The 41,433-nt window shown below is 63.5% G+C and carries 32 protein-coding genes and 1 pseudogene; 19 read left to right on the forward strand and 14 right to left on the reverse strand.

Annotation, left to right across the window (positions count from 1 at the left end; genetic code table 11):
* A pseudogene (locus tag MVF76_RS08270) lies at positions 1 to 132 on the forward strand (IS481 family transposase); the annotation flags it as partial.
* Here MVF76_RS08270 and MVF76_RS08275 read toward each other — a convergent pair.
* Together MVF76_RS08275 and MVF76_RS08280 are read right to left on the reverse strand one after the other, a co-directional pair.
* Complete coding sequence (locus tag MVF76_RS08275; RefSeq protein ID WP_297528338.1) at positions 129 to 323, reverse strand: sulfur relay protein DsrC; 195 nt, start codon at positions 321 to 323, stop codon at positions 129 to 131. The pseudogene MVF76_RS08270 and the gene MVF76_RS08275 overlap by 4 nt on opposite strands.
* Positions 324 to 354: 31 nt before the next feature.
* On the reverse strand, positions 355 to 1,317 hold the full coding sequence (locus MVF76_RS08280) for a TauD/TfdA family dioxygenase (protein ID WP_297528339.1): 963 nt from the start codon (positions 1,315 to 1,317) through the stop codon (positions 355 to 357).
* A 492-nt stretch (positions 1,318 to 1,809) separates the two neighbouring features.
* Here MVF76_RS08280 and dsrA point away from each other — a divergent pair, with 492 nt between their 5' ends.
* The 17 genes from dsrA (at position 1,810) to MVF76_RS08365 (ending at position 17,674) form a co-directional block, all read left to right on the forward strand.
* Positions 1,810 to 3,075 carry a dissimilatory-type sulfite reductase subunit alpha gene (gene dsrA, locus MVF76_RS08285; RefSeq protein WP_297528340.1) on the forward strand — a complete coding sequence of 422 codons (1,266 nt, stop codon included), beginning with the start codon at positions 1,810 to 1,812 and terminating at the stop codon, positions 3,073 to 3,075.
* Positions 3,076 to 3,166: 91 nt separating this feature from the next.
* Positions 3,167 to 4,243, forward strand: a complete 1,077-nt coding sequence (gene dsrB, locus MVF76_RS08290) for a dissimilatory-type sulfite reductase subunit beta (protein WP_297528341.1) — start codon at positions 3,167 to 3,169, stop codon at positions 4,241 to 4,243.
* A gap of 129 nt (positions 4,244 to 4,372) precedes the next feature.
* Positions 4,373 to 4,765, forward strand: a complete 393-nt coding sequence (gene tusD / locus MVF76_RS08295) for a sulfurtransferase complex subunit TusD (RefSeq protein WP_297528342.1) — start codon at positions 4,373 to 4,375, stop codon at positions 4,763 to 4,765.
* Between the two features lie 64 nt (positions 4,766 to 4,829).
* Entirely contained in the window at positions 4,830 to 5,246 is a 417-nt protein-coding gene (gene tusC, locus MVF76_RS08300; protein ID WP_297528343.1) for a sulfurtransferase complex subunit TusC, read from the forward strand.
* Between the two features lie 20 nt (positions 5,247 to 5,266).
* A complete protein-coding gene (gene tusB, locus MVF76_RS08305) occupies positions 5,267 to 5,575 on the forward strand; it encodes a sulfurtransferase complex subunit TusB (protein WP_297528344.1) in 309 nt (102 codons plus the stop codon).
* 44 nt (positions 5,576 to 5,619) lie between these two features.
* A complete protein-coding gene (locus MVF76_RS08310; protein ID WP_297528345.1) occupies positions 5,620 to 5,952 on the forward strand; it encodes a TusE/DsrC/DsvC family sulfur relay protein in 333 nt (110 codons plus the stop codon).
* Between the two features lie 68 nt (positions 5,953 to 6,020).
* Entirely contained in the window at positions 6,021 to 6,761 is a 741-nt protein-coding gene (locus MVF76_RS08315; protein ID WP_297528346.1) for a respiratory nitrate reductase subunit gamma, read from the forward strand.
* Between the two features lie 113 nt (positions 6,762 to 6,874).
* Positions 6,875 to 8,338, forward strand: a complete 1,464-nt coding sequence (dsrK, locus tag MVF76_RS08320; RefSeq protein WP_317622953.1) for a sulfate reduction electron transfer complex DsrMKJOP subunit DsrK — start codon at positions 6,875 to 6,877, stop codon at positions 8,336 to 8,338.
* 68 nt (positions 8,339 to 8,406) lie between these two features.
* On the forward strand, positions 8,407 to 10,356 hold the full coding sequence (locus MVF76_RS08325) for an NAD(P)-binding protein (RefSeq protein WP_297528348.1): 1,950 nt from the start codon (positions 8,407 to 8,409) through the stop codon (positions 10,354 to 10,356).
* Between the two features lie 37 nt (positions 10,357 to 10,393).
* Positions 10,394 to 10,921 carry a hypothetical protein gene (locus MVF76_RS08330; RefSeq protein ID WP_297528349.1) on the forward strand — a complete coding sequence of 176 codons (528 nt, stop codon included), beginning with the start codon at positions 10,394 to 10,396 and terminating at the stop codon, positions 10,919 to 10,921.
* Complete coding sequence (gene dsrO / locus MVF76_RS08335) at positions 10,918 to 11,679, forward strand: sulfate reduction electron transfer complex DsrMKJOP subunit DsrO (protein ID WP_297528350.1); 762 nt, start codon at positions 10,918 to 10,920, stop codon at positions 11,677 to 11,679. The genes MVF76_RS08330 and dsrO overlap by 4 nt, the downstream gene beginning before the upstream one ends.
* 47 nt (positions 11,680 to 11,726) lie before the next feature.
* Entirely contained in the window at positions 11,727 to 12,962 is a 1,236-nt protein-coding gene (gene nrfD, locus MVF76_RS08340; RefSeq protein WP_297528351.1) for an NrfD/PsrC family molybdoenzyme membrane anchor subunit, read from the forward strand.
* A 76-nt stretch (positions 12,963 to 13,038) separates the two neighbouring features.
* Positions 13,039 to 14,418, forward strand: coding sequence for a cobyrinate a,c-diamide synthase (locus MVF76_RS08345; protein WP_297528352.1), 1,380 nt, complete (start codon positions 13,039 to 13,041; stop codon positions 14,416 to 14,418).
* Positions 14,419 to 14,498: 80 nt separating this feature from the next.
* The gene (locus MVF76_RS08350; protein WP_297528353.1) at positions 14,499 to 14,825 is read left to right on the forward strand and encodes a HesB/IscA family protein; all 327 of its coding nucleotides are present in this window, start codon (positions 14,499 to 14,501) and stop codon (positions 14,823 to 14,825) included.
* A 22-nt stretch (positions 14,826 to 14,847) separates the two neighbouring features.
* Positions 14,848 to 16,503 (forward strand): ATP-binding protein, encoded by a 1,656-nt coding sequence (locus MVF76_RS08355; protein WP_297528354.1) that lies wholly within the window; start codon positions 14,848 to 14,850, stop codon positions 16,501 to 16,503.
* Complete coding sequence (locus MVF76_RS08360; RefSeq protein WP_297528355.1) at positions 16,500 to 17,174, forward strand: response regulator; 675 nt, start codon at positions 16,500 to 16,502, stop codon at positions 17,172 to 17,174. Before MVF76_RS08355 ends, MVF76_RS08360 begins: the two co-directional genes overlap by 4 nt.
* Before the next feature lie 29 nt (positions 17,175 to 17,203).
* Positions 17,204 to 17,674 carry a rhodanese-like domain-containing protein gene (locus MVF76_RS08365; protein ID WP_297528356.1) on the forward strand — a complete coding sequence of 157 codons (471 nt, stop codon included), beginning with the start codon at positions 17,204 to 17,206 and terminating at the stop codon, positions 17,672 to 17,674.
* Positions 17,675 to 17,695: 21 nt separating this feature from the next.
* On the opposite strand, the gene MVF76_RS08370 is transcribed toward MVF76_RS08365, so the two are convergent.
* The 12 genes from MVF76_RS08370 to pepN all read right to left on the reverse strand — a co-directional run bounded on the left by MVF76_RS08370 (position 17,696) and on the right by pepN (position 39,039).
* Positions 17,696 to 18,370 (reverse strand): hypothetical protein, encoded by a 675-nt coding sequence (locus MVF76_RS08370; RefSeq protein WP_297528357.1) that lies wholly within the window; start codon positions 18,368 to 18,370, stop codon positions 17,696 to 17,698.
* Positions 18,371 to 18,833: 463 nt separating this feature from the next.
* A complete protein-coding gene (locus tag MVF76_RS08375) occupies positions 18,834 to 27,383 on the reverse strand; it encodes a calcium-binding protein (protein ID WP_297528358.1) in 8,550 nt (2,849 codons plus the stop codon).
* Between the two features lie 30 nt (positions 27,384 to 27,413).
* Positions 27,414 to 28,163, reverse strand: a complete 750-nt coding sequence (locus MVF76_RS08380; RefSeq protein ID WP_297528359.1) for a hypothetical protein — start codon at positions 28,161 to 28,163, stop codon at positions 27,414 to 27,416.
* On the reverse strand, positions 28,160 to 28,630 hold the full coding sequence (locus MVF76_RS08385; protein ID WP_297528360.1) for a lipase family protein: 471 nt from the start codon (positions 28,628 to 28,630) through the stop codon (positions 28,160 to 28,162). The genes MVF76_RS08380 and MVF76_RS08385 overlap by 4 nt, the downstream gene beginning before the upstream one ends.
* A gap of 30 nt (positions 28,631 to 28,660) precedes the next feature.
* Entirely contained in the window at positions 28,661 to 29,527 is an 867-nt protein-coding gene (locus MVF76_RS08390; RefSeq protein ID WP_297528361.1) for a hypothetical protein, read from the reverse strand.
* 38 nt (positions 29,528 to 29,565) lie between these two features.
* Complete coding sequence (locus MVF76_RS13060; protein ID WP_411293550.1) at positions 29,566 to 29,706, reverse strand: hypothetical protein; 141 nt, start codon at positions 29,704 to 29,706, stop codon at positions 29,566 to 29,568.
* A gap of 177 nt (positions 29,707 to 29,883) precedes the next feature.
* Entirely contained in the window at positions 29,884 to 30,918 is a 1,035-nt protein-coding gene (locus MVF76_RS08395) for an HlyD family type I secretion periplasmic adaptor subunit (protein WP_411293551.1), read from the reverse strand.
* Positions 30,915 to 33,077 (reverse strand): type I secretion system permease/ATPase, encoded by a 2,163-nt coding sequence (locus MVF76_RS08400; RefSeq protein WP_297528362.1) that lies wholly within the window; start codon positions 33,075 to 33,077, stop codon positions 30,915 to 30,917. The genes MVF76_RS08395 and MVF76_RS08400 overlap by 4 nt, the downstream gene beginning before the upstream one ends.
* 641 nt (positions 33,078 to 33,718) lie before the next feature.
* Complete coding sequence (locus tag MVF76_RS08405) at positions 33,719 to 34,090, reverse strand: S24 family peptidase (protein ID WP_297528363.1); 372 nt, start codon at positions 34,088 to 34,090, stop codon at positions 33,719 to 33,721.
* Positions 34,091 to 34,104: 14 nt separating this feature from the next.
* Positions 34,105 to 35,526, reverse strand: coding sequence for a siroheme synthase CysG (cysG, locus tag MVF76_RS08410; RefSeq protein WP_297528364.1), 1,422 nt, complete (start codon positions 35,524 to 35,526; stop codon positions 34,105 to 34,107).
* Between the two features lie 167 nt (positions 35,527 to 35,693).
* Positions 35,694 to 36,317 (reverse strand): hypothetical protein, encoded by a 624-nt coding sequence (locus MVF76_RS08415; RefSeq protein ID WP_297528365.1) that lies wholly within the window; start codon positions 36,315 to 36,317, stop codon positions 35,694 to 35,696.
* Positions 36,318 to 36,384: 67 nt separating this feature from the next.
* On the reverse strand, positions 36,385 to 39,039 hold the full coding sequence (gene pepN, locus MVF76_RS08420) for an aminopeptidase N (protein ID WP_297528366.1): 2,655 nt from the start codon (positions 39,037 to 39,039) through the stop codon (positions 36,385 to 36,387).
* Between the two features lie 267 nt (positions 39,040 to 39,306).
* On the opposite strand from pepN, the gene MVF76_RS08425 reads away from it, so the two are divergent.
* Entirely contained in the window at positions 39,307 to 41,010 is a 1,704-nt protein-coding gene (locus MVF76_RS08425; RefSeq protein WP_297528367.1) for an acetolactate synthase large subunit, read from the forward strand.
* Positions 41,011 to 41,433: the final 423 nt, after the last annotated feature.

Here is a 41,433-nt window from a genome sequence, read left to right on the forward strand (position 1 = left end):
GAACAGCGGGCGAGCCATCTCCCCCGCTGGCTCCACCAGTACAACTGGCATCGCCCTCATGCTAGCCTGGACTACCACCCGCCCATCAGCCGGCTGCCAGCTGTGAACAACCTGGTGGGTTTACACATCTAGCGCTTGACCGGCTTGTAGAAGGCCGCCTCCAGGCGGTCCTCCCAGTCTTCCGGGGTGTCATCGAACGGCGGCTTGACGTCGATGCGAAAGAACATCTCGCCCTGCGCAGCACGCTCCTGGATCTTCCTGCACAGGCCGTCGAAGGAATCCAGATCGTGTTCCTGCAACAGCACTTCACTCAACCACAACATCGCTTGGCAACTCCCGTTCTGTTGTCGAGGCTCAGGGCCTTGCCCTCAGCCCGAACCTCTCTTCGAAACCGGTACCCGCAATACGGTCGTAGTAGCGGGCGCGATACAGCAGTCGCCCTTCGCCGGCGACCGGATCCACAAAGGCACTGCGCGCGTGCAGCACGTTGTTGCACAGGATGCCTTCGCCAGCCGCGAGCCGTACCTGCAACATGTATTCATGTCCCTCGCGCCAAAGGGCCTGCAGAAAATCCGCCGCGGCGTGCACTCGCGGATCGTCCTTCCACTCCACGTTGCGCAGCCGCGCGCTGTAGCGCATGTGCAGGGCACCGGTCGCCGCGTCAACCGAGAACACCGGCCCGCTCACCGCCCCGCGCAGGACCACCCCCTGCTCCACGTTGGCCGGAATCGTGAGGGCGTCCGGCTGCATGAGCGCCTCGATCCATTCCGGATTCTCGTCGCGCAGCAGGATATAGGCCAGCTCGTGATCCATGAACTGGCTCTCGCCGCCGCGTTCGGCCGGCCGCGCGCAATGCATCAGGATGGCGCGTATCTGGTGATCGGCATCATTGTAGTAGCCGTCGGTATGCCAGCTCAGGCGACGGTCGGTGTAGGGGATGTACTCCCCCTGCCGCCCTCCGGGGGCCACCGACAGCGCCGTGATGCCGTCCTCATCGGCATACAGGTTGCCATCCAGCCGTTCCAGCCCGAACGCGCGGCCGAACGCACGCAGCCGGCGGCGATCCACATCCGCCGCTGCCCGGTACAGGGCCAGATTGCCGCGCCGCAACCGATCGAGCAGGGCGGCGCGCTCCGCTTCGCCGGGCCGGGCGGCATCCGCGACCGTCACCCACAGCGCCTCCACCGAACGCGGCCGGGCGGCCAGCTTCCATGCCCGCCAGGCCCGGTATTCGCTCTCGGCCTCCAGCGCGAACGGACTGGCGCCGAGGCGGGGCGGCTCGGGAATGCTGGACGGGGACAGGGAAGGCTGGGGCATGAGGAACTCGGCGGTTGCGGCGCTGCGATATTCTACGGAAACGGCTGCGGACGCAAACCGGCAGAAAACTGGGGCTTATCCCCGCTTATCCCCGCTGTCTCGCCGCCTATAACCTTAGATAGGGTTCATGAGAAAGCCTGTATCAACCGTAACTATATAATAAAAAACTGATTTGATGGCCGGCATGTCGACATGCCCTGCCGGAAACCGTTTCGGAGCCCTGAAACCCCCCGTTGATTCACTACCCCGTTTGGGATAGGCTACTTCGCCCTGAACACCCCATGGGTAGGGTATTCTCAACGCGGACAGGTCCATAGACTTCCCACCACGGAAAAACGGGGTACGGGAAGTCAGTTCCATGTGACCCCGCCCGAGTGCCGCGACATGCGCCGCAGCCACCCGGGTCGAACATTTTCATGAACGATTCGGGCACCCTCGAAGTTGTGAGTGCCCACTGCACAACCTGCCATTCCTAAGATTAAGGAGACAGACATGGCCGACAAGCACCATGAAACTCCGATGCTCGACGAGCTGGAAAACGGCCCCTGGCCGAGCTTCATTTCGGGCATCAAGCGGTTACGGGACACGCACGACGACGAGCGTATTCGAGGCATGGCCAACTCGCTGCTGGGCCAGCTGGAACACTCCTACGAGACCCGCAAGGGCTACTGGAAGGGCGGAACCGTTTCTGTCTTCGGTTACGGCGGCGGCATCATTCCGCGTTTCTCCGAAGTGGGTAGCGCCTTCCCCGAATCCAAGGAATTCCACACCCTGCGCGTTCAGCCGCCCGCCGGCAACTTCTACACCACCGCCATGCTGCGTCAGCTGAGCGACAGCTGGGAGAAATGGGGCTCCGGCCTGCAGACCTTCCACGGCCAGACCGGCAACATCATGTTCATCGGTACCGACACCGAGAACACCCAGCACTTCTTCGACGAGATCAACGAATACGGCTGGGACCTGGGCGGCGCCGGCCCCTGCGTGCGGACCGGCATGTCCTGCGTGGGTGCGGCCCGCTGTGAAATGTCCTGCTGCGCCGAGCACAACATCCACCGCAAGCTGCTGAACAACTTCACCGACGACGTTCACCGCCCCGCCCTCCCCTACAAGTTCAAGTTCAAGATCTCCGGTTGCCCCAACGACTGCCAGAACGCCATCGAGCGTTCCGACTTCGCAGTCATCGGTACCTGGCGCGACGCCATGCAGATCGACCAGGACGAGGTCAAGAACTACGTTCAGACCAAGGGTCGGCAGTACATCCTGGACAACGTCACCAGCCGTTGCCCCACGCACGCCATCACCCTGAACGATGACGACACCATCACCGTGAACGATCACGAGTGCGTGCGCTGCATGCACTGCCTGAACGTCATGCCGAAGGCACTGCACCCCGGCAACGACAAGGGCGTGACCATCCTCATCGGCGGCAAGCGCACCCTGAAGATCGGTGACCTGATGGGCACCGTGGTGGTCCCCTTCATGAAGATGGAAACCGAAGAGGACTACGAGCGCATCACCGAGCTGGCTGAGGAAATCATCGACTTCTGGGCCGAGAACGGCCTGGAGCACGAGCGCTGCGGCGAGATGATCGAGCGCATCGGCCTGGTGAACTTCCTCGAAGGTATCGGCATCGACGTTGATCCGAACATGGTCAACCATCCGCGCCAGGTTTCCTATGTCCGTACCGACGGCTGGGACGAGGAAGCCGAAAAGTGGTACCGCCGCAAGCTGGAAGAAAAGCACCAGGCTGCGGGCTGATCGCCACCGGCACATTCGGATGAAGCACGAGGCGCGGGGGTCCGTCCCCGCCGCCTCCCGGTTTTAACGCGAAGTTATTCAGGAGAAATCCATGGCACTCGAAGATATGCGCGAGCCGATCGAATCTGGATGCCCCGACGGCTTCCAGTACATGCACCCGGTCATGCGCAAGAACTACGGGCAATGGAAATGGCACGACCATCCCCGTCCCGGCGTTTTGCGTCACGTCGCCTACAGCGGCGACACCATCTGGACCGTCAAGGCCGGCACCCAGCGTATTCTCGACGTCTTCACCCTGCGCAAGCTGTGTGAAATCGGCGACGAATACGCAGACGGCTATGTCCGCTTCACCCTGCGTTCCAACATCGAATACATGGTCACCGACGAAGCCAAGGTCGAGCCGCTGATCAAGGCGCTCGAAGATGCCGGTTTCGTGGTCGGCGGCACCGCCAACTCGGTCACCATGATCTCCCACACCCAGGGCTGGCTGCACTGCGACATCCCGGGCACCGACGCCTCCGGCGTGGTGAAGGCGATGATGGACGAGCTGATCGACGAGTTCCGCAACTGCAACATGCCGAACCGCGTCCACATCACCACCTCCTGCTGCCAGATCAACTGCGGCGGCCAGGGCGACATCGCGATCAACGTGCAGCACACCAAGCCGCCGAAGATCAACCACGACCTGGTTTCCAACGTCTGCGAGCGTCCTTCCGTCGTCGCCCGTTGCCCGGTCGCGGCCATCCGCCCCGCCATGGTCAACGGCAAGCCTTCCCTGGAAGTCGACGAGAAGAAGTGCATCTGCTGCGGTGCCTGCTATCCGCCCTGCCCGCCGATGCAGATCAACGACGCCGAGCACACCAAGCTGGCCATCTGGGTTGGTGGTAATCACTCCAACGCACGCGGCAAGCCGACCTTCCAGAAGCTGGTCGCTGCAGGCATCCCCAACAACCCGCCGCGCTGGCCCGAAGCTACCGCCATCGTCAAGCGCATCCTGCGTGCCTACAAGGAAGGCGCGCGCGACTGGGAGCGCATCAACGACTGGATCGAGCGTATCGGCTGGACCCGCTTCTTCGAGGTCACCGGCCTGCCCTTCACCAAGTATCACATCGATAACTGGCGGGGCGCTCGCAACAGCCTCAACGCATCCGCTCACATCCGGTTCTGATCCGGAAGCGGATTTCCGGCAGGCAGCTTGTTGGCAGGTTCGCGGTTGGCGTCTACCGGCGCCAACCGCGATATTTGAAAGACAAGCCAGCAACTCCGGCGAAAGAACAGCAGGAAGGACAGAAGTCGCATGAAACTAGCGGTAATGGTAAACGAAGGCCCTTACCAGCATCAGGCAGCCGATACGGCACTGCAGTTCACCAAGGCTGCGCTTGAGAAGGGTCACGAGGTGATGCGCGTCTTCTTCTACCATGACGGCGTCAACAACGGCACCCGTTTTGGTGTTCCGCCCCAGGACGATCGCAACATCACTGTCCAGTGGAGCGAGCTGGCCGAGAAGCACAACCTCGATCTGGTCATTTGCGTCGCCGCCGCCCAGCGCCGCGGCATCCTGGATGCGGACGAGGCCAAGCGCCACGGCAAGGATGGCGACAACATCGCCCCCGGTTTCCGGATCTCCGGTCTGGGCCAGCTCATCGAAGCAGGCATCCAGAGCGACCGTCTGGTCGTCTTCGGTGACTGAGACGCGATTCGGCCGCAGGCGATAGACGGCACATACCCAAGATTCCCAATAAGGTTTGCAGACGATGGAAAACGAGGGCGAAATCAAGAAATTCATGTACGTGAACCGCAAGGCTCCGTACGGCACCATCTACGCGCTCGAGTCTCTTGAAGTGGTTCTGATCGGCGCCGCATTCGATCAGGACGTGAGTCTCGCGTTCATCGATGACGGCGTGTTCCAGCTCACCAAGGGCCAGGACACCACCGAAATCGGGATGAAGAACTTCTCTCCCATCTACAAGGTGCTCGGCGACTATGGCATTACCAAGCTGTACGTCGAAAAGGAATCCATGGAAGCGCGCGGCATCGGCCTCGACGACCTCCAGGAACTCATGTACGAAGACGAGGACGACGACTGGGAAGAGAAGCCGTCCATCCGCATCGTGACCAGGGAAGAGATGCGCGACCTGATGGATGAGCAGGACGTGCTGCTGAACTTCTGAGGCTTAGGAGAGATTCCACGATGGCAATGTTGCATACCGTTAACAAGTCGCCGTTCGAAAAGAACTCGGCCGATGCCTGCCTCAGCCACGTCAAGGCTGGCGCATCGATCCTGTTCATCGAGGACGGCGTCTACGCAGCCCTCGACGGCACCGTGGTCACCGACAGCATCAAGTCGGCCATGAAGGACTGCAAGATTTATGTTCTGGGCCCTGACTACAAGGCCCGCGGCCTGAGTGAGGACAAACTGATCGAAGGCGTCACCGTGGTCGATTACGGCGGCTTCGTCGACCTTGTGACCGAGCACGACAGTGTTCAGTCCTGGCTCTAACCTTTCCGGCAATAGCTCCAACTGTTATCTCGAGGAGAAAGACCATGCCTATCGAAGTGAACGGCAAAACCATTGAAACCGACGAAGAAGGCTACCTGGCCAACCTGAATGACTGGGAGCCCGCTGTGGCCGAAGTCATGGCCAAGGAAGACGGCACCGAGCTGACCGAGAACCACTGGGAGGTGATCAACTTCCTGCGTGAGTACTACGAAGAGTACCAGATTGCTCCGGCTGTCCGTGTTCTGACCAAGGCCATCGGCAAGAAGCTGGGCAAGGACAAGGGCAACAGCAAGTACCTGTACGAGCTGTTCCCCTATGGCCCGGCCAAGCAGGCGTGCAAGTACGCCGGTCTGCCGAAGCCGACCGGCTGCGTCTGAGTCAGTCAGACCGCTTGGATTGAGGGGGGCGCAAGCCCCCCTTTCCCAGAATTCCCGGCAGTGAGGAGATGACGGTGAGTCAGTTCTACACCGCGCTGTTCTATGCAGCCATAGCCGTGTTCTTCATCGGTCTCGGCGCGCGCATATACAAGTATGCCAGAACCCCGGCACCGCTGAAGATCCCCACAACGCCTGCGCCGACCACGGCTGGGGGCGTTGTATGGCGCATGTTCCGCGAAGTCGTCTTCTTTCACAGCCTGTTCCGTGGCAACAAGTGGACCTGGCTCTTCGGCTGGACCTTCCACCTGTCGCTGCTGCTCGCGTTCTTCCGTCACCTGCGTTATGCCATCACGCCGGACAACATTCTCTGGCCCCTGATCAGCCTGGAACCCGTTCAGGCCTTCGGCAAGTACGCGGGATTCGGCATGGTAATCGGCCTGCTCGGGCTGTTCGGACGCCGCATCTTCGTCGATCGCGTGCGCTACATTTCCAGTCCCTCCGATTACCTCATGCTGCTGCTGCTGCTGGCCATTGCCCTCAGCGGCCTCGGCATGACTTTCGTGGCCCATACCGACATCGTGGCCCTCAAGGCCTTCGCGCTGGGCCTGCTGCGACTCGACCCGCAGCCGCTGCCGACCGACCCGCTGGTGCTCACCCACCTGGGCCTGGTCGCGCTGCTCATGATCGTGTTCCCGATCAGCAAGCTGTTGCACGCCCCCGGCGTGTTCTTCAGCCCCACCCGCAACCAGATCGACAACCCGCGCGAGAAGCGCCATGTCGCGCCCTGGGCGGCGGAACTGGAGAAGTGATCGCACACGCGGTCACGGCATTGCGACAGTAGACCAAGGAGCAAACAGTGGCGGATTTTGAAGTCCCGAAATTCCGAGAAATCCCGATCATCCCCAAGCTCCAGGAAGGGGTGATGGCGCACAGCCAGCCATTCGTGGCCAAGGCCGAGTTCCAGCAGCCTCTGGGTTATCCCGGCGAGCTGGTCGACAACTGGAAGGAAGTCGCCATCGAAAAGCTCGGTGAGCTCTGCGGCAAGTACCGCTCCTTGCAGGTGTTCCTCGATTCCTGCGTGAAGTGCGGTGCCTGCACCGACAAGTGCCACTACTACCTTGGCACCACCGATGCCAAGAATATGCCGGTAGCGCGCCAGGATCTGCTGCGCAAGGTCTACCGCCGCTACTATACCTTCGCCGGCAAGTATTTCCCCAAGCTGGTTGGTGCCGTCGATCTGACCGAGGAAGTGCTGGACGACTGGTACAGCTATTTCCACCAGTGCTCGCAGTGCCGCCGCTGCTCCGTATTCTGCCCCTACGGTATCGACACCGCCGAAATCTCCATGGCTGCCCGCGAGATCATGGACGCGGTCGGCAAGGGCCAGAAATACTGTAACGAGATCATCGGCAAGGTCTTCAAGATCGGCAACAATCTGGGACTGCCCCAGCCCGCGCTGGAAGACACCCTCGAAGGCATCGAGGAAGATGTCTATGACGATACCGGCGTCAAGGTCCGCTACCCGCTGGACGAGGAAGGCGCCGAGATCCTGCTGGTCACACCGTCCGCCGACTTCTTCGCCGAGCCCCATGTCGACGGTCTCATCGGCTACGGCAAGGTCTTTCACGAGGCCGGCGTCAGCTGGACCCTGAGTTCCTATGCCTCGGAAGCCGCCAACTTCGGCATGTTCATCGGGTCCTACGAGAACATGCGCCGGGTTGCCCTGCGCATCCGCAAGGCCGCCCAGGACCTGGGTGTCAAGCGCATCGTGTTCGGCGAGTGCGGTCATGCCTGGCGCGTGGCCTACAGCTTCCTAAACACTCTCGCCGGCCCCTTCGATTTCCTCGATCCGCGCTACCCCGTGCCGCAGCACATCTGCGAATTCACCTGGAACCTGATCCAGGAAGGCAAGCTCAAGTTCGACAAGTCGCAGAACGACGACATGCGCCTGACCTATCACGATTCCTGCAACGTGGCGCGCGCCTCCCGCATGGGCGACTTTCCCGGCGGCCAGTTCGTGATCCCGCGCGAGATCATCAAGGCGACCTGCAACCACTTCTACGACATGGATCCCGACACCATCTACGATGCAACCTATTGCTGCGGTGGTGGCGGCGGCCTGCTCACCGACGACCTCATGGAACTTCGCGTCAAGGGCGCCCTGCCGCGTATGGAGGCCCTGAAGAAGGTCGTCGACGAGAACGACGTAACGCACATGGCTGCAATCTGCGCCATCTGCAAAAGTCAGTTTGCAAAGGTAATGCCCTACTACGGCTTCCGCCTGGATCAGATCGTCAGTGTTCACCAACTGGTGAGCAACGCGATCATCCTGTCGGACGCCCCGGCGGACGACGAGGATGCCGGTGGCGAGGGCGACGACGAGTAACGCGAAATTCGCAAGATCAAACGAACGAGAATTCCGGCATACCGGGTTCACCTAACAGGAGAACAGGCATGGCAACCTCCCAAGACGAAATGAAACTCACGTTCCGCAAGTTCAAGGACGGCGAAAACAAGTGGTCGAGCATGCACGACAAGATCTTTGTCGCTGACACCTCCCACAAGTGCCCTGTCTATGTTCACCGTACACCGCCGTGCCAGGGTAGCTGCCCCTCGGGCGAAGACATCCGCGGCTGGCTGCAGATCGTTCGCGGCATCGAGAAGCCGCCCAAAGGCGTGGACTGGCACGAGTACGCCTTCCGTCGCTCTACCGACGCCAACCCCTTCCCCGCCATGATGGGCCGCGTCTGCCCGGCGCCCTGCGAGGACGGCTGCAACCGCAACGAAGTCGATGACTTCGTCGGCATCAACGCCGTGGAGCAGTTCATTGGCGATACCGCCTACGAGAACGGCTACAAGTTCGAGGCGCCGCCGCTGACCACGGACAAGAAGGTTGCCATCGTCGGTGGCGGTCCGGCCGGCATGTCTGCCGCCTACCACCTGCGCCGTCGCGGTATCGCGAGCTGCATCTTCGACGACCACGAGAAGCTGGGCGGCATGATGCAGTACGGCATTCCCGGCTATCGTGTGCCGCGCACCCACCTGGATCACGAGATCCAGCGCATCATCGACATGGGTGATATCGAGGTCCGCACCGGCGTCCGCGTCGGCCGTGACGTCAGCGTCGAGGAGCTGGAGAAGGAATTCGATGCCATCCTGTGGGCCATCGGCTGCAAGACCGGCCGCGGCCTGCCCGTACCCGGCTGGGAAGGCACCCCGAACTGCATCTCCGGTGTTGCCTTCCTGGAAGCCTTCAACAAGGGCGACCTGAAGGTCACCGCCGAAAAGGTGGTTTGCGTGGGTGGTGGTGACACCTCCATCGACGTGGTTTCCGTGGCCCGCCGCCTCGGCAAGATCTCCAACCTCAACCCCAAGGACCGTCCGGAAGAGGTTATCTACGGCCACACCGCGCACGACGCCGCCATGACCGCGGCCCGCGAAGGCGCGGAAGTCACCCTGACCGCCCTCTTCCCGCGCGAGGAGATGACGGCTACCGAGCACGAGGTGCGCGATGCCCTGACCGAGGGCGTCACCATCCTCAACGAGGTCATGCCGGTCGAGGTCATCAAGAACGAGGAAGGCCGTGCCACCGGCCTGAAGATGGCCAAGTGCAAGCTCGAGGATGGCCGCCCGGTGCCGATCGAGGGCACCGAGTTCGTGCTCGAGGCTGATCTGATCGTGGCCGCCATCGGCCAGGGTGGCGACCTGGAAGGCCTGGAAGACTTCGACAACGGCCGTGGCCTGATGGACTCCGACCAGTTCTACCAGGTGCCGAACAAGCCCGGCCATTTCGTCGCCGGCGATATCATTCGTCCGCACCTGCTGACCACCGCCATCGGCCAGGCCTCCATCGCCGCCGAGAGCATCCAGCACTACCTCAACAACGAGGCCCAGGTGAAGCGCCCGAAGGTGGACAAGCACCACTTCAACCTGCTGGCCAAGCTCAACGAGGCCGGCCTGGCGCCCGTGGAGTTCCAGCCCGAGGGCGACCTGCGCGGCACCTCCAGCGCCAACTATGCGATCCACAACTTCGAGGACCGCGCCAGTTCCGAGATCATCTCGCATGACCAGCTCTTCCTGGGGCATTTCGCCTATGAACCGCGCCACAAGCGCGGCGAGAAGATCCCGGGTGCCGACGAGGTGCTGGGACACTTCGAGGAGCGCTATATCGGTCTGCCCGAGGAAGAGGCCCAGGCCGAGGCCGGTCGCTGCATGAGCTGTGGCCTGTGCTTCGAGTGCGACAACTGCGTCATCTACTGCCCGCAGGATGCCGTCTACCGAGTGAAAAAGGACGAGGCGACCACCGGTCGTTACGTGGCGACCGACTACACGCGCTGCATCGGCTGCCACATCTGCTCCGATGTATGCCCGACCGGCTACATCGACATGGCCATGGGTGAGTGATCTCGCAGACCAGTTGACAGGAGAGATGATGGCTCCCGTGTTGCGATCCCTGAAAGCTCTGCTGCTGTGGGCTGGACTGGCGTTTGCCAGTCTCCCCCTGGCGGCCGGCGCCGAAGTCCCGCTGCCCGACATCCTGAAGAAGCCGATCGAAACCAACGGCCGCTTCAGCGAAACACAGGGCTGCGTGGAACCCACCGACGTGATGCGCAAAAAGCACTTCGAGTTCCTCCTGCACCAGCGGGACGAAACCCTGCGCAAGGGTGTACGTACTCGCCGCTACAGCTTCGAGGAGTGCATCAACTGTCACGTACCGCCCGCCGAGAGCGGCAAGGTGGTCCGGGTGACCAGCAAGGAGCATTTCTGCAACAGCTGCCATACCTATGCCGGTGTCACCATCGACTGCTTCGACTGTCACCGCGACACGCCGACCCCCAAGAACATCGGTTTCCATCCGCTGGTCGGCAAGTCGAAGGCCACGGGGCATCACATGGACCTGGCGGCCCAGCCTGACGAACCACTCAACCCGGAAACCCTGAGCATGGCCGTGGAGGGTGCACAGCAATGAGCGACACCGATATTTCCCGTCGCCGCTTCTTCGGTGGCGCGGCCGGCGTCCTCGCGGGCGTGGCCGTGGCCCCCGGTGTTCTGCTGAACGAGGTCGCCGTCGCCAAGGCGCCGGATCAGCCTGCCAGCAGCGAAAACCGCTGGGGCATGCTGATCGATACCAACAAGTGTCAGAAAGGCTGCGACGCCTGCGTGCGCGGCTGCCAGCAGGAAAACGGCTGGGGACCCTACGGTACCGAGACCAAATCCAACGAGCTGCAGCAGGCCCACTGGATCCGCAAGGTTGAGATCCGCGACACCAGGACCGGCTACAGCCATTCGCTGCCGCTGATGTGCCAGCACTGTGCGCATCCCCCCTGTGTCGATGTCTGCCCCACTCACGCCTCCATGAAGCGCGAGGACGGCATCGTCCTGGTCGACAAGCACGTCTGCATCGGCTGCCGTTACTGCATGATGGCCTGCCCCTACAAGGCCCGTTCCTTCATCCACGAGGAACTGCATGACCAGTTGCCACACGCGCCCCGTGGCATCGGCACTGTCGAATCCTGCACCCTGTGTGTGCACCGCGTGGACCGCGATGGCGCCGACGCCATTCCGGCCTGCGCCGAGGCCTGCGCCGCCGAGGGTCACGATGCCTTCGTGTTCGGTGATCTCAACGATCCCAACAGCCGCCTGTCCCGGGAGCTGGCGAAGCACGGCGGCACCCAGATTCGCGCCGATCTGGGACTGGATCTTGGCGTGCGTTACCGGGGCATCTGAAGCGGTTGCCGACCACAGCGAAGTGAAGTAGAGGCGAGTCCAAGTCGATGAAAAGAGTCATTCACTTTCGGGAAGTCACCAACAACGGAACCGGCTACTGGGGTCTGCTGGGGCTGTTCGCCCTGATCGTGGCCGTCGGGCTAGGTGCTGCATACTACATGGAGCACAACGGCCATTGGGTCACCGGCATGAACAACCAGATCGTCTGGGGCACCCCGCATGTGTTTGCGGTGTTCCTGATCGTGGCCGCCTCCGGTGCCCTGAACGTCGCTTCCATCGCCTCGGTCTTCAACAAGAAGTTCTACAAGCCACTGGCGCCCCTGTCGGCGCTGCTGGCGGTGGCGCTGCTCATCGGCGGTCTCATCATTCTGGTGCTCGACCTGGGCCGGCCGGATCGCCTGATCGTCGCCATGACCCACTACAACTTCAAGTCGATCTTTGCCTGGAACATCATCCTGTATAACGGCTTCATCGCCATCGTCGCCGTTTACATCTGGTTCATGATGGAACCACGCATGAAGCCCTACAGCAGCTACGCCGGCTTCTTCGCCTTCGTCTGGCGCATCATCCTGACCACCGGTACCGGCTCCATTTTTGGCTTCCTGGTGGCACGCCAGGCCTATGACGCCGCCATCTACGCACCCATGTTCGTGGTCATGTCCTTCAGTTTTGGACTTGCCATCTACCTGCTGGTGCTGATGGCCGCGATGAAGTGGACGGGCCGCCCGTTGGGCGATGCCGTCGTCAGCCGCCTGAAGAACCTGCTCGGCGTATTCGTCGCGGGTGTCTTCTACTTCGTGCTCGCCTACCACCTGACCAGCCTCTATGCCACCGAGCACCATGGCTGGGAGCGCTTCCTGCTGCTCGACGGCGGCCTCTACACCAAGCTGTTCTGGATCGGCCAGATCCTGATCGGCACCCTGCTGCCGCTGGCCATGCTCTATCACCCGACCCTGGGCAAGTCCCGCGCCGTGGTAGCCTGGGCCTGCGTGTTCGTCATCCTCGGCGGGCTGGCACAGATGTACACCATCATCATCGGCGGCCAGGCCTACCCGCTGGTGCTGTTCCCGGGCATGGAAGTCAGCAGCGACTTCAGCGACGGCATCGTGGCAGCCTACACGCCCGCCCTGCCCGAGTTCCTGCTCGGCATCGGCGGCATGGGCATCGCCTTGCTGGCCGTGACCGTGGCCGTCAAGGTGCTGCGCTTCCTGCCGGAGACGCTGGAAGACGACCGCGTCGATCCGCACCGCGCCGCCGAGGCGGAAGCCGCCGAAGCCGCCTGATTCCGCAAGGCAACGGCATGGGCCGCGCGCAGTCATGGCGACATGGCTGCGCGTTTTCGTTTGACGCGAGGCGTCCATGACCCATCTGCTCATTTCCGCCGCCCACAAGTCCTCGGGCAAGACCACGCTCAGCATCGGCCTGTGCCGGGCGCTCGCCGCGCGCGGGCTGGCCGTGCAGCCGTTCAAGAAGGGGCCCGACTACATCGACCCCATGTGGCTGGGCGACGCCGCCGGCCGCCCCTGCTACAACCTGGATTTCCAGACCCAGTCGGCGGACGAAATCCGCAACCTGGTCGCCTGCCGCAGCCGCGGCGCCGAGCTGTCGCTGATCGAGGGCAACAAGGGCCTGTACGACGGCATGGCGCTCGACGGCAGCAACAGCAACGCTGCCCTGGCCAAGCTGCTGGGCGCGCCCGTGATACTGGTGATCGACACCCGCGGCATCACCCGCGGCGTGGCGCCCCTGCTGCTCGGCTACCAGCACTTCGACCCGGCGGTACGTATCCGGGGCGTCATCCTCAACCAGGTCGGCGGTGCCCGGCACGAGGCCAAGCTGCGGGAATCCGTGGAACACTACACCGACATCCCGGTGCTGGGCGCGGTACGCCGCAACAGTGCGCTGGTCATCGACGAACGCCACCTCGGCCTGATCCCCGAGAACGAGGAGAGCGCGGCCGGCCGCCTCATCGCCACCATCGCCGCGGCGGTCGGCGAGCAGGTCGATCTCGACCGCCTGTTGACCGTGGCCCGCGACGCGACGCCGCTGCCGGAGTGCCACCCCGAGCCTGCGCCACCACCGGCCGGCGAGCGGATCCGGATCGCCATCGCCCGCGACCGGGCCTTCGGCTTCTACTACCCCGACGATCTCGAGGCCCTGGAGGCCGCCGGGGCCGAGCTGCTGCCCTTCGACGCCCTCGCGGACAGCCGCCTGCCCGACTGCGACGGCCTGTTCATTGGCGGCGGTTTCCCCGAGACCCAGATGGAGGCGCTGTCCGCCAATGCCGCCCTGCGGGCCCACATCCGCGAGGCCATCGAGGCCGGTCTGCCCACCTACGCCGAGTGCGGCGGATTGATGTACCTGGCCCGCAGCCTGCGCTGGAAGGACCGCAGTGCCGAGATGGTGGGCGTGATCCCCGGCGACGCGGTCATGTGCGACCGGCCCCAGGGCCGCGGCTACATCCACCTTGCCGAGACGGAGGACTTCCCATGGCCTGCTGCCGGTAGTCGTCCCCCGGCAGACATTCCCGCCCACGAATTCCACTACTCGCGCCTGGAAAACCTGCCCCCCGACGGCCGCTTCGCCTACCGTGTCCTGCGTGGCAGCGGCATCGACGGCCGGCACGACGGCTTCCGCCACCGCAACCTGCTCGCCTGCTACGCCCATCTGCGCAATACCGGCAGCTATCCCTGGGCCCGCCGCTTCCTCGCCTTCGTACGCAGCCACCGCGGCGACTGATTCCCATGAACGGGCTGCGGCAGAAATCGGCGCCCGGGTCGCGTACAATAGACCGCCCAACGTTCAAGGGGTTGAGAGACATGATCAGCATCACGCCCGCAGCCGCGCGCCAGATCCGCCAGTCCGCCAAGCAGGGGCGTATGGAAGGCATGGCCCTGCGCATCGCCGCCCAGCGCAATGCCGACGGCACCATCCACTACGCCATGGGCTTCGACGATACCGGCCGCGACGAGGATACCCGCTTCACCTCCGAAGGCATCGAGATCGTGGTCGCCCCCCCCAGCATGCCCGTGCTGGACGGTACCGTCATCGACTTCGTGGAGCTGGAGCCCGGCAAGTTCGAGTTCATCTTCATGAACCCGAACGACGCCAACTACAAGCCGCCCGAGGCGAGTCAGGGCGAGTAGCCACCCGCGAGGCCTGCCGCGCATGCCCGACTGGCTGAAGCGAAACCGCCGCCGGCCCCCGAACGAGGGTCGGCAGGCCGTTGCCGTTGACGCGGCCGACCGCCCTGCTCACGACCGTGCCTTCCCCATCCCCCATTCGCCCTATCGCATTCCACTGGCTGCGCTGGCCGTCATCATCGCGTTTCTGGGCACCCTGCCCTTCGTGCCCGGCCTTGCCGGCACCGCGCGGGGGCTGCTGGCGGCCGCGCTGGTGGTCGCCGCGCTGGGCCTGTTGTGGGAACTGGCCCGCCGGCTGCGGCGCGAGCTGCTGGATCCGCTGTGCGCCATCCGGCGCTGGTCGGCACGCATGCTGGATGCCGACCTGGGCGCGCGCATCCCGGTACCGGACCAGGGCAGCTTCAAGCGCCTCGCCAGCGACCTCAACCACCTCAGCGACCGTTTCCAGGGTCTGTCGCTGGACATGGAGGCACAGGTGCGCAAGCAGACCGCCCACATCCAGCAGCAGACCCGCTCGCTGGAAGTGCTCTACGACGTGGCCGCCAGCATCAACAGCTCGCGCGACCTCGACGACCTGCTCACCCGTTTCCTGCACACCCTCAAGGAAGTGGTGCATGCCCGCGCCGCCACCGTGCGCCTGCTCGGACCCGACAACCAGATGCACCTGGTGGCCAGCCTGGGCCTGAACGACGAAGTGGTCGAACGCGAACAGACCCTGCCCTCGCGGCAGTGCCTGTGCGGCCGGGCGGCACAGGAAGGCACCATTCGCATGCACGCCGACCTGCGCACCTGTGACAAGCTCGCCGGCACGCCCTTCTTCGGCGAGCAGGAGCAGGTGGAAATGATCGCCGTACCACTGGCCTACCGGGGCCGGACGCTGGGCGTCTACAACCTGTTCATCGACAAACAGCACCATATCGACAACGACGATGACCGCGACCTGCTGGTCAGCATCGGTCGCCACCTCGGCATGGCCATCGAGAAGGCGCGCCTCGACGAGGAAGCCAACCGCCTGTCCATCATCGAGGAACGGACCCGCATCGCCCACGAGCTGCACGACTCGCTGGCGCAGACCCTGGCCAGTCTGCGTTTCCAGGTGCGTGTGCTGGACGAGACCCTGCACCAGGGTGACGAGTCCGCACTCTGGGCCGAGCTGGAGCGCATCGAGAACAGCCTGGACGAGGCCTACACCGAACTGCGCGGCCTCATCGACCATTTCCGCGCCCCCATCGACCGCCGCGGCCTGATTCCCGCCATCGAAAAGCTGGTCCAGCGCTTCCGCAACGAGTCCAGCATCCAGATCTTCCTGCAACAGGAATGGGGCCAGGCCGACCTGCCCGAAGACGTCGAAATCCAGGTGCTGCGTATCGTACAGGAAGCGCTGGCCAACGTGCGCAAGCACAGCCAGGCCCATACCGTGCGTCTGTTGATGCGCCGTGACGGTGAGCGCTACCGGGTGCTGATCGAGGACGACGGCGTCGGCATGCCGCGCAAGCGCGCCGGCGGGGGTCCGGGCGAGCACGTCGGCCTGTCGATCATGGAGGAACGCGCGCGGCGCATCGGCGGCCGCATCCGTTTCGAGTCGGAGCCCGGCGAGGGCACCCGCATCCAGCTCAGCTTCCCCGCGCCGAAGCCCGCCGGGTCCGAGATCACCATTCCCATCCGACAGGCGAACCCATGAGCTTGCGCGTCATTCTCATCGACGATCACACCCTGTTCCGTGTCGGCCTGCAGGGCCTGCTCGAACATCGCGGCATCGAGGTCGTGGCCGCTGTCGGCGACGGCGAGGAAGGCATCCGCCTGGCCGAGGAACTGCAACCCGACGTGGTACTGCTGGACATGCGCATGCCCGGCACCGACGGTCTCGGCGTGCTGCGCAAGCTGCGCCAGAGCGGTCTGGAAATGCCCATCGCCATGCTCACCACCAGCAGCAACGAGCAGGACCTGGTCGAATCCCTTCGCAGCGGTGCGCAGGGCTACCTGATCAAGGACATGCAGCCGGATGACCTGGTCGTTGCATTGCGCGACATCGTCGCCGGCAAGACGGTGGTCGCGCCCGACCTCGCCCCGGTGCTGGCCAAGGTGGTCCAGGGCGAGGCCATCACGCCGCGCGACCATAGTCCCTTTTCGGAACTCACGCCGCGCGAAAGCGAGATCCTCGGCCTGCTCGCCGAGGGCCAGAGCAACAAGGCCATCGCCCGTAACCTGGGGATTTCCGATGGCACGGTGAAGCTGCACGTCAAGGCCATCCTGCGCAAGCTCGGCGTGCATTCGCGCGTCGAGGCCGCGGTCATTGCGGTCGAACAGGGCCTGCGCACCCACCGCAGCGACACCGCGCGCAGCGCCGACTGAACCCCTTCAACACCGGAGAACCCTGCACGATGAAACATTTCGTGGAACTCGTCGAGGAATGCCTGCCCCGCATACGCGAGGTCTTTCCCTGGGACATGGAAGACCTGCTGAAGGAAAAGCCCGATGTCCTGCTGGTCGATACCCGCGAACCCTACGAGTTCGAGGCCATGCACATCGAGGGTTCCATCAACGTGCCGCGCGGCATCCTGGAGAGTGCCTGCGAATGGGGCTACGAGGAAACGGTGCCGGAACTGGTCGAGGCGCGGGAGCGCCCGGTGGTGCTCATCTGTCGTTCCGGCAACCGCAGCGCGCTGGCCGCCGACGTGCTGCAGCAGATGGGGTACAAGGACGTGGTCTCGCTCAAGACCGGGCTGCGCGGCTGGAACGACTACGAGTTGCCGCTGGTAAACGGCGAAGGCAAGCCGGTAGACGTGGACGAGGCCGAGGCCTACTTTACCCCCAAGCTGCGCCCGGACCAGATGCCGCCCGACCGGCGCTGAGCGCCGACCAGGCGCTGCGGTTCAGCGCCGGCGCGCCATGCCGGCCAGGGCCACCAGCCCGGTGCCGAACAGCCACAGGGCGGCCGGTGCCGGAACCACGACCGGCGGCGCCAGCGGCGACAGGTTCACGAAGCTCTCGCTGTACCCGCCCAGGAAGCGCTTCGCATGCAGCCCGATGCGGAAATCCCCGTTCTCCAGCGCCACCAGCGCCGCCGCATAGCCCCCCTGGAAGTCCAGCACCGCGGTCAGCCACTCGCTGCCATCCGTCGTGGCATTGATCCCGAACTTGGGCCGCGGCACCCGCGCCATCAGCGACAGGTCCGAGCGGAAGGGCTCACTGAGGCTGCGCCCGCCCGGCAGGTTGCGCGGCCGCCGACGCTGGTAGAACTCGACCTCGGACGGATCGCTGAAAGACAGGCTGTCCAGGCCATTGAGCAGATCCCCGTCGAAGTGGACCTCGCCGATGACCGAACGGGCCGGCCCCATGTTGCCGAAGGTGAGGCGAATGCGGTCGCCGCCCGCATCCTCCAGCAGCGCCCCGAACTGGGCCTCGCCCGCAGCGCAGGCCGCGCCACTCGGATCGTTGCCCGTGATGCACTCGAAGTCCAGCGGAATTGCCTGTGCCGACAGCGTCGCCAGCCCCAGCGCCAGCCCGCCCAGCAGCCTGCGTATCGTCCCTGTGAGTCCTGCCTTCATGCCATGCTCCAGTACTGTACTCTCTTGTTGGAGCCATTTGGAAAGCAAGGATTGCGCCAGATTCTGAAATCAAAGTATCATCAGATACTTATAAAGAGGCAGCCGCGTCGGGCAGCATAATGTGTAAAATTTCTCAACACTCGCTGGCTCGGCGCCGCCTGCGGAAGCCTCCTCGAATGTACTCTAACGCACCGATTCAAGTAACATTCGTCAGCCTTGCAAGCCACCTGCATGATCTGGAGTCGCTCTGACATCGTCAGATCGAAACGTAAAGTTTACCGACACCTCTGCCGTACAGGCTAGGCCGCATATTGCTGCGCCAGGTCGGAAGCGGGCGGGCGAAAATCGTACTCTGGGCCATGGGCAAAAAGCCCGGTTCATTGCCCGCCAAAACAACAGGTTGCCCGCTGCCCGCTTCCGAGCTGGTGCAATATGCGGGTTAGGGCATGTTCTTCATGCCTGCCTACACGGCCGTCTGCCAGCTCGCCGCCAGCGTGGGTGCCAGGGCCGTCTGCAACTGCGGCGACAGATCGAGCTCGCCCGCCGCCGGTGGCGCAAAGGCGGCCATGGCCTGCACGAGCTGATCGACCTGGTTCGCATACAGGCGCAGGCCGTCACCGGCATCCATGTAGTCGAGTTGATAGGCTGCACCCAGATACCAGTTGCTGACCGTCACCGAATCGCTGGTACCGATCACATCCACCTGCAGGTTGTTGCCCACCTGGCTGAACCAGAGCTGGTCGTGATCGATGCCTGACTCGAACTGCAGAATGTCCGTGGTCGCACCATACTGCGCCGGCTGCGAATCCATATAGTCGAAGTCATTGATCATGTCTCCGGCGTCACCCCGGCCGTACACATAGACATCGTTCCCTGCCCCGCCGGAAATGGTCTCGTAGGACGAGCCGCTCTCGATAACGTCGTCCCCGGCTCCACCACTCAGATAGACGGTTCCCGCAGACCCAACCAACCGGTCGTTTCCTGAACCACCGAACAATGCCCCGAACCCTGAACCACCGACCACAAGGTCGTCACCCGCCTCTCCGAAAGCGGCACCATTCCGTGAACGCAGGTACAGGGCGTCATTGCCATTGCCGGCGTAGAAATAGTCCCAGGTTGCGGTTGCTCCGGCAGCGGGCGCCGTCAGGCTGCGCAGCGTGTCGTTGCCATCCTTCCCATAGAGATAGGCATTTCCTGCATTCCTCGCGATCAGAACATTGTCGAGACCATTACCCTCGCCTCGCAGCTCCGCGGCTCCGGTGAGCGTCAGGTTCTCGACATTGGCGCCGAGCACGAAATCGACACTCGATTGGACCTGATCGATGCCTTCCCCCGGGTTCTCCGTCACCTGGTCGCCGATGTCGTCGACAAGGAAGGTGTCATTGCCGAGTCCGCCGCTCATCATGTCGGCACCGCGGCCGCCGTCGATGTAATCGCCGGCGCCGCCGCCCACCAGGGTATCCTGACCATCGCCTCCGTTCATATAGGCATATCCGGTGCCGGCCTCGAGATAGTCGTCCCCGGCATCGCCACCGAGGTAGTTCAGGGAACCGCTGCCGCCATAGAGGCTGTCATTCCCGGCGCCACCAATGGCGCCGCCGTTGCGGATGTTCAGGCGGATGGTGTCGTTGCCGTTCTCGCCATAGAACACATCCCAGCCTGTTGTCGGCGTCTGCGCCGCGCCCGCAAGCAGGGTATCGTCGCCATCGCCACCATAGGCCGTCAGGTTCCCCTGGCCGCCGCGGATCTCGTTGTCCAGCTCGTTGCCGTAGGCCACATGGGCCGCGCTGTCGGTGTAGGTCAGGTTCTCCACGTTGGCACCCAGGGTGTAATCGATGCTGCTGATCACGCGGTCGATGCCCTCGTCGACAGCTTCCGTGACCACATCGCCCGGATCGGTCACATAATAGGCATCGTTCCCCGCCCCGCCGGCCATGTCATCATTGCCCTGGTTGCCATACAGCACGTCATTACCGGCACCGCCACGCAAGGTGTCATTGCCGTAGCCACCGAACAACAGGGCATTTCCGGCACCCGCCTGGATGAAGTCGTCTCCGCCCTCTCCAAACAGGTAATTCCAGGCACTGCTGCCCCCGTAGATGGCATCCATCCCGTCACCACCCCAGGCGACTCCGGCCCGGTCATGGATGCGGATGGTATCGTTTCCATCCTGGCCGTACAGGTAGTCCCATGCACCGGGCATGACCTCCGAAAAGCCGCCCTCCAGCGTGTCATCGCCCTGGCCTGCATAGAAGAACACCCCGCCCCCGCCCGCGCGCATCTCGTTGTTCAGCTCATTTCCATAGGCATACAGGCTTCCCCGCGTCTGGTTCTGCATCACCAGATTCTCGAGGCCGGCGCCCAGGGTGTAGCCGATGGTGCTGTAGACGGTATCGTTACCGGAGGTATCGGTGACGGTGTCGCCGGGGTCGTCGACGTAATAAACATCATCTCCGTCACCACCCGCGAGCGTATCAGCGCCCTCCCCACCGACCAGGATATCGTCCCCTTTCCATCCCGTCAGGCTATCATCGCCGCCGCGCCCGAATATCAGACCGGTCGGATAGGCACCAACGCTCGACACCGCCGGAACCTGGTAACTGTCGGCAGAATCCGACAGCACTTGCAAATCGCCCAGATCCCACTGAAGCCCGTCCGCAAATCTGACAAATCTGACACCGGAACCATCTTCAGGAGTCAATGCATCAAAGTGCCGTCGAACGGTAATGGAATCACCCAGTCCACCATACCGAATAACCAGGTCACCGCCGACCTGTTCCAGATCCACGCTGGACGGCAACACGCTTCGTTCAAACTCGATGGCATCAGTGCCCCTACCGGGAACGTAAATCAGCCCATCACCGATGACATCCTGTCCGTCGCCCAGCCGAAACCGATAGGTGTCCGTCCCAGCACCCGCATCGAGCAGGTCATTGCCTTTGCCACCGTCCAAAAGATCGTCGCCGACTGCTCCAAACAGGCTGTCGTCTCCATCGAGCCCCAACAGCGTATCGTTGCCGGCTGCACCATCGAAGAAATCCGCATCAGATGTACCTTGCAGGGTGTTGTCGAGCAACTGAGGGTCGAGGGTCGGGGCTGCAGGCGCCAGTGCGATGACATCTGCCATGTTCATGGTTGTCCCGTCCGAGAATCGTATCTGTTCGATACCCAGCCCGGTAATGCCAAGATACTGGTCCGGGATGACAGGACCCGGACCACCCCCGCCAGGCGAAAGCGGAGGCAAAAGCCCGGATCCCGGTTGCGAGAACCCGGAGTGGGGAATCACAACTCTGACGGCTTCGCCCGGCGCCCACGCAATATCCAGCGTCACATGGACCTGACCCAGATCCGGTATGTTCTCCTCGCCCCAGCCATTTCCGACCTGGGGCTGGACGGTGATCTCACCCCATGAGAAGCTGAGATCGCTAACGGTAATGCCAGGTCCGAACTCAACTGTATCCTTGGGCATCACGCCTGCTGCGACAAACTCCGCCAATGCTCCGTAATCGTTATCGTCGATAACCGGAAACGGCTGCCCCGGATAGGTCTTCTTGTACCAGTCAATGGCCCGTGATCTATACTCCATCGCTTCCATGTGAAGGTAAAGATCCAGTATCCCCGTGTCCAGCACGACGTCGGTTCCCGCATCCCCGAGATTAAACCTGTAGGTGTCTTCTCCTGCTCCTCCATCAAGCCAGTCATTCCCTCGACCACCCACAACCAGGTCATTGCTTGCTTTGCCCAGGGACTTTGGATTTCCTCCCCTGTCCCCCAGGATTACATCATTCCCATCGTTTCCGTAATACAACGAGCCCCCCGCCCTCGAATCATAAGGGCCGTCGTACTCATCTGGCGAGGAAAGGAAATCTTCGGCGAGATAGGGCCTCCCGTAGAACCAGAGACTCCCATCTCTGTTGCCTCCGAGAATGACATCGGCTCCATCCCCCGCATCAACCATGAGATAGCCACCAGCGACTCCGCCCCGGGTTCCCGATACATCGATCAGATTGTCCGAAGGACCCGCCTTGATGACTTCTACGGCAACGACGCGATTACCCTCCCACTCCTCATACTGCTCCTGCCGGTAGACGAGTGCGCTACCCAGAGATGCACCTGCGCTTGGCCCGTATACCCAGATGCCCGTCGGTGATCCGGTCGGTCCCTGCCCATAGCCGTCGAGGGTGACACCATCCCCACCACTGCCACTCGTTACCTCGACCACGAACCCGCCTGCGGGGATCGAATAACCCGCCGACCCGCCGTCGAAGGGATAAAAGGTTGCACCACCGATTCCTCCAAGTGTCTGCCCCCCAAGCTCTGCGCTGTAGGAGGCCGACGTGACGGTACCGCTGGTCAACAGGATGGTCGTCGAATCCATCGCTGAAGAAGCGCGTACTATGAGCGGATCGTCCACGATTCGCGTCGTGAGCGATAGTCCGTCATACCAGTATTCTGTACGCCGGTAGTTGGTCAGTGCACCCCCTATATAGGTGGTACCTGAGCTGTTCTTGATCCGGCGCATGCGTCCATCTGCCTGGAGCGCGCCGCCATCCCGTCTGATCGCACCAAAATACGTTCCCTTTATCCCGTTAAGAAACCCGCGGCTTTCCGTGTCAAAGTCGAATGCGCTTGACCCCGTGGGCATCAGAGAAGACAGGGCGGTAACCATACCCGTCTCGTCCACGACATCCCAGCCGCCCCCGCTGGCCTGATAACCCTCCAAGATAAATGCGTCGTCGCTGCCGCGGATGGCCAGCCGGAGACCAGCCTTCACCGGCTGCACCTCAAGGTCTTCTGCCTTCAGGCCAGCTCCCAGACGAATACGGTTGACCTCGGGTCCACCATCGGCAACAGTATCGACACCGCCGCCCCAACTCAGCAGGTACTCGTCCGCGCCTGAACCGCCTTCCAGCCGATCAGCCCCCAAGCCGCCATCCAACAGGTCAGCCCCGGCACCCCCCCTGAGAATATCGTCGCCTGCCTCTCCCAGCAGCTCATCGTCACCGCCCATGCCCTCAAGGGTGTCGTTACCGCCACGGCCCCGGATCCGGTCATTGAGGCCAGCACCGATCAGGACATCGTCGGCCGACGTCCCATCCAGCGAATAGGGTACCGGCGCCTGCCCTACCAGGTCGCCATGTGAAAGAACCGTCCCACCATCGAACCGGTACTCCGAAATGGCGCCAGCCAGTCCGTTGCGAACCAGCAGCCGATCACCGGGGCCGTAATCGATGGCGAGGTATTGTGACCCGTCATCGCCTACAAACTGACTCAGCGTCAGCATGGCCGGCGTGATACCCCCCGCAAACCGAATCGTATTGAATCCCCGTGGATCGTCAATGACGTCTTCGCCGTCACCGATCGAGACTTCATAGATATCATCACCGGAACCGCCGTCAAGAAGGTCCGCCCCTGGCCCGCCGACCAGGCGATCCGCTCCCTGATCTCCGTAAATCGTATCCGCGCCAAGCCCGCCGCGGAGTACATCATCCCCTTCCCGACCGAGGATGAGATCATCCCCCGCCTGCCCGTCGAGCGTATTGGCCGCGGCGTTCCCCTCCAGACCGTTGTCCAGCGCGTTGCCGGTCCCGTCGATGGCAGTGCTGCCGGTAAGCTGAAGTTCCTCGACCTCCGCACCCAACGTCCAGCTCACTGATGCCAGAACCCGATCGCGTCCCTCTCCGGGGTTCTCCAAGACCTGGTCTCCCGTGTCGTCTACGATATAGCGATCATCCCCGGACCCGCCGCTCATGCTGTCAGCACCGCTGCCGCCGTCGAGCATGTCTGCGCCCATGCCGCCGGAAAGGGTATCGTCGCCACCCTGGCCGAAGATCCGGTCATCCCCATCCGTGCCCGGATTACGCTCATCATCACCGCGAATGACGTCAGCCTGGTCGCTTCCGTAGATCTCGTCCGCCCCTGTGGAACCACGCAGATTGAGGGCCGGCATGCGGCGCATCAGTGTCGGATGATCCAGATAGCCGTCATCGAACATGTACTGGCGTCTGGCGGCAAGAAATCCACCGGAGATATCGAATCCCTCTGTCCCGGACAGGATCGAAAAGCCCTGTTCTCCCCCGATATCCCCTGGCAACAGCAGTGCCCCTACACTACCGAATCCGCGAACATCGAGCGTCCCGCCATTACCCTGGATATAGTCGCGGCCATCTCCGGAGGACCACAAGGCCAGGTCCTCATCGTCGAGGACGATGACATCATCACCGCTGCCACCGACATAGCGGTCTGCCCCGGGACCCCCGTCAAGATAGTCCGCGCCGTCCCCACCCTCCAGGATGTCATTCCCCTCGCGGCCGTACAGGGTGTCGCTGCCTTCATCGCCCCGCAACCAGTCATCCCCTCCGTTGCCATCCAGCATGTCATCACCGACACCGCCGTAGAGCTCATCGGCGTCGTGCTCCGCGACAGGGATGGTCGGATCATCGCCGAACAGATAATCGTTGCCGGCCCCACCATAGATCACATCGCGACCCGAACCGCCTACCAGTTGCCCGGTTCCGTCGCCGTCGTTACCATCGCCGCCATCGATCAGGTCATCTCCGCCCCCGCCCCAGATCCAGTCCTCACCGGGCCCGCCGAGGATTATGTCATCTCCGGGAGTCGTTGAGCCAGAATCGTCACCGTAGATGCGGTCGTTGCCAGGACCCCCTGCAAGATAGTCTGCTCCACTTCCGCCCTGGAGTCTGTCATCGCCATTACCCCCATTGAGATAATCGTTTCCGTGCAAGGCTTCCGAGACCTCGGCCCCATCTCCGTTGAGAACATCATCGCCCCTCCCACCCATGAGCGCATCATCTCCGGATCCTCCGAACAGCACATCCTCGCCACCACCCCCATCTACGTAGTCGTCCCCCTGGTCGCCAAATATCCAGTCGGCGCCTTCCCCTCCATAAAGCCGGTCGTTACCGCCCGTCGTATCAACGGTACCGAAATTGACCGTCAGGATCTGGTAGGTCGTAACATTTCCTGTTTGGAAGACATTGCGCTGAACATCCCAGTCCAGAGAGAAGCTGTTCGCCGTACGATCCCCACGGATTGTGTCGTCCCCGCCACCGCCCATGACAACATCACTACCGTTACCACCGAACATCGCATCATTGCCGTCCCACCCCCCAATAAAATCGTCGCCTGCGCCGCCGTCGATCAAATCCCCGCGCCGCCCACTCGATGCCTGCGCGTCGAACGTCGCCTTTGCCTGGTCCTCCGGAAGCACCTGATCTGCGAAAAGTTTGTCTCGACCATTTTGGCCGGCTATGGCATCGCTGTCTGGCCCGCCTGCGACCTGATCGTCCCCAGCGCCCGCCAGGATCCGGTCATCGCCCGCGCCACCATCGAGTTCGTCGTCGCCCCCTCGGTACGCTGTAATCTGGTCATTCCCTCCCTCGGCCAAAATCCGATCGGAGCCTACGCTGTCATAAAGGACGTCCTCACGGTTTGGAGACGGCTTGCTCGGGTCGACAATGATGTTGCCCAGCTCATCAGTCGCTGTTTGCACGCCGGGTGTGGAGGGATCCTGATCGGCCGGCTTCAGGTCGCCCACGATGACATAATCAAACGGTCCCGGAGGCGTTTCGGGGCCTGAATCGGTGATGGTCAGGGTCAGGAACTGTGTGCTCGGCCCATTGACATATCGATTCAGCGGTGTAAACCGAATATTGGAAATCGTCTCGTCATCGAAATCCGTATCCGGGAGTGCCTTGAGGCTCAACGTCACAGACGATTGCCCCGCCGGGACCTCTACCTCGAAGTACTCGACACTCGTCAATCCGTTCTCCCACGACTCCACCGGGCGTAACGCGGTTCCGGCTACAAGGAACTTTTCGAACTGACCGGTGACACCATCAAAAGCATCTACGGGAAAATCCACCCGAATGCGCTGTGTTCCGTAGTTGAGCACATGCTGCAGAGTGATCGTTATACCCAGCCAGTTGTCAATACTGTCCTGATCCTCGAGCCAGCTTGTCTGGCTCGTGGTGACGGTCACATCCTGAGTGGCCATGTAAATCTCGTCCAATGCGCGAAGCAGCTCCTCCTTGGGCGCCTGCGCGGGTGACGCATTGAAGACTGACGCCGGGTCATCCCTGAGCTGCTCCATGGTGGCCACCAGCGCTTCCGCCTCTCCTTGTGTCATCTGCGGTACACCATCAAACATGCTCTTGAAAATATCCCACATCCCCCTGTTGGGTTCGGAATAATCCGCCACACCGTTGCTCGTGAATTGCTCCATCAACTTTTGCAAGAGAGCGCCTTGCTTGGATTCACGCAGCGTTCTCTGGTAAAACGCTTCCATGCCGTGGCGGCCGTACTGGTCACGGGCGACGATCCAGATAGCGGCCGCGGAGCTCGGCGCAATCCTCCAGGCAGCGATCATCTTGAAAAACCCAAGCATGTCGTTGCCAGCATCCAGGGTCACCTTGCTGCCCCCGATCGCCGTACCAATATGCGAGATCAAGCTCCACTCGACGCGTTCATGGCCGATAGGCCCTGCATTGCCGAAACTCAGGTTATTCTCATTGAGAAAGTCCGCAAACTGATCGGCACTCGTCCCCTGTGTCACCTCCAGCGCCCCCGGCGCCTCGAACGTCTGACCTCCCCACCCATAAACATCCGCCGCAAGCTGGGCCAGGTAGCCACCCAGGCTGTGGCCGGTGACGGTTATCCGGGATGCGTCGATTTTGCGTTTTCTTGCTTCATCCCTGACTGCCAGGCCGAATTTCAGCGCCTCCAGAAACTGCGGATGCCGCCCCTCGCCGCCATAGGCCGCGTTGGCGATCGCCACATCCGCGCCCAGCACATCATGAGGGTCCGATGGCTCTGTACCCCGGAACGCCAGCACTACCTCCCCGGTGGCGAGGTTCTGATAGGCGCGGGCGTAGAAGCCTATCTGGTCATTTAGATCCCAAGGCTTATCCAGGAAATCGACCCACCCCTCCAGGATATCGTCGCCATACACCGCCAGACTCAACTGTGCATAATCAACCTTCTCGACCATCATTCCCTCCTCCCTGAAACTGTCTGCTCGTCTTTACTTCTTCAGAATCTCCTTCATGTCCTCGGCAAAGCGTCGCTGGACCTTGCGGTCCCAGTTGTCCGCAACCCTCTCCATGTACGACTTCGGCATATCAACGGTATAAACCAGTTCACGCTTGATATCCCTGGGTCCCTTGCTGATTTCGAACTCTAGGTGCGCCGCGGACCGTGGAATAAGCCCGCAGCCAACCGAGAATGAAACAAAATCGATTGCGGGATAGATGCCGCGCTCATAATGAACAGTTATCGCTGGCTTGCTTCCACCGCTGACCCAGCGCAGTCCGACCAGACGAACGCCCACCGGCGCTCGCAGTATCTTCAGGTCTTCCTCGCTCTGCGGAACGATATAAAATGGCGACTCCCCATAGCCGTACCGCCTGCCCATTCTTCTCTCTGATATCCAGGGCACCGGGGCGTCTGAGGGAAGATACACATCCAGGTAGCATGCTTCATGCCGCATGCCGACATCGGGACCCTTGTGCGTCAAAATCATGCGCGTGTCCTTGTGTTCCACGCGATACGCCACTGCATAGGCCCCCTTCAACCGGTCGTCGATCCAGGCCTCCGGCATCCCGAAACGTTCCGCAAATTGCCGCGTATAGACCCATACCCACGGGTCCTCATCATAGGTACGCCCCTTGGCAGTAAAGAAATCTTCATACGTACCCGCCCATGCCAATTGAAGACACAGAGCTAGAGAAGCCGCCAAAGAAGCTCTGAACATATCATTTGGACGGCCCGTCATCGCCTCATTCCTTCGATTCCTCTCCTGCCATATACTCCGTATTCCCTGTACGCAGTCATCCGGCCTCCCCACCCATAAACATCCGCCGCAAGCTGCGCCAGATAACCACCCAGGCTGTGGCCGGTGACGGTTATCCGGGATGCGTCGATTTTGCGTTTTCTTGCTTCATCCCTGACTGCCAGACCGAATTTCAGCGCCTCCAGAAACTGCGGATGCCGCCCATCGCCGCCATAGGCCGCGTTGGCGATCGCCACATCCGCGCCCAGCACATCATGAGGGTCCGATGGCTCTGTACCCCGGAACGCCAGCACCACCTCCCCGGTGGCAAGGTTCTGATAGGCGCGGGCGTAGAAGCCGTTTTCGTCGTTCTTGTCTCTTGGAATACCGAATTCCTTCCATCCCTCCGGAATATCGTCGCCGTACACCGCCAGACTCAACCGTGCATAATCAACCTTCTCGACCATCATTCCCTCCTCCCTGAAACTGTCTGCTCGTCTTTACTTCTTCAGAATCTCTTTCATATCCTGCGCAAAGCGCCGCCGGACCTTGCGATCCCAGTAGGTGAACACCTTCCCGAAATATTCGTCCGGAATGGCCACTGAGTACACCACGGTATATTTGAAATCTCGAGGGCCTTTCTTGGTCATAAACTGAATATCCGCAGCATCCTGAGGCGGGTAACCACAGCCCATGCTAAAAGACACATAGTCGACACCAGGATAAATTCCTCTCTCGTAGTAAACAGGCCACAATCCCTCACTGCCTCGACCCTTGAGACGAACCAGTGGATTCGTGTCAACACCCAACCCCACCGGCGCTCGCAGTATCTTCAGGTCTTCCTCGCTCTGCGGAACGATATAAAATGGCGACTCCCCATAGCTGTACCGCCTGCCCATTCTTCTCTCCGATATCCAGGGCACCGGGGCGTCCGAGGGAAGATACACATCCAGGTAGCATACTTCATGCCGCATGCCGACATCGGGACCCTTGTGCGTCAAAATCATGCGCGTGTCCTTGTGTTCCACGCGATACGCCACTGCGTAGGCCCCCTTCAACCGGTCGTCGATCCACGCCTCCGGCATCCCGAACCGTTCCGCAAATTCCCGCGTGTAGACCCATACCCAGGGGTCCTCGTAATAGGAACCAGTAGGCGACTGTAGCGTTTCATAGGTCGGCGGATTCCGGGCCCAGAGCGGTATCTCTTCCTGTTCCGTCTCCGTGCCGGAAACGCTCGGCGCGCCCTGCGCCTGATGGGCCGGCGGCGGCCGTGTCCAGACCTCTTTCATCTCCGTTCCGGATTGCTGCGCAACCACGGAAAACGGCACCCAGCACAAATACAGCCACAAAAACCATCGTTTCATCATCCACCTCACCTGCCTGAAGCCCTCATGCGTCGACGTCCTCAGCGTTCCCGCAACCCTTCATCCCGATACCGCAGCAGCGGACTCAGCAGAAACTCGATCAGCCTGCGCGTTCCGGTCTTGACCTCGACCGTCACCGCCATGCCGGGGTTGAGCCGCACCTCCCGGCCGTTGACCTGCATGCGGTCGCCGTGCAGGCGCACGCGGGCGGCGTAGACCAGCCCCTTGTCCTCGTCGCTGACGGCGTCCTCGGAGACGTCGATGACGGTGCCCTCGAGCGTGCCGTAGCGGGTGAAGGGGAAGGTCTCGACCTTGATCTCGGCGGTCTGGCCTTCGCGGACGAAGCCGATGTCCCTGTTCTACACCCAGGCCTCGATTTCCAGCCGGTCTGAGCGGGGCACGATCTTCATCAGTGGCTGGGCGGGGGTAACGACGCCGCCGAGGGTGTGGACGGCGAGTTCCTGGACGACGCCGTCGATGGGGGCATGCAGGGCCTGCAGGCCGGTGCGGTTTTCGGCCTTGGCGATCTCCTGGTCCAGGGCGGCGATGCGGGCGCGGGCCTCGGCCAGCCGATCGAGCAGATCGCGGCGGAACTCGGCGCGGCCGGCGCGTTGCCGCGCCTCGGCCTGGGCGATGGCCGCGGCGAGGCTGCGGTACTGTTCACGCAGGGCGGCGAGATCGCGCTCGGCCTCGATGCGTTGCTGTTCGAGTTCGAGCCACTGGACCTCGGGCGCGAGCTTGCGGGCGGCGACGGACTTGAGGGCCTCGGCGCGGCGGGTGATGAGCGGCAGGGTCTGGCGCAACTTGGCGATGTTCTCGCCCACGGCGGCGCGCTCGCCGGCCCGGGCGGCGGCCTCTTCGGCCAGCGCGGCCTGGGTCTCGGTGAAGCCCCGCCACTGGGCAAGCATCCGCCGGTGCGCGGTGCGCAGTTCTTCGGGCGGCGGCGGACCGGCAAACCTCGCGGCCAGAACCTCGGGCCCGGGCAGGGGCCGTGGCGCGCCTCCCTTCAGCCAGTCGAGCAGGGTCGCGAGGCGCGCCTCGTCCAGGCGGGCGTCCCGGCGCTGGCCGAGGAGGCGCGTGAGCTCCGCCTGGTCGATGGTGGGGTCCAGTTCGATCAGCAGGTCGCCGGCACGCACGGCCTGCCCCTCGGTGACATGCAGGGCACGAATGACGCCCAGCGCCGCCGGCTGGATGACCTTGGTGCGGCCGCTGGGCAGGGTCTTGCCGCTGGCCACAGCGACGATGTCCACCTTGCCGACCACGGCCCAGATCAGCGCGAGGGTGAACAGCAGCATGATGGTCCAGAGGATGGCGCGGCCCAGCGGGCTGGGCGGCCGCTCCTGGATCTCGAGCACGGCGGGGAGGAATTCGACTTCCTGCAGGCGTGCATTCATGAATCGCCTCCGGCGGCAACGTCCACGTCGCCGTTCTGCAGGGCATGCAGGCGCGCATAGGCCCCACCCCGCTTGAGCAGGCTGTCGTGATCGCCCTGCTCTACGATGCAGCCCTTGTCCAGCACGATGATGCGGTCGGCGTGCCGCACCGTGGACAGGCGATGGGCGATCAGGATGAGAGTGCGCCCCTTGGCAATGGCGGCCATGTTGCGCTGCAGGATGCGCTCGGATTCGTAATCGAGCGCGCTGGTGGCCTCGTCGAAGATGAGGATGCGCGGCCGGGTAGCCAGGGCGCGGGCAATGGCGATGCGCTGACGCTGGCCGCCGGAGAGGGTCGCGCCATGCTCGCCGACGCGGGTGTCGTAGCCTTCGGGCATTTCGAGGATGAACTCGTGGGCCCCGGCGAGGCGAGCGGCGGCCACCACCTGTTCCATGGGCATGCCGGGGTCGGCCAGCGCGATGTTCTCGCGCACGCTGCGGTTGAAGAGGATGTTCTCCTGCAATACCACGCCGATCTGGCGCCGCAGCCAGGCGGTATCCACCATGGCCAGATCGACGCCGTCGACCAGCACCCGCCCGGATTCGGGGACGTACATGCGCTGGATCAGCCGGGCCAGCGTGCTCTTGCCGGAGCCGGAACGGCCGACCACGCCGACGACCTCGCCGGGCCGGATGTCCAGCGAGAGATCGTGCAGCACCTCGGGCCCGTCGGGCCGGTAGCGGAAGGTGACGTGATCCAGCGTCACCCGGCCGCCGATGGCCGGCAACGAGGCGCGTTGCTGGTCATGGGAGGGCTCGGCGGGGGCGTTGAGGATGTCGCCGAGGCGCTGGATGGAGATCCCGGCCTGCTGGAAATCCTGCCAGAGCTGCACCAGGCGCAGGATGGGCCCGCTGATGCGGGCGGCAAACATGTTGAAGGCAATGAGCTGGCCGACGGTGAGATCACCCTGGATCACCGCGCGGGCACCCACCCAGAGGATGAGCACGACCACCACCTTGTTCACGAATCCGGCCGTCTGGCGGGCGATGTTGCCGAGGTTGGCGGCGCGGAAGCTGGCCTGCACATAGCCGGCGAGCTGTTCCTCCCAGCGCCGTTCCATCTGCGGTTCGACGGCCATGGCCTTGACCGTCTCGATGCCGGTGACGGACTCGACCAGAAAGGCCTGGTTCTCGGCGCCGCGGTTGAACTTCTCGTTGACCCGCTCGCGCAGGACAGGCGTGACGAACACGGACAGCAGGACATAGAAGGGAATGGAGCCCGCGACGATGGCGGTCAGCAGCGGGCTGTAGTAATACATGACCGCGAAGAAGACCACCGTGAACAGCAGGTCGATGACCAGGGTGAGCGCGGAACCGGTGATGAAGTCGCGCACGGTTTCGAGTTCGCGCACCCGCGCCACCGAGTCACCCACCCGGCGGGCCTGGAAATAGGCCATGGGCAGGGCGAGCAGATGGCGGAAGAGCTTCGCACCGAGGGCCACATCCACGCGATTGGCCGTGTGGCTGAAGACGTAGGTGCGCAGCCCCTCCAGCACCACCTCGAACAGGGACACCACCAGCAAGCCGATGGCCAGCACGTCGAGCGTGGTCAGGCCCTTGTGCACCAGCACCTTGTCGATGACGACCTGAAAGAACAGCGGCGTGAACAGTGCCAGCAACTGGATGAAGAAAGAGGCCACCAGCACTTCGGCGAACAGCCGGCGGTACTTCATCAGCGCCGGCAGGAACCAGCGCAGACCGAAACGGATATCCTCGCCGGCCAGCGTGGCCCGGCGGGTGAGCAGGATCAGACGGCCGGACCAGGCCTGTTCGAAGATCTCGCGGGGCAGTACCAGGGGGCGGGATTCCAGCGGGTCCTGGATGAGGACGCGCTCGTCATCGAGCCGCGCGATAATGAAGTAGTGGCCGTCACGATGCTCACCGATGGCGGGCAGCGCCGTCTTGCGCAAGCGCGCCCAGTCGCTGTCCACCGCCCGGGCCTTGAGCCCCAGAAAGCGGGCGGCGCGGAGGATTTCCGGCTCGCCGAACGCAACGCCGGACTCGCCGAAGCGATGGCGCAAGGCCTCCGGCTCCGCGGCCAGTCCAAAGAGCCGCGCAGCCATCGCCACGCAGGCCAGTCCCGTGTCGGCGCTCCGTTCGCCGTCTACCGTATGCGGCATTCCCGATGCTCTTGTGTGTTCTTGTTATCGCGCCGGCGCTTCCTCTACGCCACGGCCGCGTATGAGCACCTTAATCAAGGATGGCAAACTGTGACAACCCCGGCACCAGGCATCTTCCCGACACTGGATGTAAGCCGATGCCTACAATCATGGACCACCGACAGACAACTGGACTCATTCCCGAACAAGGCGCGGCGGCCTGGCCCGCATATTGCCCCAAGGTGGAAGCATGCGATGGGTAACTTGTTCTACTGGAAGGCAATGAACCGGGTTCCGACTCCTTTGTTCGAGGGTGCATTTGTCACCGCCCGCTTCCTGCTCCGGCCCGGGCGGATTCTCGCTCGGCCTCGGGGGCGCTTCACTCAAGGCACTGTCGAGCGGAATACCGCCAGATCCTGGCAACCGGAAGCCCATGATGGGCACGCTTCGCTTTGCCCATCCTACCTTGAGTGTCTCTTGCAGGATGGGCAAAGGCGCGAGGCGACGTGCCCATCAGCCCGGTCTTGGCGGATTTTCCCTCGGCCACGGGGCGCTTTACTCAGGGCACTGTCGATAGAAATACCGCCAAATGTTGGCAACCGGAAACCCATGATGGGCACGCTTCGCTTTGCCCATCCTACCCGGGTACTGGCGGGCAAGGCTCAGACGTAGTGCTTGTGATAGCTGCGCCGGGTGCCGGCACGCTGGACGACGAGGCCGGCGATGACGTGGAGGCCGGGGATTTCGATGGTTTCGTATTCGCTGGTGCGCATGGGCTTGAGGTAGTAGCGGTCTTCCTGGATGAGCAGTTGGCGGAAGATGAGTTCCTCTTCCTCGCCGACACGCGCGATCACGAAGGAGCCGTTCTGGATGACGCCGGAGGGGTCGATGACGATGATGCAGCCCTTGGCGAACTCCGGTTCCATGCTGTCGTCGATGACCTGCAGGGCGATGAGCTCGCTGCCGCCGCAACTGCCCTCGTCGGCGCGAATGGCCGCTTCCAGTTCCTTGATCTCTTCGGGGCTCATGGTCATGGCAGTCTCCTCGCTCAGGCGTGACTGGAGAACACGGTGCCGGGCCGGTGTTCCTCGGGCTGGTACCAGTCCAGCTTCTTGCGCAGACGCACGACTTCGCCAACGATGGTCAGCGTGGGCGCGCGCACCTGCGCCTCCTCGACCAGCTTCGGCAGGCTGGCGACGGTGCCGGTGAGCACGCGCTGGTTGGGCGTGGTGCCCTGCTCCACCAGCGCCGCGGGCGTATCCGGTGACATGCCATGGGCGATGAGCCGTTCGCTGATCACCGGCATGCCGGTCAGGCCCATGTAGAACACCACCGTCTGGTTGGGCGCGACCAGTGCCGGCCAGTTGAGATCCAGCTCGCCGTGCTTGAGATGCCCGGTGACGAAGACGCAGGACTGGGCGTAGTCGCGGTGGGTCAGCGGGATGCCGCTGTAGGAGGCACAGCCGGCGGCCGCGGTAATGCCAGGCACCACCTGGAAGTGGATGCCTTCCTGGGCCAGGGTCTCGATCTCCTCGCCGCCGCGGCCGAAGATGAAGGGGTCGCCGCCCTTGAGCCGCAGCACCCGCTTGCCCTGCTTCGCCAGATCGACCAGAAGCTGGTTGATGCCCTCCTGGGGCACGGCATGGTTGTCCTTCTGCTTGCCGACGTAGTAGCGCTCGGCGTCGCGCCGGGTCATGTCGAGGATGGGCCGGGACACCAGCCGGTCGTAGACCACCACGTCGGCCTGCTGCATCAGGCGCACGGCACGAAAGGTCAGCAGATCGGGATCGCCCGGCCCGGCGCCGACCAGGTAGACCTCGCCGACGTCGCGGCGGCTCTGGTCGCGGGCGATGCGATCCTCGAGTTCGCGGCGCGCCTCGTCCATCTGCCCGGCGAAGGCCAGCTCGGCCACCGGTCCCTCGATGATCTCCTCCCAGAAGCGGCGACGCTCGGTGGCGTCGGGAAAGCGCTCGCGCACCGGCTTGCGGAAGTCTTCCAGCAGCCTGGCCAGCCGGCCGTAGCCGCTGGGGATCAGCGTCTCCAGCCGGGTACGGAGCTGGCGCGCCAGCACCGGCGAGGCACCGCCGGTGGAGACGGCGGCGATGACCGGGGAGCGGTCGATCACCGACGGAAAGATGAAACTGCACAGGCGGCGGTCGTCGACCACGTTGACCGGGATGCCGCGCGCCCGCGCGGCCTCGGCCACGGCCCGGTTGACGGCCGCATCGTCGGTGGCGGCCACCACCAGCTGCATGCCGTCGAGGTCCTCGGGGACGAAGGTACCGGGCCGGTGCGTGACCTCGCCGGCCTCGGCCTGGCGACGCAGGTCGGGGCCCAGCTCCGGGGCGACCACCGTGACCCGGCCGCCGGCGCGCACGAGCAGCGTCGCCTTGCGCGCGGCTACCGTGCCGCCACCAACCAGTAGGCAGGGCTGGTCCTTCAACTGGAAAAAAGCCGGCAAGAATTCCATGAATGGTCGTTCAGCAGGTCCGGGGGTCGGCTACTTCACCACAGGCGGGCCAGGGGCGAAATATCCTATCCGTGGTAAGGGACAGCGCTGCCACAGGCCACAAGGGACTGCAACTTTAAACTTCTATACATTGAATTTCAAGGAAATTCCCGCAGAAGACGCGGGGATCAGGGGAACCGGCGGCTGACCGAGCCGAATAACTGGAACTCGCCGTCCGGCAAGGCACTGCTGGCACCGCGCTCGGTGAAGCGCAGGCCGAGCCCGAATCCCTTCAGCCGGGTCCGGGCCGCGATGCTGAAGTCGAGCGGATTCCGGTGCAGCCCGCCCGCGAGCGACTGGCCGAAGGACAGCGACAGCGCGCTCCGCTCGCCGATGTCGCCGCGCCAGCCGGCCTCGTAATAGAAATTACGGCCGCTGCCATCACGCGCCCCGTTCAGGGACCAGACCCGGCCGCCGATGCCATGATAGTTCATGCCGAGGAAGTAGTCGTGATAGTCCAGCGGCCGCGGATCGGCGCTCCGGCCACGCGCAAGCCCGGCATCGAGCTGCAGTTCGTCGGTCAGCGACTGGCTGAGCGCGAGGCCAAACCGACTGCCCGCAGCCTGGTCGGGATTGAGGGGAAAGGCGTTTGCGGGGTGACCGAGATCGATCAGGGCCTGGGGCTCCGGCGCCGACCACCAGTCGGCACGCAGGCCGGCACCCGCCACTTCTCCGGCCGTGGCCGTCAGGCTGGCGAGCGCGAACAGGCAGGCGATTACCTGCCCGCAGCCCCTGTGCTTGTCTGTTGTCATGATGGCACTTCACCCCTGTTACGCCGGAAATCCTAGCCGAAATTTCCGTGCCTGTCTGCCTGCCCCGTCACGCCCCCGCCTCGAGAAGCCGCGCCACGACTTCAGACGTATCCTTGGAAAGACCCACAACCGACTGTATCTTCTTGAGTTCATCATGGGCCGCCTGCTGTCGCTCGGGCGTGAGCGAGGCCCACTGGGAAAAGCCCCGGGCCAGCCGCGCAGCGAGCTGGGGGTTGTGGGCGTCGATCTCGCGCACCCAGTGCCCGAGCAGGCGGTAGCCGCGCCCGGAGGGGTGATGGAAGTCGCGCGGGTTGGCGCCGGCGAAGCTGCGCAGCAGCGCGTACACCCGGTTGGGATTGCGCGGGTTGAAGTCGGGATGCCCGGCGAGCGCCTCCACCCGGTCGAGCGTGTCGGGATGACGGCTGCTGGCCTGAATGGCGAACCACTTGTCGAGCACCAGCGGCTCGTTGCGCCAGCGGGCGTGGAAATCGGCCAGCGCCTGCGCCCGCGCCTCGGCGCCGCTGTTGACCAGCGCGCGCAGCGCGGCCAGCGACTCGGTCATGTTGTCGGCGTGCGCGAACAGGTCCTCGGCCAGCGCGTGCACCTCGGGCGTATCCAGCCGCACCAGGTAATCCAGGCAGCGCGCGCGCAGGCTGCGCCGGCCGATGGCCTCCGGCGTCGGGTGGTAGGGTCCGGACACGGCGGCCAGCGCGAAGGCCTCGCGCCAGCGCTCGGCCAGGGTTCCGGCGAGTTCGCGCGCCAGTCCCTCGCGGGCCTCGAACAGCGCGCCCGGGTCCAGCGGCTCCACGAACTCGGCGAGATAGTTCTCGCCCGGCAGCGCCAGCAGTTCCGCGGCCAGACCGGGGTCCAGCAAGGGTTCGTCGAGAATTTTCCGGAAGGCCTCGCGCAACAGGTGTTCGCCATCGGCATCAGGCACGCCGGCGATCCGCGCCAGCAGCACCCGGCGCGCCAGGGTCTGGCCGGCGTCCCAGCGGCTGAAGGGGTCGTCGTCTTCGGCCAGCAGCCGGGCCAGGGCCGCGTTGTCGTAATCGGCCTCCAGGATCACCGGCGCTGAAAAGCCGCGCAACAGCGAGGGCAGGCTGTCCTCGGCCACGTCCTGGAACACGAAGGTCTCCTCTGCCTCGCACAGATTGAGCACCCGCTCACTGCCCTGCGCCTCGGCCTCGCCATACAGCCGCAGGGGCTGACGGCGGCCGTCGCGGTCGAGCAGCGCCACCCGAACCGGGATGTGCAGCGGCAGCTTGTCGGGCTGCCCCGGCGTGGGCGGGGTGCGCTGGGCCAGCGTCAGCGCCAGGGTGCCGGCCGCGGGGTTGTGCTGCCAGCGCGCCTTCAGCCGTGGCGTGCCGGCCTGGCTGTACCAGCGCCGGAACAGGGCCAGGTTGACACCGTTGGCCGCTTCCATCGCCACGATGAAGTCCTCGACCGTCACCGCCTGCCCGTCGTGGCGTTCGAAATAGAGATCGGTGCCGCGATGGAAACCCTCCGGCCCGAGCAGTGTGTGCAGCATGCGCACCACCTCGGCGCCCTTGTTGTAGACGGTGAGGGTGTAGAAGTTGTCGATGGCGGCATAGCGCTCGGGTCGCACCGGATGGGCCATGGGACCGGCGTCCTCGCGGAACTGGTGGGTGCGCAGCAGATCGACATCCTGGATACGCTTGATGCTGCCGCCGCCCATGTCCGCCGAGAAGCACTGATCGCGGAATACCGTGAAGCCCTCCTTGAGACTGAGCTGGAACCAGTCGCGGCAGGTCACGCGGTTGCCCGACCAGTTATGGAAGTACTCGTGGCCGATGACGGATTCGATGTTGACATAGTCCTGGTCGGTGGCGGTGCCGGAACTGGCCAGCACGAACTTGGAGTTGAAGATGTTCAGCCCCTTGTTCTCCATCGCACCCATGTTGAAGTCGTCGACGGCGACGACCATGTAGCGGTCGAGATCGTACTCGCGGCCGTAGACCTGCTCGTCCCAGCGCATGGCACGCTTGAGCGATGCGATGGCATGGCCGCAGCGTTCGGCGTTGTGCGGCTCGACGTAAAAGGCGATGGTGACCTCGCGCCCGGAGGCGGTAACGTAGTGGTCGGTGATCTCGGCCAGCGGACCGGCCACCAGCGCGAACAGGTAACTCGGCTTGGGGAAGGGATCCTCCCAGCGCACCCAGTGGCGGCCATCCTCGAAGGTGCCGGCATCGATGCGGTTGCCGTTGGACAGCAGCACGGGAAAGCGTTCGCGGTCGGCGACCAGGGTGGTGGTGAAACGCGCCAGCACGTCGGGCCGGTCGGGATAGAAGGTGATGCGGCGGAAGCCCTCGGCCTCGCACTGGGTACAGAGGCTGTCGCCGGACAGGTACAGCCCCGACAGTTCACTGTTGTCGCGCGGGCGGACGCGGGTCTCGATCTGCAGCTCGAAGGCCTCCGGCACACCGGGGATGCGCAGCCCTTCGGTATCGAGTGCCCAGGCCGATTCCGGCAGTGGCTCGCCGTCGAGCCTCAGGCCCTCCAGCGTCAGATCCTCGCCGTCGAGCACCAGAACATCATCACCCGCGGCGGCAGGATTCCGACGCATGGCGAGGCGGGCCAGCACCCGGGTGTCGTCCGGATCCAGTTCGAAGCGCAGGTCAACCCGGTCGACCAGAAAGGCCGGCGGCCGGTAGTCACGCAGAAAGACCTCGCGCGGGCGGGATACGCGCCCTCCACCCTCCATATCCCTCTCCTGGTTTCGAGAAAGCCCGAAGTATACGCCCGGCGCGCGGACAAAGCGCGAGTACAGCATCCGGCAATAAAGGCAAAAACCCCGGGAATCGCGGGGTACGCCCCTGAAAGCGCCCCGGATAACCCTGGTACAAAACCTGCTTGCCCTTTTCTGGCCACCATGGCCACGGCCATTGTGTCCCGCGCACCGCCATCGGCCTTTCGATGCCCGGTGCCGGGATCACCGAGCAACAAGGGAACGGCTATAAAGGAGACGACCATGAGCGACAATCCGGCCACTGCCGAAAACCTGCGTCCCAGCACCCGCAAGGCATCCGACCTGTTCGTGCGCTGCCTGGAAGCCGAGGGCGTGACCCACATCTTCGGCGTGCCCGGCGAGGAAAACGCCGATCTGATGATGTCGCTGATGGATTCCGACATCGAGTTCGTACTCTGCCGCCACGAACAGGCCGCGGCCTTCATCGCCGACATCTACGGCCGCCTGACCGGCAAGGCCGGTGTCTGTCTCGCCACCCTGGGTCCGGGCGCGACCAATCTGGTCACCGGGCTGGCCGACGCCAACATGGACCGCGCCCCGGTGGTCGCCATCATCGGCCAGGGTTCGACCAAGCGCCTGCACAAGGAAAGTCACCAGAACATGGATGCCATCGGCATGATGCGTCCCATCACCAAGTGGGCGCATTCCATCCGTGACGAGGAGACCATACCGGAGGTGGTGCGCAAGGCGTTCAAGATCGCCGAGTCCGAGAAGCCCGGCGTCAGCGTGATCGAACTGCCCGAAGACATCGCCAAGGAGGCGGTGACCGGCAAGCCCATGAGCGTGTACAAGACCCGCCGTCCCGGCGCCGACTACAAGGCCATCGCCCAGGCCATCGAGGTCATCACCCGGGCCGAGCGCCCGATCATCCTCGCCGGCAACGGCGCGGTGCGCAAGCGCGCCGCCAAGCAGTTGCTGCGCTTCGCGCACAAGACCGGCATCCCCGTGGTCAACACCTTCATGGGCAAGGGCTCCGTGCCCATGGAAGACAAGCATTCGCTGTTCACCATGGGCCTGCAGGCCAAGGATCACATCAATCACGCCATGGAGAAGTGCGATGTGGTCATCACCGTCGGCTACGACCTGGTGGAATACAGCCCGCACTTCTGGAACGCCAACCAGGACAAGAAGATCGTACACATCGACTTCCTGCCCGCGGAAATCGATACCCACTACACCGTGGCCGTGGATGTGGTCGGCGACATCGCCGATGCCCTGTGGCAGATGAACATGGAACTGGAACGCAACCATGCCGGCGACCTGCCGCTGCAGGACATCGACGGCTGGCTCAAGCTGCGCCAGACCATCCTCGACGACTTCGCCATGGAAAAGGACGACACCAGCTTCCCCATGAAGCCGCAGAAGATCCTCTGGGACGTGCGCGAGTTCCTGGGACCGGAAGACTACCTGCTCTCCGACGTCGGCGCGCACAAGATGTGGATCTCGCGCTACTACCAGTGTCACACGCCGAACACCTGCCTGATCTCCAACGGCTTCTGTTCCATGGGCTTCGCCCTGCCGGGCGCCATCGGCGCCAAGATGGCCGCGCCCGACCGCAAGGTGCTGGCCATCTGCGGCGACGCCGGTTTCATGATGAACGTTCAGGACGTGGAAACCGCCGTTCGCCTTGGTCTGAACGTGGTGTTCATGGTGTGGGAAGACGGCGAGTACGGGCTGATCAAGTGGAAGCAGCAGAACCAGTTCGATGGCCGCCACTCCAATCTCGCCTTCGGCAATCCCGACTGGGAGACGCTGGCCCGCGCCTTTGGCATGTGGGGCCGCACCCTGACCCGTGCCGAGGACCTGAAACCCGCGCTGGAAGAGGCCTTCCGCCAGCCGGGTCCGGCACTGATCGGCGTACCCGTCGACTACAGCGAAAACCTCAAGCTCACCAAGCGGCTGGGCGAGATCGAGTGCTCCATCTGAAGGCCGATCGAGGCCCCGAGGCCCTTGTCCATCTTCCGGCAGCCACGGCAACAACGCCGGGTACGCCGAGGCACGGAGTGTGCGAAGGCATTATCTGTAGAATGGGCAAAGGCCCGAAGGGCCGTGCCCATCATGACGGTCACGGAATGCTGATGGGCACGTCGCTGCGCGCCTTTGCCCATCCTGCCAGGTCCGCCACCATCAGACAGAACGCGTTCAGACAGACAGAACGCGTTCAGACAATCGTGAGACGCTTGATGACCCGGCGTCCAAATATGGGTTGCCGGGTTAATAAAAGGTAATTCCTAACTATTTCGGACCAGAATTGGCTCAATTTCAGTGATGGAGACCCGCTTCATGAGCTGTAAAACAAGGGGTAAGAGGTCCTCATCGCGGTGATTGAACCGGAACGAAACTTCACCC

The sequence above is a fragment of the Thiohalobacter sp. genome (assembly GCF_027000115.1).
Lineage (GTDB): Bacteria > Pseudomonadota > Gammaproteobacteria > Thiohalobacterales > Thiohalobacteraceae > JALTON01.

Excerpts from the sequence above, each read along its gene's own strand:
- tusB (WP_297528344.1), top strand. The coding sequence starts at position 5,267 with ATGGCAATGTTGCATACCGTTAACAAGTCGCCGTTCGAAAAGAACTCG.
- MVF76_RS08325 (WP_297528348.1), top strand. The coding sequence starts at position 8,407 with ATGGCAACCTCCCAAGACGAAATGAAACTCACGTTCCGCAAGTTCAAG.
- MVF76_RS08425 (WP_297528367.1), top strand. The coding sequence starts at position 39,307 with ATGAGCGACAATCCGGCCACTGCCGAAAACCTGCGTCCCAGCACCCGC.
- cysG (WP_297528364.1), bottom strand. The coding sequence starts at position 35,526 with ATGGAATTCTTGCCGGCTTTTTTCCAGTTGAAGGACCAGCCCTGCCTA.
- nrfD (WP_297528351.1), top strand. The coding sequence starts at position 11,727 with ATGAAAAGAGTCATTCACTTTCGGGAAGTCACCAACAACGGAACCGGC.
- MVF76_RS08400 (WP_297528362.1), bottom strand. The coding sequence starts at position 33,077 with ATGCCGCATACGGTAGACGGCGAACGGAGCGCCGACACGGGACTGGCC.
- MVF76_RS08375 (WP_297528358.1), bottom strand. The coding sequence starts at position 27,383 with ATGATGGTCGAGAAGGTTGATTATGCACAGTTGAGTCTGGCGGTGTAT.
- MVF76_RS08280 (WP_297528339.1), bottom strand. The coding sequence starts at position 1,317 with ATGCCCCAGCCTTCCCTGTCCCCGTCCAGCATTCCCGAGCCGCCCCGC.
- tusD (WP_297528342.1), top strand. The coding sequence starts at position 4,373 with ATGAAACTAGCGGTAATGGTAAACGAAGGCCCTTACCAGCATCAGGCA.
- dsrA (WP_297528340.1), top strand. The coding sequence starts at position 1,810 with ATGGCCGACAAGCACCATGAAACTCCGATGCTCGACGAGCTGGAAAAC.
- MVF76_RS08370 (WP_297528357.1), bottom strand. The coding sequence starts at position 18,370 with ATGAAGGCAGGACTCACAGGGACGATACGCAGGCTGCTGGGCGGGCTG.
- dsrO (WP_297528350.1), top strand. The coding sequence starts at position 10,918 with ATGAGCGACACCGATATTTCCCGTCGCCGCTTCTTCGGTGGCGCGGCC.
- pepN (WP_297528366.1), bottom strand. The coding sequence starts at position 39,039 with ATGGAGGGTGGAGGGCGCGTATCCCGCCCGCGCGAGGTCTTTCTGCGT.
- MVF76_RS08385 (WP_297528360.1), bottom strand. The coding sequence starts at position 28,630 with ATGATGGTCGAGAAGGTTGATTATGCACGGTTGAGTCTGGCGGTGTAC.
- MVF76_RS13060 (WP_411293550.1), bottom strand. The coding sequence starts at position 29,706 with ATGCAGGTCAACGGCCGGGAGGTGCGGCTCAACCCCGGCATGGCGGTG.
- tusC (WP_297528343.1), top strand. The coding sequence starts at position 4,830 with ATGGAAAACGAGGGCGAAATCAAGAAATTCATGTACGTGAACCGCAAG.
- MVF76_RS08275 (WP_297528338.1), bottom strand. The coding sequence starts at position 323 with ATGTTGTGGTTGAGTGAAGTGCTGTTGCAGGAACACGATCTGGATTCC.
- MVF76_RS08415 (WP_297528365.1), bottom strand. The coding sequence starts at position 36,317 with ATGACAACAGACAAGCACAGGGGCTGCGGGCAGGTAATCGCCTGCCTG.
- MVF76_RS08350 (WP_297528353.1), top strand. The coding sequence starts at position 14,499 with ATGATCAGCATCACGCCCGCAGCCGCGCGCCAGATCCGCCAGTCCGCC.
- MVF76_RS08310 (WP_297528345.1), top strand. The coding sequence starts at position 5,620 with ATGCCTATCGAAGTGAACGGCAAAACCATTGAAACCGACGAAGAAGGC.
- MVF76_RS08360 (WP_297528355.1), top strand. The coding sequence starts at position 16,500 with ATGAGCTTGCGCGTCATTCTCATCGACGATCACACCCTGTTCCGTGTC.
- MVF76_RS08380 (WP_297528359.1), bottom strand. The coding sequence starts at position 28,163 with ATGACGGGCCGTCCAAATGATATGTTCAGAGCTTCTTTGGCGGCTTCT.
- MVF76_RS08395 (WP_411293551.1), bottom strand. The coding sequence starts at position 30,918 with ATGAATGCACGCCTGCAGGAAGTCGAATTCCTCCCCGCCGTGCTCGAG.
- MVF76_RS08365 (WP_297528356.1), top strand. The coding sequence starts at position 17,204 with ATGAAACATTTCGTGGAACTCGTCGAGGAATGCCTGCCCCGCATACGC.
- MVF76_RS08355 (WP_297528354.1), top strand. The coding sequence starts at position 14,848 with ATGCCCGACTGGCTGAAGCGAAACCGCCGCCGGCCCCCGAACGAGGGT.
- MVF76_RS08405 (WP_297528363.1), bottom strand. The coding sequence starts at position 34,090 with ATGACCATGAGCCCCGAAGAGATCAAGGAACTGGAAGCGGCCATTCGC.
- MVF76_RS08345 (WP_297528352.1), top strand. The coding sequence starts at position 13,039 with ATGACCCATCTGCTCATTTCCGCCGCCCACAAGTCCTCGGGCAAGACC.
- MVF76_RS08315 (WP_297528346.1), top strand. The coding sequence starts at position 6,021 with ATGACGGTGAGTCAGTTCTACACCGCGCTGTTCTATGCAGCCATAGCC.
- dsrK (WP_317622953.1), top strand. The coding sequence starts at position 6,875 with ATGGCGCACAGCCAGCCATTCGTGGCCAAGGCCGAGTTCCAGCAGCCT.
- MVF76_RS08390 (WP_297528361.1), bottom strand. The coding sequence starts at position 29,527 with ATGATGAAACGATGGTTTTTGTGGCTGTATTTGTGCTGGGTGCCGTTT.
- dsrB (WP_297528341.1), top strand. The coding sequence starts at position 3,167 with ATGGCACTCGAAGATATGCGCGAGCCGATCGAATCTGGATGCCCCGAC.